Source organism: Rhodococcus sp. BP-332 (genome assembly GCF_019836065.1).
GTDB lineage: Bacteria > Actinomycetota > Actinomycetes > Mycobacteriales > Mycobacteriaceae > Rhodococcoides.
The window spans coordinates 574,567-632,237 of the sequence record NZ_JABUEC010000001.1 but is presented as its reverse complement, the minus strand read 5'-3'; the positions used below and the strand labels follow the sequence as shown (position 1 = coordinate 632,237).

General features: G+C 68.7%; 51 protein-coding genes (2 of these 51 only partly in view). 43 read left to right on the top strand and 8 right to left on the bottom strand.

Annotated features, from left to right (window positions below):
- Positions 1-159, bottom strand: partial view of an SDR family NAD(P)-dependent oxidoreductase gene (locus HQ314_RS02925; RefSeq protein ID WP_222649232.1) — the beginning only. The gene continues 636 nt to the left of window position 1, outside the view; 159 of the gene's 795 nt are visible here — the first part of the coding sequence; its start codon is at positions 157-159; its stop codon lies beyond the left edge, outside the window.
- A 257-nt stretch (positions 160-416) separates the two neighbouring features.
- On the opposite strand from HQ314_RS02925, the gene HQ314_RS02920 reads away from it, so the two are divergent.
- The 19 genes from HQ314_RS02920 to HQ314_RS02830 all read left to right on the top strand — a co-directional run bounded on the left by HQ314_RS02920 (position 417) and on the right by HQ314_RS02830 (position 23,116).
- Positions 417-1,775 (top strand): MFS transporter, encoded by a 1,359-nt coding sequence (locus HQ314_RS02920; protein ID WP_056445436.1) that lies wholly within the window; start codon positions 417-419, stop codon positions 1,773-1,775.
- Positions 1,766-2,668, top strand: a complete 903-nt coding sequence (locus HQ314_RS02915; RefSeq protein ID WP_374197725.1) for a transketolase — start codon at positions 1,766-1,768, stop codon at positions 2,666-2,668. The genes HQ314_RS02920 and HQ314_RS02915 overlap by 10 nt, the downstream gene beginning before the upstream one ends.
- Positions 2,665-3,657, top strand: a complete 993-nt coding sequence (locus tag HQ314_RS02910) for a transketolase family protein (protein WP_027506988.1) — start codon at positions 2,665-2,667, stop codon at positions 3,655-3,657. Before HQ314_RS02915 ends, HQ314_RS02910 begins: the two co-directional genes overlap by 4 nt.
- 86 nt (positions 3,658-3,743) lie before the next feature.
- Positions 3,744-4,415, top strand: coding sequence for a GntR family transcriptional regulator (locus HQ314_RS02905; RefSeq protein WP_027506987.1), 672 nt, complete (start codon positions 3,744-3,746; stop codon positions 4,413-4,415).
- Between the two features lie 135 nt (positions 4,416-4,550).
- The gene (locus HQ314_RS02900; protein WP_222649231.1) at positions 4,551-7,958 is read left to right on the top strand and encodes a pyruvate carboxylase; all 3,408 of its coding nucleotides are present in this window, start codon (positions 4,551-4,553) and stop codon (positions 7,956-7,958) included.
- A 13-nt stretch (positions 7,959-7,971) separates the two neighbouring features.
- Complete coding sequence (gene rsmD / locus HQ314_RS02895; RefSeq protein WP_056445096.1) at positions 7,972-8,559, top strand: 16S rRNA (guanine(966)-N(2))-methyltransferase RsmD; 588 nt, start codon at positions 7,972-7,974, stop codon at positions 8,557-8,559.
- A 14-nt stretch (positions 8,560-8,573) separates the two neighbouring features.
- Complete coding sequence (gene coaD / locus HQ314_RS02890) at positions 8,574-9,056, top strand: pantetheine-phosphate adenylyltransferase (RefSeq protein WP_027504973.1); 483 nt, start codon at positions 8,574-8,576, stop codon at positions 9,054-9,056.
- A gap of 137 nt (positions 9,057-9,193) precedes the next feature.
- Complete coding sequence (locus tag HQ314_RS02885; RefSeq protein WP_027504974.1) at positions 9,194-9,967, top strand: DivIVA domain-containing protein; 774 nt, start codon at positions 9,194-9,196, stop codon at positions 9,965-9,967.
- Positions 9,968-10,075: 108 nt separating this feature from the next.
- Positions 10,076-10,651 carry a DUF177 domain-containing protein gene (locus tag HQ314_RS02880; protein WP_374197807.1) on the top strand — a complete coding sequence of 192 codons (576 nt, stop codon included), beginning with the start codon at positions 10,076-10,078 and terminating at the stop codon, positions 10,649-10,651.
- Positions 10,652-10,732: 81 nt separating this feature from the next.
- Positions 10,733-10,915 (top strand): 50S ribosomal protein L32, encoded by a 183-nt coding sequence (rpmF, locus tag HQ314_RS02875; RefSeq protein ID WP_027504976.1) that lies wholly within the window; start codon positions 10,733-10,735, stop codon positions 10,913-10,915.
- 2 nt (positions 10,916-10,917) lie between these two features.
- Positions 10,918-11,700, top strand: a complete 783-nt coding sequence (rnc, locus tag HQ314_RS02870; protein ID WP_222649230.1) for a ribonuclease III — start codon at positions 10,918-10,920, stop codon at positions 11,698-11,700.
- Positions 11,693-12,577, top strand: a complete 885-nt coding sequence (gene mutM / locus HQ314_RS02865) for a bifunctional DNA-formamidopyrimidine glycosylase/DNA-(apurinic or apyrimidinic site) lyase (RefSeq protein WP_056445093.1) — start codon at positions 11,693-11,695, stop codon at positions 12,575-12,577. Before rnc ends, mutM begins: the two co-directional genes overlap by 8 nt.
- 236 nt (positions 12,578-12,813) lie before the next feature.
- Complete coding sequence (gene kdpF, locus HQ314_RS02860; RefSeq protein WP_027504979.1) at positions 12,814-12,912, top strand: K(+)-transporting ATPase subunit F; 99 nt, start codon at positions 12,814-12,816, stop codon at positions 12,910-12,912.
- A 3-nt stretch (positions 12,913-12,915) separates the two neighbouring features.
- A complete protein-coding gene (gene kdpA / locus HQ314_RS02855; protein ID WP_308119197.1) occupies positions 12,916-14,724 on the top strand; it encodes a potassium-transporting ATPase subunit KdpA in 1,809 nt (602 codons plus the stop codon).
- Positions 14,721-16,811 carry a potassium-transporting ATPase subunit KdpB gene (gene kdpB, locus HQ314_RS02850; protein WP_222649229.1) on the top strand — a complete coding sequence of 697 codons (2,091 nt, stop codon included), beginning with the start codon at positions 14,721-14,723 and terminating at the stop codon, positions 16,809-16,811. Before kdpA ends, kdpB begins: the two co-directional genes overlap by 4 nt.
- A 2-nt stretch (positions 16,812-16,813) precedes the next feature.
- Complete coding sequence (locus tag HQ314_RS02845; protein WP_222649228.1) at positions 16,814-17,458, top strand: potassium-transporting ATPase subunit C; 645 nt, start codon at positions 16,814-16,816, stop codon at positions 17,456-17,458.
- A 13-nt stretch (positions 17,459-17,471) separates the two neighbouring features.
- On the top strand, positions 17,472-19,967 hold the full coding sequence (locus HQ314_RS02840; RefSeq protein WP_222649512.1) for a sensor histidine kinase KdpD: 2,496 nt from the start codon (positions 17,472-17,474) through the stop codon (positions 19,965-19,967).
- Complete coding sequence (locus HQ314_RS02835; RefSeq protein WP_027504984.1) at positions 19,964-20,695, top strand: response regulator; 732 nt, start codon at positions 19,964-19,966, stop codon at positions 20,693-20,695. The genes HQ314_RS02840 and HQ314_RS02835 overlap by 4 nt, the downstream gene beginning before the upstream one ends.
- A gap of 45 nt (positions 20,696-20,740) precedes the next feature.
- Complete coding sequence (locus HQ314_RS02830; protein WP_222645364.1) at positions 20,741-23,116, top strand: lysylphosphatidylglycerol synthase transmembrane domain-containing protein; 2,376 nt, start codon at positions 20,741-20,743, stop codon at positions 23,114-23,116.
- A 9-nt stretch (positions 23,117-23,125) separates the two neighbouring features.
- Here HQ314_RS02830 and HQ314_RS02825 read toward each other — a convergent pair whose 3' ends face one another.
- Positions 23,126-24,631 (bottom strand): PucR family transcriptional regulator, encoded by a 1,506-nt coding sequence (locus HQ314_RS02825; protein WP_261781339.1) that lies wholly within the window; start codon positions 24,629-24,631, stop codon positions 23,126-23,128.
- A 94-nt stretch (positions 24,632-24,725) separates the two neighbouring features.
- Here HQ314_RS02825 and HQ314_RS02820 point away from each other — a divergent pair, with 94 nt between their 5' ends.
- The 7 genes from HQ314_RS02820 to HQ314_RS02790 all read left to right on the top strand — a co-directional run bounded on the left by HQ314_RS02820 (position 24,726) and on the right by HQ314_RS02790 (position 33,216).
- On the top strand, positions 24,726-25,592 hold the full coding sequence (locus HQ314_RS02820; protein WP_222649227.1) for a xanthine dehydrogenase family protein subunit M: 867 nt from the start codon (positions 24,726-24,728) through the stop codon (positions 25,590-25,592).
- A 2-nt stretch (positions 25,593-25,594) separates the two neighbouring features.
- Entirely contained in the window at positions 25,595-26,068 is a 474-nt protein-coding gene (locus HQ314_RS02815) for a (2Fe-2S)-binding protein (RefSeq protein WP_222649510.1), read from the top strand.
- A complete protein-coding gene (locus HQ314_RS02810) occupies positions 26,065-27,420 on the top strand; it encodes an 8-oxoguanine deaminase (RefSeq protein ID WP_222649226.1) in 1,356 nt (451 codons plus the stop codon). The genes HQ314_RS02815 and HQ314_RS02810 overlap by 4 nt, the downstream gene beginning before the upstream one ends.
- The gene (locus tag HQ314_RS02805; protein ID WP_308119195.1) at positions 27,417-29,753 is read left to right on the top strand and encodes a molybdopterin cofactor-binding domain-containing protein; all 2,337 of its coding nucleotides are present in this window, start codon (positions 27,417-27,419) and stop codon (positions 29,751-29,753) included. The genes HQ314_RS02810 and HQ314_RS02805 overlap by 4 nt, the downstream gene beginning before the upstream one ends.
- Before the next feature lie 4 nt (positions 29,754-29,757).
- Entirely contained in the window at positions 29,758-31,200 is a 1,443-nt protein-coding gene (locus HQ314_RS02800) for an NCS2 family permease (RefSeq protein WP_222649225.1), read from the top strand.
- Positions 31,200-32,273 carry an XdhC family protein gene (locus HQ314_RS02795; RefSeq protein WP_222649224.1) on the top strand — a complete coding sequence of 358 codons (1,074 nt, stop codon included), beginning with the start codon at positions 31,200-31,202 and terminating at the stop codon, positions 32,271-32,273. Before HQ314_RS02800 ends, HQ314_RS02795 begins: the two co-directional genes overlap by 1 nt.
- A 91-nt stretch (positions 32,274-32,364) precedes the next feature.
- Positions 32,365-33,216: an endonuclease domain-containing protein gene (locus tag HQ314_RS02790; RefSeq protein WP_222649223.1), complete on the top strand. Its 852-nt coding sequence runs from the start codon at positions 32,365-32,367 to the stop codon at positions 33,214-33,216.
- 37 nt (positions 33,217-33,253) lie between these two features.
- Here the strand turns inward: HQ314_RS02790 and alc are convergent, their stop codons facing one another.
- The 6 genes from alc to HQ314_RS02760 are packed head-to-tail and all read right to left on the bottom strand — an operon-like array spanning position 33,254 to position 39,306.
- Positions 33,254-34,279, bottom strand: a complete 1,026-nt coding sequence (gene alc / locus HQ314_RS02785) for an allantoicase (RefSeq protein WP_222637734.1) — start codon at positions 34,277-34,279, stop codon at positions 33,254-33,256.
- Positions 34,276-35,397: a glycerate kinase gene (locus HQ314_RS02780; RefSeq protein WP_222649222.1), complete on the bottom strand. Its 1,122-nt coding sequence runs from the start codon at positions 35,395-35,397 to the stop codon at positions 34,276-34,278. The genes alc and HQ314_RS02780 overlap by 4 nt, the downstream gene beginning before the upstream one ends.
- A gap of 2 nt (positions 35,398-35,399) precedes the next feature.
- Positions 35,400-37,199 (bottom strand): glyoxylate carboligase, encoded by a 1,800-nt coding sequence (gene gcl / locus HQ314_RS02775; protein WP_222649221.1) that lies wholly within the window; start codon positions 37,197-37,199, stop codon positions 35,400-35,402.
- On the bottom strand, positions 37,196-38,080 hold the full coding sequence (locus HQ314_RS02770) for a 2-hydroxy-3-oxopropionate reductase (RefSeq protein WP_222649220.1): 885 nt from the start codon (positions 38,078-38,080) through the stop codon (positions 37,196-37,198). Before HQ314_RS02770 ends, gcl begins: the two co-directional genes overlap by 4 nt.
- A gap of 9 nt (positions 38,081-38,089) precedes the next feature.
- Complete coding sequence (locus HQ314_RS02765; RefSeq protein ID WP_222645354.1) at positions 38,090-38,902, bottom strand: hydroxypyruvate isomerase family protein; 813 nt, start codon at positions 38,900-38,902, stop codon at positions 38,090-38,092.
- A complete protein-coding gene (locus tag HQ314_RS02760; RefSeq protein WP_222637729.1) occupies positions 38,899-39,306 on the bottom strand; it encodes a gamma-glutamylcyclotransferase in 408 nt (135 codons plus the stop codon). Before HQ314_RS02760 ends, HQ314_RS02765 begins: the two co-directional genes overlap by 4 nt.
- 156 nt (positions 39,307-39,462) lie before the next feature.
- Between HQ314_RS02760 and uraD the strand changes: the two genes are divergently transcribed.
- From uraD to rimM, 17 genes are all read left to right on the top strand, one after another.
- A complete protein-coding gene (uraD, locus tag HQ314_RS02755; protein WP_222649219.1) occupies positions 39,463-39,972 on the top strand; it encodes a 2-oxo-4-hydroxy-4-carboxy-5-ureidoimidazoline decarboxylase in 510 nt (169 codons plus the stop codon).
- Positions 39,969-40,307 (top strand): hydroxyisourate hydrolase, encoded by a 339-nt coding sequence (gene uraH / locus HQ314_RS02750; protein ID WP_222645352.1) that lies wholly within the window; start codon positions 39,969-39,971, stop codon positions 40,305-40,307. Before uraD ends, uraH begins: the two co-directional genes overlap by 4 nt.
- A 2-nt stretch (positions 40,308-40,309) precedes the next feature.
- Positions 40,310-41,203, top strand: a complete 894-nt coding sequence (gene pucL, locus HQ314_RS02745; protein ID WP_222649218.1) for a factor-independent urate hydroxylase — start codon at positions 40,310-40,312, stop codon at positions 41,201-41,203.
- A gap of 9 nt (positions 41,204-41,212) precedes the next feature.
- Entirely contained in the window at positions 41,213-42,586 is a 1,374-nt protein-coding gene (locus tag HQ314_RS02740) for a nucleobase:cation symporter-2 family protein (protein WP_222649217.1), read from the top strand.
- Positions 42,587-42,622: 36 nt separating this feature from the next.
- The gene (locus HQ314_RS02735; RefSeq protein WP_027505003.1) at positions 42,623-43,387 is read left to right on the top strand and encodes an IclR family transcriptional regulator; all 765 of its coding nucleotides are present in this window, start codon (positions 42,623-42,625) and stop codon (positions 43,385-43,387) included.
- Positions 43,388-43,400: 13 nt separating this feature from the next.
- Positions 43,401-43,811: an OsmC family protein gene (locus HQ314_RS02730; RefSeq protein ID WP_027505004.1), complete on the top strand. Its 411-nt coding sequence runs from the start codon at positions 43,401-43,403 to the stop codon at positions 43,809-43,811.
- Entirely contained in the window at positions 43,808-44,092 is a 285-nt protein-coding gene (locus tag HQ314_RS02725; RefSeq protein WP_027505005.1) for an acylphosphatase, read from the top strand. The genes HQ314_RS02730 and HQ314_RS02725 overlap by 4 nt, the downstream gene beginning before the upstream one ends.
- A gap of 29 nt (positions 44,093-44,121) precedes the next feature.
- Entirely contained in the window at positions 44,122-47,745 is a 3,624-nt protein-coding gene (gene smc / locus HQ314_RS02720) for a chromosome segregation protein SMC (protein ID WP_222649216.1), read from the top strand.
- A gap of 4 nt (positions 47,746-47,749) precedes the next feature.
- Entirely contained in the window at positions 47,750-49,150 is a 1,401-nt protein-coding gene (gene ftsY / locus HQ314_RS02715) for a signal recognition particle-docking protein FtsY (protein ID WP_222649215.1), read from the top strand.
- Positions 49,151-49,372: 222 nt separating this feature from the next.
- Positions 49,373-50,734 (top strand): ammonium transporter, encoded by a 1,362-nt coding sequence (locus tag HQ314_RS02710; RefSeq protein WP_027505008.1) that lies wholly within the window; start codon positions 49,373-49,375, stop codon positions 50,732-50,734.
- Between the two features lie 3 nt (positions 50,735-50,737).
- A complete protein-coding gene (locus tag HQ314_RS02705) occupies positions 50,738-51,076 on the top strand; it encodes a P-II family nitrogen regulator (protein ID WP_027505009.1) in 339 nt (112 codons plus the stop codon).
- 57 nt (positions 51,077-51,133) lie between these two features.
- Positions 51,134-53,620 carry a [protein-PII] uridylyltransferase gene (locus HQ314_RS02700; RefSeq protein ID WP_056445069.1) on the top strand — a complete coding sequence of 829 codons (2,487 nt, stop codon included), beginning with the start codon at positions 51,134-51,136 and terminating at the stop codon, positions 53,618-53,620.
- 91 nt (positions 53,621-53,711) lie between these two features.
- Positions 53,712-55,280: a signal recognition particle protein gene (gene ffh, locus HQ314_RS02695; protein WP_056445067.1), complete on the top strand. Its 1,569-nt coding sequence runs from the start codon at positions 53,712-53,714 to the stop codon at positions 55,278-55,280.
- Positions 55,281-55,311: 31 nt separating this feature from the next.
- Positions 55,312-56,376: an amidohydrolase family protein gene (locus HQ314_RS02690; RefSeq protein WP_222637819.1), complete on the top strand. Its 1,065-nt coding sequence runs from the start codon at positions 55,312-55,314 to the stop codon at positions 56,374-56,376.
- 194 nt (positions 56,377-56,570) lie between these two features.
- Complete coding sequence (rpsP, locus tag HQ314_RS02685; RefSeq protein ID WP_027505018.1) at positions 56,571-57,032, top strand: 30S ribosomal protein S16; 462 nt, start codon at positions 56,571-56,573, stop codon at positions 57,030-57,032.
- A gap of 9 nt (positions 57,033-57,041) precedes the next feature.
- Complete coding sequence (locus tag HQ314_RS02680; RefSeq protein WP_027505019.1) at positions 57,042-57,284, top strand: RNA-binding protein; 243 nt, start codon at positions 57,042-57,044, stop codon at positions 57,282-57,284.
- Between the two features lie 8 nt (positions 57,285-57,292).
- Positions 57,293-57,671, top strand: partial view of a ribosome maturation factor RimM gene (rimM, locus tag HQ314_RS02675; protein ID WP_222649214.1) — the 5' portion only. The gene runs 167 nt beyond the window's last position; only the first 379 of its 546 coding nucleotides appear in the window; its start codon is at positions 57,293-57,295; its stop codon lies beyond the right edge, outside the window.

The following is a 57,671-nucleotide window of genomic DNA, read 5'->3' as shown; positions in this document are numbered from 1 at the left end:
CTTGGCCGAGGCCTCCCCGTCGAGATCGAGGACGACGACTGCCCAGCCCTGCTCGGCGTACAACGCCGCGGTCGCGCGGCCGAGGCCCCGTTCCGAGGCAGCTCCCGTGACGACGGCGGTACGGCTGACGGTGGCCGGTCGGGCCAGAGTGTCGAACATGGTGATCTCCGATACAGGTGTGGGGGAACGGCTGTCGAGGCTGGTGTCACGGTTCGAGAGGGGCGACGGCCGGTGTCGGCCGCCTGCGAAGGCTCGTCGTGATGCAGCACACAGTAAGACCCGGACTGCGGTTCAGTCAACTGTTGGACACCAACAGTTGACTGTTGACACTGAACGTGCGGTGGGTCACACTCGTAATCGATGACGGCATCCGTCACCCTTTCCTCACACCTCCAACACCTCGAAAAGGGGTAGTCATGAGCAGCGAGACTCTGGCCATGCGCGGGCAGGTCCACGGCACACCCGACGCCAAGCGCGTCGCCGTGGGGTCGTCCGTCGGCGCGGTGATCGAGACGTACGACTTCATCGGTTTCGGCACCGCCGCGGCGCTCTACTTCGGAACGGCGTTCTTCCCGGGCCAGAGTTCGGTGGCCGGCACCCTGGCCGCCTTCGCCACGCTCGGCGTCGGCTTCGCGGCACGCCCGATCGGAGGCATCATCGGCGGCCACCTCGGTGATCGTGTCGGGCGCAAGCCCGTTCTGGTGGCGTCGCTCATCGTGATGGGACTCGCGACGTTCGTCATCGGTCTGTTGCCCACCTACGCCCAGGTCGGCGTCGTCGCGCCCGTGCTGCTGGTCATCGTCCGCATCGTCCAGGGACTGGCGTTCGGTGCCGAGTGGGGCGGAGCGATTCTGATGAGCTACGAACACGCCCCGTGGCGGCGCAAGGGCGCGTTCACCGGCATCGTGCAGGCGGGATTCCCGGTGGGTCTCCTGCTCGCGAACCTGGTGTTCCTGTTCAGCGTGCACCTCGGCGGCGACTGGGCCTGGCGCGTTCCGTTCCTCGCCAGCATCGTCCTCGTCGTCGTCGGGCTGATCATTCGATCCAAGGTCCCGGAGTCCCCGGTGTTCGACGAGGTCAAGGAGTCCGGCCAGGTCCAGCGTGCGCCGATCGTCGAGTCCGTGAAGCAGGACTGGCGCAACATCCTGCGGGGTATCGGACTCCGCATCGCCGAGACCGCCGGCTACGCCGTGTCCATCACCTACATGATCTCGTACCTGCACAACGAGGAACTGGCGACGAAGTCCGAGACCCTGACCGCTCTCTGCATCGCGTCGGCGCTGGGCATCGTCGCGACCGTCGGTTGGGCGACTCTGACGGACAGGATGGGCCGCCGACCCGTCTACATCGGAGTGTGTGCGTTCGGGGTGTTGTTCGGAATCCCGATGTTCCTCCTCGTCAACACGGGCACCTTCATCCTCGTCGCCGTCACCTTCGTCCTGGCCTACACCGTGTGCCAGAACGCGCTCGCCGGTGCGCAGGGCGCGTGGTTCCCCGAACTCTTCACGGCGAGTCGCCGAGCGTCCGGAGCCTCACTGGCCTACCAGATCTCGGCCATGGTCTCCGGCTTCACACCGTTCATCACCACGCTGCTCTTCGTCTCCTACGGCTGGATGGGGCCGGCAGTCCTCTTCAGCGTCTACGCGCTGATCGGTCTCCTCGCCGCCCTGTCCACCCGTGAGACGTGGGGCCCCACCGAACGACGACTCGCACTCCAGGCCGAGCTCGACGAGAACCTCGTCGCGACCGCCACCTCTCGAAAGGAATCGCTGTGACCGTCACCGACAGCATCACCACCGACCGCACGACACGGATCCGCGCCGCGGAGCGATTCGCCTACGCCATGCGCCATCACGTCCTCGACATGGGCGAAGCGCAGGGTCAGGGATACGTGGGTCAGGCACTGGGAGCGGCGGACATGTTCGCCGCCGTCTACAGCGGACGGCTGCGCTACCGCCCGGCGGATCCGCACTGGGCGGAGCGGGACCGCTTCCTGCTCTCGACCGGCCACTACGCCATCGGGCTCTACGCGGCGCTCGCGGAAGCGGGCACGGTGAGCGTCTCCGAACTCGAGACCTATGGCTCCGACGATTCGCGGCTCCCCATGTCCGGAATGGCGTCCTACACGCCCGGGATGGAGATCAGCGGGGGCTCGCTGGGACACGGACTGCCGGTGGCGGTGGGAATGGCTCTGGGACTGCGTCACCAGGGGTCGCCGTCACTCGTGTTCAACTTCCTGTCGGACGGGGAACTGGACGAGGGCTCCACGTGGGAGGCCGCGATGGGAGCCGCTCATCACCGACTGGGCAACCTCGTCGCACTCGTCGACATGAACGCACTGCAGGCCGACGGACCCACCGCGGGAGTCCTGGGCATCGAACCGGTGCAGGACAAGTGGGCGGCCGCGGGATGGTCCGTCCACCGTGTCGACGGCAACGACGCGGGCGCGTTGCTGGACGCCCTGGACGACATCGCGACGCGGACGTCGCCGACCGGCACCCCGTCGGTCGTCGTGTGCGACACGCGGATCGGGTTCGGCGTACCCATGCTCGAGACCCGCGAGAAGGCGCACTTCATGCGTATCGACGAGGACGAGTGGAGCGTGTGCCGGGATCAGCTCACCGCTCGCTTCCACGACGCAGAATTTCACGAGGGAGACCACTCATGACCACCGCATCCGCCCCCAAGCTCAAGACGTCGGCGATGATCGCCTCGTTCGTCGACGAGGGTCAGCGCACCACGGCGGCCCCGTTCGGACACGCGCTCGTCCGTGCAGCGGAACAGGATTCGCGCATCGTCGGCCTCAGTGCCGACCTGGCGAAGTACACCGACATGCACATCTTCGCGCAGGCCTTCCCCGACCGTTTCTTCCAGATGGGGATGGCGGAGCAATTGCTGTTCGGCGCCGCGGCGGGCATGGCGGAGACCGGCCTGGTTCCTTTCGCGTCCACCTACTCGGTCTTCGCGGCGCGCCGCGCGTACGACTTCCTGTGCCTCGACGCGGCCGAGCCGAATCTGAACGTCAACATCGTCGGGGGACTCCCGGGCCTCACCACCGGCTACGGGCCGAGTCACCAGGCGACCGAGGACATGGCGATCTTCCGCGGAATGCCGAACCTCACCATCGTCGACCCGTGCGATGCCGTGGACATCGAGCAGGCCGTTCCCCAACTCGCCGCGACTCCGGGCCCGACCTACCTCCGGTTGCTCCGCGGGAAGGTCGCGTCGGTACTCGACGAGTACGACTACACCTTCGAACTGGGCAAGGCCAAGGTCATTCGACCGGGCAACGACGTCGTGCTGGTGTCGTCCGGTCTGATGACCATGCGTGCGCTCCAGGCCGCCGAGCGACTCGCGAAGCACAGGGTGGACGTGTCGGTGGTGCACGTGGCGACGATCAAACCGTTCGACGCGGAGACCGTACTGCGCGAACTCTCGACCGACCGGGCCGCATTCACCCTCGAGAACCACACCCGCATCGGTGGGCTCTTCGAGACGGTCGCCTCGGCGTGCGTCGAGTCCGGCACGGTGCGTCAGGTGACTCCCATCGCGCTGCCCGACGAGTTCCTGGCCGCCGGCGCACTCCCCACGCTCCACGATCGTTACGGGTTGTCCACCGACCGCATCGAGGAGCGTGTTCTCGCGGCGTTGCGGTGAGCAGTGCCGGATCGACACGGGCGGCCGTTACCCTGAGATCACTGTCGACCGGCAGCTGTCGACATCACCGTTTCGAGGAGGTCTCCATGGCCGCACAGCCCGCCACGCTCCTGGGGTTGCAGAAGACGAATCTGCGCGATCAGGCTCTCGACGCGCTGCGTCGGGCCATCACCAGTGGCGAGCTGCGTCCGAGTTCCGCGCTGGTGGAGACGGAGTTGTCGGAGCGCCTGCAGATCAGCCGAGGCACGTTGCGCGAGGCCCTGCGGCAGCTTCAGCAGGAGGGGCTCGCCGTCATCGGCGCTCGGGGTCGGCTGTACGTGCGGCATCTGGACGACAAGGAGATCAGGGACATCTTCGTCGTGCGCGCCGCGCTCGAGTCCACCGCTGCCGCACTGCTCGCGGAGCGAGACGATCGGCAGGAGTCGGTCGCCGGCCTGTCGAGCGCGCTCGACCTGATGGACGCCGCCGGTGACGGTGATCTCGAGGCCCGGATCGAGTCCGATCTCAGTTTCCACCGACTGCTCTGCCGGCTCACCGGCAACGAGACCCTGGTGCACTCGTGGACGTCCCTCGAGGGTTCGATCCGCATGTCCATCATGTGGGCCGGCAAGTCTCGCGCGGTCGGGAACATGGACACCGACCGACACCGCCGCATCGTCGAGGCGATCGGATCGGGCGACGGCGCGGCTGCCAGCGCCTCGGTGGCGGAACACATGACGTGGGCCGCCGCGAATCTCTCCGCCGACATTTCTGCATAGGAGATGCGAGCGGCGTGGACGTGATCGGCGCTACTGTCCCGGCACCACGACGGCTGCTCGCTGCGCTCCGCACGTGTCTCATATCTGGACAAGTCATAGCTCCGTCTCGCCCGTACTGAAGGTAGGTTGACCGGAATGTTCTCCAAGGTGCTGGTGGCAAATCGCGGCGAGATCGCGATCCGTGCGTTCCGTGCGGCGTACGAACTCGAGGCGCAGACGGTGGCGGTGTTCCCGTTCGAGGACCGGAATTCGGTGCATCGGACGAAGGCCGACGAGGCGTACGAGATCGGTGAGCCGGGGCATCCGGTGCGCAACTACCTGTCGGTGGATCTGATCGTCGACGCGGCGGTGCGTGCGGGTGCGGACGCGATCTATCCGGGGTACGGGTTCCTGTCGGAGAATCCGGAGTTGGCGGCGGCGTGTGCGGCGGCGGGGATCACATTCGTGGGTCCGTCGGCGGAGGTGTTGGAGCTGACGGGTAACAAGGCGCGGGCGATCGCGGCGGCGAAGGATGCCGGGTTGCCGGTGTTGGCGTCGTCGGAGCCGTCGACGGACGTCGATGCGTTGGTGGCGGCGTCGGAGTCGATGACGTTCCCGGTGTTCGTCAAAGCGGTCGCGGGCGGTGGTGGCCGCGGTATGCGGCGGGTGGCGGAGCCGTCGGGGTTGCGTGCGGCGATCGAGGCGGCGGCGCGGGAGGCGGAGTCGGCGTTCGGTGACGCGACGGTGTTCCTGGAGCAGGCGGTGGTCGAGCCGCGGCACATCGAGGTGCAGATTCTCGCGGACACCCACGGCGATGTGATCCATCTCTTCGAGCGTGACTGCTCGGTGCAGCGCCGTCACCAGAAGGTGGTGGAGCTGGCGCCGGCGCCGAACATCTCGGACGAGCTGCGGGCCCGGTTGTGCAGTGACGCTGTGGCGTTCGCGCGGAAGATCGGGTACTCGTGTGCGGGCACGGTGGAGTTCCTGGTGGACCGGGACGGTAACCATGTGTTTATCGAGATGAATCCGCGGATCCAGGTCGAGCACACGGTGACTGAGGAGATCACCGATGTCGACCTGGTGCAGTCGCAGTTGCGGATCGCCTCGGGGGAGTCACTCGAGGATCTGGGGTTGCGGCAGGAGGACATCCGGATCCGGGGTGCGGCGATGCAGTGCCGCATCACGACGGAGGACCCGGCGAACGGGTTCCGCCCGGACACCGGCCGTATCACCGCGTATCGGACGCCGGGCGGTGCGGGCATCCGTCTCGACGGCGGGACGACGTTGGGTGCGGAGGTGTCGGCGTACTTCGACTCGATGCTGGTGAAGCTCACCTGCCGTGGTCGCACGTTCGAGGACGCGGTGGCGCGGTCGCGGCGGGCGTTGGCGGAGTTCCGTATCCGCGGTGTCTCGACGAACATCGGCTTCCTGCAGGGACTTCTGCAGGACGAGGACTTCCGTGCGGGCAACGTCACGACGTCGTTCATCGAGGAGCGACCCGAGCTGTTGACGGCGCGGTCGTCCGGCGATCGCGGTACCAAGATCCTGACCTACCTCGCGGACGTGACGGTGAACAAGCCGCACGGCGAGCGTCCGAGCACGGTCTACCCACAGGACAAGCTGCCGGACATCGATCTGTCCGTCGCGCCGCGCGACGGGTCTCGGCAGCGGCTGCTCGAGCTCGGTCCCGAAGGCTTCGCCCGCGACCTGCGTCAGCGAAAGGCGTTGGGCGTCACCGACACCACGTTCCGCGACGCCCACCAGTCGTTGTTGGCCACGCGCGTGCGGACCTCGGGACTGCTGATGGTCGCCCCCTACGTCGCGCGGACCACACCCGAACTGTTGTCGATCGAGTGCTGGGGCGGTGCGACGTACGACGTGGCGCTGCGGTTCCTGCACGAGGATCCGTGGGAGCGGTTGGCGGCGCTGCGGGAGGCGGTGCCGAACATCGCCCTGCAGATGTTGCTGCGCGGGCGTAACACCGTCGGCTACACCCCCTACCCGAAGCGGGTGACGACAGCGTTCGTCGAGGAAGCGGCGGCGACGGGTGTGGACATCTTCCGCATCTTCGACGCGCTGAACAACGTCGATCAGATGCGCCCCGCGATCGACGCCGTCCGCGAGACCGGCACGACGATCGCCGAGGTGGCGATGTCGTACACCGGTGACCTGTCGAACCCCGACGAGAAGCTTTACACCCTCGACTACTACCTGCGGTTGGCGGAGCAGATCGTCGACGCCGGCGCGCACGTGTTGGCGATCAAGGACATGGCGGGGCTTCTGCGGGCGCCGGCGGCGACGACGTTGGTGACGGCGCTGCGCAAGAATTTCGATCTGCCGGTGCACGTGCACACCCACGACACCCCGGGTGGTCAGTTGGCGACGTACCTGGCGGCGTGGCAGGCCGGCGCGGATGCTGTGGACGGGGCGTCGGCGTCGATGGCGGGCACGACCAGTCAGCCGGCGTTGTCGGCGATCGTGGCGGCGGCGGCGCACACCGAGCGGGACACCGGGTTGGATCTGGCGGCGGTGTGCGATCTGGAGCCGTACTGGGAGGCGATCCGAAAGGTGTACGCCCCGTTCGAGTCCGGGCTCCCCGCCCCGACCGGGCGGGTCTACACCCACGAGATTCCGGGTGGGCAGCTGTCCAACCTGCGTCAGCAGGCCATCGCGTTGGGTCTGGGGGACCGGTTCGAGGACGTGGAGAAGGCGTACGCGGACGCGGACCGGTTGCTGGGCCGGCTGATCAAGGTGACGCCGTCGTCGAAGGTGGTGGGCGATCTGGCGTTGCACCTGGTCGGTGCGGGGGTGTCGATGGAGGACTTCGCGGCGGATCCGGGGAAGTTCGACATCCCCGATTCGGTGATCGGGTTCCTGCGCGGCGATCTGGGCACCCCGGCCGGTGGGTGGCCGGAGCCGTTCCGCACCACCGCGTTGGCGGGGCGCGGCGCCGGGCGTGGGGAGGCGACGTTGACGACGCAGGACGAGGTGCTGCTCTCCGGCACGTCGGCGGAGCGGCGTGATCGTCTCAATCATCTGTTGTTCCCGGGGCCGGCGAAGGAGTTGGCGGAGCACCGGGAGAAGTACGGGGACACCTCGGGGTTGTCGGCGAATCAGTTCTTCTACGGGTTGCGTCAGGGCGACGAGCATCGGGTGCGCCTGGAGAAGGGTGTGGATCTGCTGATCGGGTTGGAGGCGATCTCGGAGCCGGACGAGGCGGGGATGCGGACGGTGATGTGCATCCTCAACGGACAGTTGCGGCCGGTGTCGGTGCGGGACAGGTCGATCTCGGCGGATGCGCCGACGACGGAGAAGGCGGACCGGGACGATCCGTCACATCTGGCGGCGCCGTTCGCGGGTGTGGTGACGTTGACCGCGGAGGTGGGGCAGTCGGTGTCGGCGGGGGAGACCGTCGCGACGATCGAGGCGATGAAGATGGAAGCAGCCGTCACCGCGCCGCGGGCGGGCACCGTCACCCGTCTGGCTCTGTCCGGTGTCGCGCAGGTCGAGGGCGGGGACCTGATCTGCGTCATCGCCGTCGGCGACACCACCGACCGCTCCTGACAGGGTTCTCGCAGTGACCAGGATCGTGGCCGGGACGGCCGGCGGGCGTTCGCTCGTCGTGCCGTCCCGCGGCACCAGACCCACCGCGGACCGGGTCCGAGAGGCGCTCTTCAGTGCGCTCGAGAGCCGGATGTACCTCGACGGTGCGTCGGTGCTGGACCTGTACGCGGGATCGGGCGCTCTCGGCCTCGAAGCGCTCTCGCGCGGAGCCGAGCACGTCCTCCTCGTCGAGAACGACGCGCGCGCGGCGGCCGTGGTCGCCCGGAACATCGAGTCCGTGGGACTGCCGGGAGCGCAGGTGCGTACCGCGCCCGTCGCGGCCGTCGTCGGCGGGACACCGGAGCGCCGCTACGACCTCGTGCTCGCCGATCCTCCGTACTCCGTGTCGGACGGCGCCGTGTCCTCGGTGTTGGACCGACTCGTCGAGGGCGAATGGCTCGCCGAGGACGCCCTCGTGGTCGTCGAGCGGTCCTCGCGCTCGCCCGCGACGCTGTGGCCCGCTGGGCTCGTCGAATTGAAGGCCAAGCGCTACGGCGAGGCTCGCATCGACATGGCCCGGTTCGAGGTCGCGCAGATCGAGCACCCCGCACAGGGAAGCTGATACGTTCACCCACCATGAGCCGCGCCCTGGTCCCGGGATCCTTCGATCCGATCCACAACGGTCATCTCGACGTGATCTCGCGCGTCGCAACGCAATTCGACGAGGTCATCGTCACGGTGGTGGTGAACCCCAACAAGAGTGGACTCTTCACCGTCGACGAACGGGTCGAGATGCTGGCGCAGGCCACCACTCATCTGCAGGGTGTGCGCGTCGCGACGTGGCAGGGGTTGCTCGTCGACTTCGCGTCGGAGTCCGGGGCCACCGCCATCGTCAAGGGTCTGCGCAACGCCGCCGATTTCGACTACGAGGTGCAGATGGCGCAGATGAACCGGCGCCTCACCGGCGTGGACACGGTGTTCCTCGGAACCGACCCGGTGCACAGCAGCCTGTCGAGCTCGCTCATCAAGGAGATCGCGCGACTGGGCGGAGACGTCACGACGATGGTCCCGGCCGCCGTGCACGACCGACTGCTGGCCCGGCTCGCCGAGCGCTCCTGACCGGGCCGGACGGCGACACACCGGGGGACAATCGTGCGGACCGGTGCGCGTACCGGGCACACTGACACCGGAGATCGCGCCCGACGGGTGTGGTCGCCGAAGTCAGAGACTGTCGATCGAAGTGAGGGCCGAGCACGGTGTACCGGGTATTCGAGGCGCTCGACGAGCTCGTAGCGATCGTCGAGGAGGCGCGCGGCGTCCCGATGACCGCGGGATGCGTCGTCCCGCGTGGTGATGTGCTGGAGCTGCTGGACGACGTTCGAGACGCCATTCCGGGTGAGCTCGACGACGCGCAGGACGTGCTGGACCACCGCGACAAGCTGGTGTCGGACGCACGGACCGGTGCCGAGAAGACGATCTCGTCGGCCGACGCGGAAGCCACCAGCACGGTGGAGAACGCGCGGGACGAGGCCGATCGACTCCTGGCCGACGCGAAGGCCCACGCCGACCGGATGGTCGCCGAGGCCACCGCGCACGCCGAGAGCCTCGTCGCCGACGCCACCGCGCGCGCCGACGCCACCATCGCGGACGCGGAGCACGAGTACGAGACGCTGACCGAGCGCGGCCGCGTCGAGTCCGCTCGCTCGATCGACGCCGGCAAGGCGGCCTACGAGCGTTCCGTCGCCGAGGGTCTCGCCGAGCAGGAGCGCCTGGTCTCGCAGACCGAGGTGGTGCAGTCCGCGCACGCGGAGTCCGCTCGGGTCATCGACGCGGCGCACGCCGAGTCCGATCGTCTGCGTACCGAGTGCGACCTCTACGTCGACACGAAGTTCGCGGAGTTCGAGGAGATCCTCTCGGGCACGTTGCGGTCCGTCGGTCGGGGACGGCAGCAGCTCCGCACCGGCAGTGGCGTTCCGAGTTACGACACCGATTTCGCCGACTCGCGTGGTGAGGGCCGCTCGCGCTACTGACCGCCACGCAGATCCCTCCTCGCAGGGATGGCTGGTGTGATTTGGCGCTGACCTGACGCTCCCGTATCGTGGAGTGGTTGCCCGCACCGCCCGTGAAAGGATCGTTCGTTGTCTCCCGCTGGTCGTCGCCACTCCGCCGAACCCGTCTCGGGGCTGGTGGTGGACACCCGTCGTCTGGGTCGCCGCGCAGGGTCGATGATGCCGGTCGCTCGCACCGTTCCCTCCCCGTCGCGCATCGGTCTGGACCTGATCGCGATCCAGGAGGGGGCCGACATCGATCTCGATCTCCGGTTCGAGTCCGTGTCCGAGGGTGTGCTCGTCAGCGGCACGGTCGACGCCGACACCGTCGGTGAGTGCTCGCGGTGCCTCGAGCCGTTCACGTCACACGTGCAGCTCCACCTCACGGAGCTGTACGCGTACCCGAACAGCGTCACCGAGGCCACCACGGACGAGGACGATCTCTACCGGGTCGAGGACGACGCGATCGATCTCGAACCATTGATCGTGGACGTGGCGGGGCTCACCCTGCCGCTGCGGCCCCTGTGCACCGAGGACTGCCAGGGACTGTGCCCGGAGTGCGGCATCCGCCTGTCGATTGCGGAACCGGGTCATGCGCATGAGACAATTGATCCTCGCTGGGCCGGTCTCGCGGCGAAGCTGCAGACCGACACCGACCAGACCTAGTCGGCCGGCGCACCCTGCGCCTGCACGACCCGTGCTTCACCAGCACGACATTGCACCGAACGAGTACGAGGAGAAGTAGAAGTGGCTGTTCCGAAGCGCAAGATGTCGCGGTCCAACACCCGATCGCGACGCAGCCAGTGGAAGACCACTGCACCCACCCTCATCACCTGCCCCAACCGCGGGTGCGGCGAGAAGACCCTGCCCCACACGGTGTGCCCGAACTGCGGCACCTACAAGGGTCGCCAGGTCACCGCGGCAGTCTGACGGTGACCTCACAGTCGCCAGCGACAGACCGGAGCGGCGAGGAAGATCATGCATCGCTTCTCGCCGCTCTTGGCGTGTCTCTGGACCACGACCTGCTCGTCCACGCTCTCACCCACCGCTCGTACGCGTACGAGAACGGTGGTCTGCCCACGAACGAACGCCTCGAGTTCCTCGGAGACTCCGTTCTGGGTCTGAGCATCACCGAGCAGCTGTACAGCGCCCACCCCGACAAGTCGGAGGGCGAGCTGGCCAAGATCCGCGCGAGCGTGGTCAACATGCACGCGCTCGCCGAGGTGGCTCGCCAACTGGGTGACGGCGGACTCGGTGCGCACCTGCTTCTGGGCAAGGGCGAGGAGATGACCGGTGGGCGCGACAAGCCGTCGATCCTCGCGGACGGCATGGAATCGCTTCTCGGCGCCATCCACGTCGAGCACGGCATCGACGTCGCACGCGAGGTGGTGCTGCGTCTGTTCGACGCGTTGCTCGAGCGTGGACCGCGTCTCGGTGCCGGCCTCGACTGGAAGACCAGCCTGCAGGAGCTCACGGCCGAGAAGGGTCTCGGTGTTCCCGCGTACGAGATCACCGCGACGGGACCGGACCACGACAAGGAGTTCACGGCCACCGTGCTCGTCGGCGGATCGCCGCACGGGCAGGGCGTGGGTCGCTCGAAGAAGGAAGCCGAGCAGCGCGCCGCCAGCGCGGCCTGGAACGCTCTCAGTGAATCGGCCTCCGCAGCGCTGATCGCCGGCCCGACCCCGGAGATGTCGTCCGACCGGAATGCCTGAACTTCCCGAGGTCGAGGTGGTGCGACGCGGACTCGCGTCGCACGTCGTGGGGGAGACCCTCGTCGACATCGAGGTCCTGCATCCGCGTGCCGCTCGACGGCATCTCGAGGGAAGTCTCGATCTCCAGTCGCGACTGGCCGGCACCACCGTCGTGTCCGCCGAGCGCCGTGGCAAGTACCTCTGGCTCGTGGTCGCCGCGAACGACGACGCGACCGGGCCGCTCGAGTCGATCGTGGTGCACCTGGGCATGAGCGGGCAGATGCTCGTCCAGCCCGCGGACGCACCCGACGAGAAGCATCTCCGCATCCGCGCCCGACTGGGCAGCGGCACGGATCTGCGATTCGTCGATCAGCGGACGTTCGGCGGGTGGGCCGTCGCCGACCTCGTCGAGGTCGACGGCTCCCGGGTCCCGGTTCCCGTGGCGCACATCGCCCGCGACCCACTCGACCCCCAGTTCGACGCGGAGTCCGTGGTGACGGCGATGCGGGGGAAGCACACCGAGATCAAGCGCGCGCTCCTCGATCAGACCGTCGTGTCGGGCGTGGGCAACATCTACGCCGACGAGTCGTTGTGGCGCAGCAAGATCCACGGCAATCGACTCACCGATTCACTGACTCGCCCGGCGCTGCGCAGGTTGCTGAACAACGCGCACGCTGTCATGGGGGAGGCACTGGCGCAGGGCGGCACCTCCTTCGACGCGCTGTACGTCAACGTGAACGGTCAGTCTGGGTACTTCGACCGGTCACTGGCCGCATACGGCCAGGAGGGACTCCCGTGCCCTCGCTGCGGCGCTCCCATCCGCCGCGAGAAGTTCATGAATCGGTCGTCCTTCAGCTGTCCGAAGTGTCAGCCGGCGCCGAGGGTTCGGCGGGGATGATTCCGGTGCGTGGCGTAAAGATCGCATCAAAGCGCCTGCTCGCAGCGTCAACAGAGCGTCAGTAAGGCCGAGATGGGCGCGTAGGGGGTGGACGCTGGCGTAGCTGCCGAGCATCCGCCGGCACGTCGTCGCCGTTTCACGAGGATTGCATCCATGGCTGACCTGGCCTACCTACTCACCGCGGCAGCAGGTTTCGCTGCGCTGGTGTTCACCGTTCTTCGACTCGGTCGATCCGCATGACCGCCGCCGGAATCGAGAGCGTGATCTTGATCGTGGTCTCCGCGGCACTTGCGGTGTACCTGCTGATCGCGTTGCTCGACCCCGAGAGGTTCTGAGCCGTGACTCCCGCACTTGCGGCCGGGCTTCAGATCGCGGCCGTCGTGATCGTGCTCGCTGCCGCCTACGTTCCCCTCGGCGACTACATGGCGCGCGTCTTCACCACTCCGCGAGATGAACGTGCTCGTGACGAAGTGGTCCGCTCTGCCGCGCGACAGGCTGCGGGATCGACGATCACCACGACCACCACGCTCGACCCGCCGAAGCCGACGAGCAGGTCGGTATCGGCAACGGCGGACTGGCGGGTGGAATCTCTGCTGTATCGCGTGTGCCGGATCGACCCCCGCTCGGAACAGACGTGGGTCGGCTACGCCTTGTCGCTGCTGGGCTTCTCTGCTGCCGGCGTCGTCTTCCTCTATGCCCTCCAACGTGTTCAAGGTGTTCTGCCGCTGAACAACTCGCTGCCGGGCGTCAGCCCGTCGGTCGCGTTCAACACGGCAATCTCCTTCGTCACCAACACCAACTGGCAGTCGTACTCACCCGAGACGACGATGAGCAATCTGACTCAACCTCTCGGCCTCGCAGTACAGAACTTCGTCTCTGCCGCAGTCGGACTGGCTGTGGCCGTCGCGGTGATCCGCGGGTTCGTCCGTGTGCGCAGCGGAGGTGAACTCGGAAACTTCTGGGTCGATCTCACGCGCGGCGTACTGCGGATCCTGCTGCCGTTGTCGTTCGTCGTGGCGCTGATCTTGCTGACGCAGGGCGTCGTCATGTCGTTCCACAGTGGTTTCGCCTCGACGGGTCTGGACGGCAGCTCGATCACGAACGCACTCGCTCCTGTCGCCTCTCAGGAAGCGATCAAAGAGCTCGGTACCAACGGTGGCGGAATCCTGGCGGCCAACTCGGCGCACCCGTTCGAGAATCCGACGCCGCTGTCCAACATCGTCGAGATCATCGCCCTGCTGTTGATCCCGGTCGCATTGACACGCACCTTCGGAACCCTCGTGGGAGAACGCAAGCAGGGTCTGTCGATCCTCGCCGTCATGGCGTTCCTGTGGGCCGGCATTCTCGCCGTGACCCTCGCTGCGGAATCCGGTACTCGCGGCGTCGCTGCGCAGGCTGCCGGCGCCATGATGGAGGGCAAGGAACAACGATTCGGCATTCCCGGCTCGGCCCTGTTCGCAGTCAGCACCACCGGAACATCGACCGGTGCAGTCAATTCCGCGCACGACGCCATGTCCCCGCTCGGCGGTGGAGTCGTCATACTGAACATGCTCTTCGGCGAGGTCGCACCCGGCGGAGTCGGGACCGGCCTCTACGGAATGCTGGTCCTGGCGGTCATCGCCGTGTTCGTGGGTGGGCTTCTGGTCGGACGCACGCCCGAATACCTCGGGAAGAAGCTCGGCAAACGCGAGATCACGATGGCAGCGCTGTCGGTACTGGTCATGCCGGCGCTCGTTCTGATCGGGACCGGTGTCACGGTGATCCTCGGTTCCACCAGCGGAGCGCTCGGCAACAGCGGCGACCCTGGAACTCCGGGTTCGATCCACGGGTTCAGCGAGGTGCTCTATGCCTACGCCTCCGCGTCGAACAACAACGGAAGTGCGTTCGGCGGACTGACCGTGACCGACGACTGGTTCCAGACCTCCCTCGGCATCGCGATGTTGCTCGGCCGATTCCTTCCGATCGTGTTCGTTCTGGCTCTCGCCGGCTCACTCGTGACCAAGCGTCGAAGTCCGGCCGGACCCGGCACACTCCCCACCACGGGACTGCTGTTCGCCGGTCTTCTCACCGGCACGATCGTCCTCGTCGCTGCGCTCACATTCTTCCCGGCGCTCGCGCTGGGCCCCTTCGCGGAGGCTTTGCAATGACCCTCGTCAACGACCATCCCACTCAGTCGGAGGCGACACCCGACGACGGCGCGCCGGCTTCCGTCACATCCGGCTACTTCAGCCCCACACAGCTGTGGACCTCGTTGCCCACCGCATTCCGCAAGCTCGATCCGCGTCACCAGGCCCGCAACCCGGTCATGTTCGTCGTTCTGGTCGGCTCGGTCATCACCACTGTCATGGCGATCGCCGACCCGTCGGTGTTCTCCTGGCTCGTCACCGGGTGGCTCTGGTTCACCGTGGTGTTCGCGAACCTCGCCGAGTCCGTTGCCGAGGGTCGCGGCAAGGCCCAGGCGGCCAGTCTGCGCAACGTCAAACGGGACACGCTCGCGAATCGTCGGCTGCCCGACGGGTCCGTCGAGAGCGTGCCCGGCACCGAACTGAAGGTCGGTGACGAGGTGGTCGTCACCGCAGGGGAGGTCATTCCCGGTGACGGTGATGTGGTCGACGGCATCGCATCGGTGGACGAATCCGCCATCACGGGTGAATCCGCACCGGTGGTGCGTGAATCGGGCGGTGACCGAAGCGCCGTCACCGGCGGCACGACCGTGCTGTCGGACCGGATCGTCGTGAAGATCACCGCCGCACAGGGTGAGACGTTCGTCGACCGGATGATCGCGCTCGTCGAGGGTGCGTCGCGACAGAAGACTCCGAACGAGATCGCTCTCAACATCCTGCTCGCGTCCCTGACCATCGTGTTCCTGCTTGCCGTCGTGGCCATCGGTCCCATGAGCATCTACGCGGGGTCGGCGCAGGATCCGGTCAAGCTCATCGCACTTCTCGTCTGCCTGATTCCGACGACCATCGGCGCACTCCTGTCCGCCATCGGCATCGCCGGTATGGACCGACTGGTGCAGCGCAACGTTCTGGCCATGTCGGGCCGCGCGGTCGAGGCCGCCGGCGACATCGACACCCTGCTCATGGACAAGACCGGCACGATCACCTTCGGAAATCGCAGAGCCACGGCACTGCATCCGGCACCCGGGGTCGATGTTCGGGAACTCGCCGACGCGGCTCGCCTGTCGTCGCTCGCTGACGGAACTCCCGAGGGACGCAGCATCGTCGAACTCGTCGCACGCGACTTCGGCGGGGATGTGGATCCCACAGCTGGGGGTGAGTTCGTTCCCTTCACCGCTCAGACCCGCATGAGTGGGCTGGACGTCGACGGTCAGCAGATCCGAAAGGGCGCCTCCGACAGCGTGTTCGCCTGGGTTCGCGAGCAGAGTGGCCACGCCGCCGACACTGCGGTACGTGATTCGGTCGAATCGGTGTCCGAAGCGGGCGGTACACCGCTCGTCGTCGCGGTCGCCGAATCCGGATCGAGCGCCCGAGTTCTCGGAGTCGTCGAATTGTCGGATGTGGTCAAGCCTCACATCGCCGAACGATTCGAACGGTTGCGCGCCATGGGCATTCGGACCGTGATGGTGACCGGCGACAACCCCCTCACCGCTCGGGCCATCGCTGCGGAAGCCGGGGTGGACGACTTCCTCGCCGAAGCGACACCGGAAGACAAACTGGCCTTGATCCGCCGTGAACAGAACGGTGGTCGGCTGGTCGCGATGACGGGGGACGGCACCAACGACGCTCCCGCGCTGGCTCAGGCCGACGTCGGCGTGGCGATGAACACCGGCACGTCCGCAGCGAAAGAGGCGGGCAACATGGTGGATCTCGATTCCGATCCCACGAAGTTGATAGAAGTGGTCGAGGTCGGAAAGCAACTCCTCATCACCCGCGGAGCGCTCACCACGTTCTCGTTGGCGAACGACCTCGCCAAGTACTTCGCGATCCTGCCGGCACTGTTCTCCACGGTGTATCCCCAACTCGACACGCTCAACATCATGCGGCTGGCAACTCCGCAATCAGCGATCGTCTCGGCCGTGGTGTTCAACGCCTTGGTCATCGTGGCGCTGATCCCTCTTGCGCTGAAGGGTGTTCGGTACACGCCGTCCACCGCGTCGACACTGCTCGGCCGCAACCTCGCCGTCTACGGCGTCGGCGGCGTGATCTCGCCCTTCATCGGTATCTGGCTGATCGACCTCGTGGTCCGACTCGTTCCTGGAATGGGCTAGCAATGCGTACATTTTCGGTGTTCTTCAAACAGGTCGTCGCCGGGTTCACGGTCCTGTCGGCGTTGACGGTACTTCTCGGCATCGGGTACCCAGCGGCGGTGTGGGCGGTCAGCCGGATCGGGTCCGACTCGGCGGAAGGCTCACCCATTCGCGATGCCTCGGGATGTGTTGTCGGCAGCTCGCTCATCGGCGTCGACACCGTGGTCGCAGACGGACGACCCGATCCGTATTTCCACACGCGCGTCACAGGGTCGGTCGCCGACGACGACGCTTTCGCCGCGGGCGACCCCTCCGCCGCTCTCCCTCTGAACCAGGGTCCGAGCAGTGACATTCTCGCGTCGTTCATCGAGCAACGTCGTGCTGCGATCGCCGAGCGTGAGAACGTCGATCCGGCGGCGGTGCCCGTCGACGCGGTCACCGGTTCCGGTTCGGGTGTCGACCCGGACATCAGCCCGGCGTACGCGGAGCTTCAGGTCCCCCGTGTGGCGGCAGCAACCGGCAACTCCCGGGACGAGGTACGCGCGCTGGTGGCCGCGAACACCGACGGTCGTCAGTTCGGATTCCTGGGACAGGCGACGGTGAACGTCGCCACGCTGAACGTCGACCTGGGACTGACTGCACCCGACTGCTCGACCACGGGTGGATGATGAGCACGTGAGCATGCACGCCGACGCCGCGGACGAACGCACGACACCGGGGGGCAGGGGAGAACTGCGCATCTATCTCGGTGCGGCGCCGGGCGTGGGAAAGACGTTCGCGATGCTCGGCGAGGCGCACCGTCGCCAGTCCCGCGGGTGTGACGTCGTCGCCGGCGTCGTCGAGACTCACGGACGCACTCGAACGGCAGAGATGCTGGAAGGCATCGCGGTACTGGCGCCGACCATGGTCGAGTATCGCGGAGCCTCGGTCCCCGAACTCGACGTCGACGGCGTCGTGGCCAGAATGCCGGAAGTGGTCCTCGTCGACGAACTGGCCCACACGAACACTCCGGGCAGTCGTAACGCCAAGCGCTGGCAGGACGTCGAGGAGTTTCTGGCCGCCGGGATCGACGTGGTGTCGACTCTGAACGTGCAGCACCTCGAGAGTCTCAACGACGTGGTCCAGCGCATCACCGGTGTGGTGCAGCGAGAGACGGTTCCCGACGCTGTCGTGCGAGCCGCGGCCCAGGTAGAGCTGGTCGACATCACCCCGGAAGCGTTGCGACGCAGACTGTCACACGGGAACGTCTATGCACCCGAGAAAATCGACGCGGCATTGAGCAACTTCTTCCGCCGTGGAAACCTCACCGCTCTGCGGGAGTTGGCGCTGCTGTGGTTGGCGGACCAGGTCGATGCGGCGCTGGCCCGCTACCGCGCCGACAACGCCATCAGGGACACCTGGGAAGCGCGAGAGCGTGTCGTCGTCGCGGTGACAGGCGGACCCGAGTCCGACACTCTCGTACGCCGCGCCAGCCGGATCGCCGCGAAGTCCAGCGCCGAACTCATGGTGCTGCACGTGGTGCGAGGTGACGGGTTGGCGGGGGTGTCCGCCGCGCACATGGGTGCGGTGCGGACCCTGGCCGGCGCTCTGGGCGCCTCGATGCACAGTGTCGTCGGCGACGACGTGCCCGTGACGTTGCTCGAGTTCGCCCGCGGGGTGAACGCGACGCAACTCGTGCTCGGAACGTCGCGCCGGTCACGGTGGGCACGGGCCGTCGACGAGGGCATCGGATCGACCGTGGTGCAGAACTCCGGCGCGATCGACGTCCACATGGTCACGCACGACCACGCCTCCACCGGAGTCCGGCGACTGTCGTCGCCGACCGTCCGGCGCCCGGTCGCCTGGATCGCCGCGCTCGCCGTACCGGTGGTGGCGGCGGGATTGATCTCGCTCGTGGACGACCTTCTCGATCTCGGCGGCGAGAGCGCGCTGTTCTTCATCGTCGTGCTGGCGGTGTCCCTGCTCGGCGGTGTGGCCCCCGCGATCCTGTCGGCGCTGTTCTCCGCCCTGCTGCTGAACTTCCTCTTCACCGAACCGCGCTACAGCTTCACCATCGCCGAGCCGGACAACTTCGTGACCACGGTGGTGCTGCTCGTCGTCGCCGTGGCGGTGGCCGTGCTCGTCGACGCGGCCGCCCGGCGGGCACGGGACGCCCGCAGCGCGTCGCAACAGGCGGAACTGCTGGCGCTGTTCGCCGGATCGGTGCTGCGTGGAGCCGACCTGCCCGCTCTGCTCGAGCGGGTGCGCGAGACGTACGGGCAGCGCGCCGTGGCGGTGCTGCGCTCGGGGCACGGCGTCGTCAGTGCAGTGGGGGAGAACCCGCCCACGAGCGTGGACGCCGCCGACACCGCGGTGGAGGTGGGCGACGAGGAGTACGCCCTCGTCCTCGCGGGGCACCGCACCCGCGCGACCGACCGGCGTGTCCTCACGGCGGTCGCCAATCAGGCGGTCGGCTTGATCCGCCAGAGCGAACTGGCCGCGGAGGCGAGCACCGCCGCGGCCGCCGTCGAGTCGGACACACTGCGGCGGGCACTGCTGTCCGCCGTGGGACACGACCTGAGGACGCCGCTGGCCGCGGTCAAGGCCGCCGCCTCGAGTCTGCGCAGCGAGGACGTCACCTTCTCGCCCGAGGACACCGCGGAGTTGCTGGCGACGGTCGAGGAGTCGGCGGATCAGCTCACCGCGCTGGTGGAGAACCTGCTCGACTCCTCGCGCCTGGCCGCCGGCGTGGTGCGGCCGGTGTCGGCGCGTGTGTTCCTCGACGAGGTGGTGCACCGCGCCTCGGCCTCCGTCGGTCCGGCGCGGTCCCGCCTGCAGGTGGAGGTGGGGGATCTGTCGGTGCTGGCGGACGAGGGTCTGCTGGAGCGAGTGGTGGCGAATCTGATCGACAACGCTGTGCGGTACGCACCCCACGGCGAGATCCGCGTGTCCGCTCGTGTGGACGACGACCGCGTCCGGCTCGCCGTGGCCGACCACGGGCCCGGTATCGCGGACGGCTCGGAGGAGACCGTCTTCGACGCGTTCCAGCGGCTCGGGGATCGCGACAACACCACCGGCGTCGGCCTCGGACTGTCCGTGGTGCGCGGCTTCGTCGAGGCCATGCACGGCACGGTGTCGACGCAGCGCACCGTCGGCGGCGGGCTGACCGTCACCGTCGACCTGCCGGCGGCGTCGTGACCGAGGACGGGGGAACGACCGAGACGCCGCGGCCGGGACCGCCGCCCACCCGTGTCCTCGTCGTCGACGACGAGCCGCAGTTGCTGCGGGCGCTGCGCATCAATCTCGGGGTGCGGGGCTACGACGTGTCGACGGCGTCGACCGGAGCGGGAGCTCTGCGCGCCGCCGCCGAGAGGCATCCGGACGTGATCGTCCTCGACCTGGGTCTGCCGGATCTCGACGGCCTGGAGGTGCTCGCCGGACTTCGCGGGTGGACCACCGTGCCCGTGATCGTGCTGTCCGCCCGTTCGGACTCCGGCGACAAGGTCGACGCGCTGGACGCGGGTGCGGACGACTACGTGACCAAGCCGTTCGGCATGGACGAGTTCCTCGCCCGGCTGCGCGTCGCGGTTCGGCGCGCCGCACGCACGGCGGACGGCGACGGCGAGGCGGTCGTCGTGACCGACTCGTTCACCGTGGATCTGGCCGCGAGATCGGTGACGCGCGACGGGCAGCCGGTCCACCTCACCCCCACCGAGTGGGGCATGCTCGAGATGCTGGTGCGGCACCGCGGCAAGCTGGTCGGACAGCGAGAACTGCTGCGCGAGGTGTGGGGTCCGGCGTACGAGACCGAGACCCACTATCTCCGGGTGTATCTCGGTCAGCTGCGGCGCAAACTCGAGCCCGATCCGGCGCATCCACGCCACCTGCTGACCGAGGCCGGCATGGGGTATCGCTTCCGAACCTGATGCGCCTCACTGCCGGCGGCCCACCGCTCCGATAGGTTGGCCGGTGTGCTGGTCGACGGAAGAGACATCCCGGTCACCGGGAGCGTCCTGCAACCGTTGACCCGGCGAACGAGCGACATCCTGCGGGTCGTGACCGCGGCGATCGTCCTGGGGGCGATCGTCGTCGGTTCGTTGGTGACCCGCAACGAGTGGACAGCGCTGGAGCGCTCGATCTCCGACATCGTCGGCGTGCTCACCCCGAGCCAGTCCAATGCCGTCTATCTCGTGTACGGCGTCGCCATTCTGGCTCTTCCGTTCACCGTGCTCGCCGGACTGGTGGCGGCACGCCGCTGGCGGCTGCTCGCGGGTTACGTCGCTGCGGCCGTGGTGGCCGCACTGGCGTTGTCGGTCAGTGGCAGCGGGATCTCCGCGCCGAAGTGGCACATCGACGAATCGACGCGCCTGGACACCCTGCTCTCGCAGATCCTCGACGATCCGCGCTGGATCGCCATCGTCGCGGCCGTGCTCACCGTCTCCGGCCCGGGGCTGCCGATCCGCTGGAAGCGGACGTGGTGGGTGCTGCTGCTGGCTTTCGTCCCGATCCATCTGCTCATCAGCACCGTCGTCCCCGCGCGCTCGCTGCTCGGTCTCGCCGTGGGGTGGCTCGCCGGATCGCTCGTGATCTGGGTGGTGGGCACCCCGGCACTCGAGGTGCCGCTCGCCGAGGCCGTCCGTGCCCTGAAGCGCCGGGGAGTCGACATCGCCGGGTTCGTCGTTCTGCGCCCGGCGGGTTCGGGTCCCCTGGTGCTCTCGGGACGGATCGGGCCGGTGGGCCACGACGTCGTCGTCGAGCTGTTCGGTCCCAATCAGCGCAGCCGCGGCGCCCTGCGTCTGCTGCGCCGACTGGTGACTCTGCGGTCGTCGGAGAGCCCGCCCCTGCACGCCTCACAGCGCCGCGCGGTGGAGCATCGCGCGTTGATGGGCATCGCGCTGAACGACCTGGGCGTGGCGGCCTGTGTCCCGACGGCGGTGTCGGCCCTCGAGCGTGGCTGGGTCCTGTACGCCCACAGCGTTCCCCGCGGTCGGCGCGTGGACCCCGAGCGTCCGGAGGATGCGCACGCACTGTGGCGGACTCTGGGAGTGCTGCGCTCCCGGCAGATCTCGCACGGAGACCTCCGGGTCGACGACATCCGGATCGACGAGGACGGCACCGCATTGCTCGGTGGCTTCGACACCGCGGAACTCGGCGCGTCGCAGGCCCAGTTGCACTCGGACGCCGCGCAGCTGATGCTGACCACCGCATCGCTGTACGGGCCCGACGTCGCCGTCGACGCCGCGATCGACAGGCTCGGCCCGGCGGACGTTCTCACCGCCTCACGCCGGCTCACGCCGTCCGCCATCCCGACCCGCGTGCGCCGGGCGGTGCACGACGCCAAGGGGGTGCTCACGGCGACGCGCGACACGGTGCTGGCCCGGACCGGGACCTCGGCGATCGCCACCGAGCAGGTGACGCGGTTCTCGCGCAACCAGGTCGTGCAGTTGGTCCTGCTCATCGCGCTGGTCTACGTCGCGTATCCGTTCATCAGTCAGGTCCCGACCTTCGCCTCCGAGCTGGCCTCGATCGACTGGTGGTGGGCACTGCTCGGTCTCGCGATCTCCGCCGCGACCTATTTCGGAGCGGCCGCGGCGCTGTGGGCGTGCGCCTCGGGCGCCGTGGGTTTCCTGAACACGACGATCATGCAGGTGGCCAACACGTTCGCGGCGACGACGACTCCGGCGGGTGTCGGTGGACTGGCGCTGAGCGTCCGCTTCCTGCAGAAGGGCGGGTTGACGCTCACGCGCTCGACCGCCGCGGTGGCCCTGCAGCAACTGGTGCAGGTGATCTCGCACGTGACGCTGCTCGTGGTGTTCAGCGTCGCGGCGGGCCAGTCCGCCGACCTGTCCCGCTTCGTCCCGAGCGCCACGATCCTGTACCTCATCGCCGGTGTCGCGTTCGGCGCCCTCGGCGCCTTCCTGTTCGTGCCCACCCTGCGGCGCTTCCTGCGCACCGCGGTGCGGCCTCAGCTCGCGGAGGTCTACTCGGACCTCTCGGAGCTCGTGCGGCATCCGGCACGCTTCACCGTCATCGTGCTGGGCTGCGCTGCAACCACTCTCGGTGCTGCCTTCGCGCTGTGGGTGAGCATCGAGGCGTTCGGCGGGGGCACCACCTTCATCACGGTCACCATCGTCACGATGATCGGTGGGACGCTCGCCTCCGCAGCCCCGACGCCGGGTGGCATCGGCGCCGTGGAAGCCGCTCTCATCGGCGGTCTGGCGGCATTCGGGTTGCCCGCCACCATCGCGGTGCCGTCCGTTCTGCTCTATCGCGTGCTCACGTGCTGGATCCCGGTGTTCCTCGGCTGGCCGATCATGCGGTGGTTGGCGCGCAAGGACATGATCTGATCTCGGCCGTCACGACATCCGCAGTGCCAGATAGAAGTTCACGCGGTCCTCGAGTCCGGAGAGATCCCGACCGGTGAGTTCCTCGATACGCTGGATGCGGTAGCGCACCGAGTTGACGTGCAGGTGCAGCCGGGTCGAGCACGCCGTCCACGATCCGTTGCAGTCGAGGAAGGCTCGCAGAGTCGGGACGAGATCACTCTGATGGCGGTCGTCGTACTCCACGACCGGATCCAGCAGACGCGAGCGGAACAGCCGTCTCATCTCGTCCGGCACGCTCGCCAGGAGCAGCACCAGATCCGCCAGTTCGTCGTGCCCCACGATGCGGACCCCGTCGCTGCGGCCGGCCGCGAGCCGGCGGGCATACCTGGCTTCGTCGACGGCGCCGCGGAGTTCGCCCGCCGTCACCGCGCCGCTGACGCCGAGCGAGACGTCGCTGCCGGCAAGTCCGGGGCCGAGGCGATCCATCCCCGACCGCACTCGCGGCGTCAGGTCGTCGTCGGTGGGAACGATCGCGACCACCTCACCGTCCGCCACACCGATCGCGCCGCCGCTCGGGAGCAACTCGCGCAGGACCACCCGGAGTTCGCCGGGGCGGAGGGGGCCACTCGCGACGGCCGCGGCGACCACCGCGTACCGAGCGTCGGTGTCGAGGCCGACCACCGTCATCTGGGCGAGGGTGTCCGCGACCGATCCGCCCGCGGTGATCACGCGGATCAGCTGGTGCGCCGAGCGTCCGGACGACCCGAGGCGGTCGTCGGTGCGCTCACGTTCGAGCGCGACGATCGACGCCACGTCCTCGGCGAGTGCGAGCCGCTCGGGAGTCCAACTGCGCCAGTCGCTGCGGAAGGCCACCATCGCGTCGGCGACGCGCGACGTCCGGTCACCGTCGACGGCGAGGAGGGACAGGCCGTGGGACACCACGGGAAGTGCTCGCGCCGTGAGGAAGTCGTGCGCCAGATCGTCGGGACGGATGTCGTCGGGGAGCGGATGGGACGAGGCCACGACGCGCCCGCCGGGGGTGAGCACCCAGCACTCCAGTCCGAGATCCTCGGACACCAGGTCGAGAAGTGGCCCGATGCCGTCCCCGGCGCCGGCGCCCGACACCAGGCGGCGGTGCCGGTCGAGGACCGACCGGAGATCGGTCGCGCGCTCACGCGAGAGCGAGCGCACCACGCTCTCCGTGATCGTCGCGAAGGCCACGGCGGCGGACACCCGGAACAGGGGCAGCCCGTGTCGGCGGCACGACTCGACGAGATCGGCGGGCACCACGCCGTCGTACGAGGCCGCCAGTGCGGCGACGCCGGCACCGGTGATCGCACGGACGAAGACGTCCGAATCCTCGGGTCTCGTGTGCCACATCAGTCCGGTGAGGACCAGTTCTCCGCCCTCGAGATAGCGACCGGGATCGAGCATGTCGGTCGTCACGACCCATCGGATGACCGTGTCTCGTCCGTCGTCGGACACGAGGGGGTCGAGTCCGAGATGGGGCATGTCGAGTAGGTCGTGCACCTTCATTCGGAGGAACCTACAGTGATTCGCGTGTGATGCGGGTCATAGTCTGTCGTTCCTGCGTCTCGTCCGCCGGACGGCGGGCGGGTGTACTTCTCCCATGGACTTTCTTCGGCCACAGACCTGGGCGGACGCACTCGCCGCCGCAGCCGATCGACCCGATGTCGTCCCCGTGCAGGGGGGTACCGACGTCATGGTCGAGATGAACTTCGATCTGCACAGACCGACGGCGCTGCTCGACCTGAACCCGATCACGGAGCTCACCACCTGGGAGGAAAATCCAGACGGGTCGCTCCGCGTCGGTGCCGGCATGCCGTACGTGCGGATCATCGCCGAACTGGGCGATCGGCTGCCGGGAATCGCGCAGGCTGCGCGCACGGTCGGTTCGCCCCAGATCCGCAACAGGGGGACGGTCGGCGGCAATCTCGGGGGCGCATCCCCCGCCGGCGATCTGCATGCGCCGCTGCTCGCCTGCGGCGCGATCGTCGAGGCCGAGTCGGCCGCTCGGGGCACACGCATGATTCCGGCCGAGGAGTTCTACGTCGGCGTCAAGCGTCATTGCCTGGAACCGGACGAGTTGATCCGCGCGTTTCACGTGCCGCCGGCCACCGGGCCGCAGTACTTCTCGAAGGTCGGCACGCGCAACGCCATGGTCATCGCGGTGTGTTCGTTCTCGCTCGCCCTGTTCCCGGCCGAGCGACGTGTCGGGACGGGTATCGGTTCGGCCGCCCCGACGCCGCGCCGCGCCACCGCCGCCGAGGAGTTCCTCGCTGCCGAACTCGACTGGGACGGCCCGCTCGACGACGCCGTCGCCCGCCGGTTCGGCGACCTGGTCCGTGAGGCGGCGAGCCCGATCGACGACGTACGCGGCACGGCCGACTATCGGCGACATGCGCTGGCGGTCATGGCGAGACGCACTCTCGCCTGGTCGTGGCGCGACCACAGGAACAACGGAGAGGCGGCGTGAGCATGAGAGTGAACTGCACGGTGAACGGCACCGGCCAGAGCGCGGACGATGTGTGGGAGGGCGAGAGTCTTCTCTACGTGTTGCGCGAGCGCATGGGCCTGCCCGGATCGAAGAACGCGTGCGAGCAGGGGGAGTGCGGTTCCTGCACCGTCTATCTCGACGACGTGCCGGTGTGCTCGTGCCTGGTGGCGGCCGGCCAGGTCGAAGGTCGACGCGTGCGCACCGTGGAGGGGCTCTCCGACGGGGAGGCGCTGGGCCCGATCCAGAAGGCCTTCGTGGAGTGCGGCGCCGTCCAGTGCGGCTTCTGCACACCCGGGCTGGTGGTCCAGGCGCACGACCTCGTCGAGCGGGTGCCCGATCCGTCCGATGCGGAGATCCGCGAGGCCCTCGCCGGAAACCTCTGCCGCTGCACCGGTTACGAGAAGATTCTCGACGCCGTCCGACTCGCCGCCTCACGAAGGGCCGATTCCCGATGAGCGTTCGTATCGTCACCAACGCCTACATCGCACCCGTGGTCGGTGCCGAGATCCCGCACGGGTACATCGTCGTCGACGGGCCGCTCGTGACCGCGATCGGCGCGGGTCCCGCGCCGATCGTTCCCGGCGCCGAGATCATCGACGCGCGTGGCGGACTGGTCACGCCCGGTCTGGTCAATGCCCATCACCACCTGTACCAGTGGGCGTCGCAGGGACTGGCGAAGGACAGCACCCTCTTCGAGTGGCTCGTGACCCTCTACCGACCCTGGGCGAAGATGGACGCCGAGGTGGTCGGCGGGGCCGCGCTGGCGGGGCTCGGCTGGCTCGCGAAGTCCGGGTGCACCACCAGCACCGATCACCACTACATCTTCCCGAAGGGACGGGGCGATCTGTTCGCCGCCGAGATCGACGCGGCGGCGCGGATCGGACTGCGATTCCACCCCTGCCGCGGGTCGATGGACCGGGGCGTGTCGGACGGCGGGCTCCCTCCCGACGAGGTGGTGGAGAAGCTCGACGACATCCTGACCGCCACCGCGGACGCGATCGACACGTACCACGATGCGTCGTTCGGGTCGATGCTGCGGATCGCCGTCGCGCCGTGCTCCCCGTTCTCGATCAGCAAGGACCTGCTCGTGGAATCGGCGAGCCTCGCCCGATCGAAAAGTGTTCGGCTGCACACACATCTGTCGGAGACGGTGGACGAGGAGGAGCACTGCCTCGCCCAGATGGGCTGCACGCCCGTGCAGTACATGGAACAGGTGGGGTGGCTGGGCGACGACGTGTGGTTCGCCCACGCCGTCCACCTGCACGACTCCGACATCACCGCGCTCGCGGCAACGGGTACCGGCGTCGCGCACTGCCCCAGTTCGAACGCGCGACTCGGCGCGGGAATCGCCCGTGTCGCCGATCTGCTGGACGCCGGCGCGCCGGTCGGTCTCGGCGTGGACGGATCGGCGTCCGCCGAGATGGTCTCGCTCGCCGGCGAGATCCGTCAGGCCGTGTACATGCAGCGGGCACGCTACGGGCCGACCGCGCTGAGTGCCCGCCAGGCTCTCGAGGCCGCGACACTCGGTGGCGCCACGGTCCTCGGCCGGCAGGACGAGATCGGGTCACTCGAGGTGGGCAAGCTCGCCGACCTCGCGATCTGGCGTACCGACGGCTTCTTCGCCGCGATCGACGATCCCGTCGTCGCGCTCGCGTACGGGCAGACGCCGCCCCTGGGCCACCTCATGGTCGGCGGTCGGACGATCGTGGAGGACGACACGCTGATCAGCGTGTCGCAGGACGAGGCGGCGGCGGCCGGAGCGAACGCACACCGTCGTCTCATGGCTCTCGCGAAGGACGTCCTGTGAGCGCCCCCGGACGGACGCGCCCCGGCGCCTTCCCCGCACCCGTGGACGCACCGGGCCTCGGACGCGTGGGAGACAGTCCGCTCCGCCCCGACGGGACCCTGAAGGTCAAGGGAGAGTTCGCGTACTCGTCCGATCTGTTCATGGACGGCATGCTGCACGGCGCCACCCTGCGGAGTCCGCATCCCCGCGCGCGCATCGTGTCCGTGGACATCTCGGCGGCGCTCGCCCTCCCCGGCGTGGAGGCCGTGCTCACCCACGAGGACGTGCCGGGACGCCCGTGTTTCGGCCTCGACGGGACATGGGACCAGCCTGTCCTCGCCTTCGGCGAGGTGCGTCACGAAGGCGAGCCCATCGTCCTCGTCGCGGCGGATCACCCCGAGACCGCGCGCCGGGCTATGGAACGGATCGAGGTGGTCTACGAGGTGCTCGAGCCACTGTGCGACGCCCGCCGTGCCGCATTGGATCCGACCTACCCGAAGGTGCAGGAGCGCGGCGGAATCGCACGCCACCAACCGGTGCGCGTCGGCGACGTGGCCGCTGCGCGTGCGCGGGCCGACGTGATCGTCAGCAGCGACTTCTCGGTCGGCATCCAGGACCAGGCCTTCCTCGGACCCGAATCGGGTCTCGCGGTTCCCGGCGACGACGGCGGGGTGGACCTGTACGTCGCGACGCAATGGATGCACAACGACCTCGAGCAGATCGGGCCCTGCCTCGGACTGCCGAAGGAGAAGATCAGGATGACGCTCTCCGGCGTCGGGGGAGCGTTCGGCGGGCGCGAGGACCTGTCCATGCAGATCCACGCGGCCATGCTCGCGATGTACACGGGCAAGCCGGTCCGGATGGTCTACAACCGCTACGAGTCGTTCTTCGGGCATGTGCACCGGCACCCGGCGCAGATGCACTACGAGTACGGCGCCACGAGCGACGGCCGGCTGTTGTTCGCGGACGTCGAGATCATCCTCGACGGCGGCGCCTACACGTCGGCCACGCTGAACGTCGTCGGCAACGCTGCGTCGCTGGGCGTGGGACCGTACGTGATCCCGAACATCGAGATCGACGCGTACGGCGTCTACACGAACAACCCGCCGTGCGGCGCGATGCGCGGATTCGGCGCCGTACAGGCATGTTTCGCGTACGAGTCGATGATGGACCAGCTCGCCGAGGCGTGCGGTCTGAGCCCGGTCGAGGTCCGCCGCGTCAACGCCGTCGCTCAGGGTTCGCTCCTCGCCACCGGTCAGGTGATCGAGGCTCCCGCGCCCCTCGCCGAGATGCTCCTCCGGGCCGAGGCGATGCCCATGCCGGTGCCACTGGACACTTCCGACATCCGCAACCTGCCCGGCGGCGCGTCGCAGACCACGCACGGTGAGGGCGTCGTGCGGGGAGTCGGCTACGGAGTGGGACTCAAGAACATCTGCTTCTCCGAGAACTACGACGACTACTCGACGGCGCGGGTCCGACTCGAGGTCATCGGCGGCGAGGTCACCGCTCTGGTGCACACGGCCGCCGCCGAGGTGGGACAGGGCCTGGTGACACTCGAGGCGCAGATCGCCCGCACCGAGCTGGGGGTGTCGCGCGTGACGATCCATCCTGCCGACACCACCGTCGGCAACTCCGGGTCGTCGTCCGCGTCCCGCCAGTCCTACATGACCGGCGGTGCGGTGAAGGCCGCGTGCGAGGCGGCCCGGGAGGCCGTGTTCGTCCTCGCCGGACTGCATCTCGGTCGCGCCGCGACGGACCTGACTCTCGACGGCGGCAAGGTCGTCTCCCGCACCGACGGCGTCCTGGCCACGATCGAGGACGTTCTCGGCGACCGAGTGGTAGAGCAGACCCGCGAGTTCCACCACCGTCCCACCACCGGCATGGATCCGGTGACCGGGCAGGGCGCGAGCCACACCCAGCTCGCGCTGTGCGTGCACCGCGCGGTGGTCGACGTCGACGTCGAGCTCGGTCTGGTGAAGGTCGTCGAGATGGCCGCCGTCCAGGACGTCGGCAAGATCCTCAACCGGCTCTCCCTCGAGGGGCAGATCCACGGTGGATCGGCTCAGGGACTGGGCCTGGCCCTGATGGAGGAGATCGTCGTCGTGGACGGGCTGGTGAAGAACCCGTCGTTCACCGACTACCTCATCCCCACCATCCTCGACATGCCGCCGATGAAGCTCGACATCCTGGAGAACCCGGACCCGCTGGCGCCGTACGGCCTTCGCGGCGCCGGCGAGCCGCCGACCCTGTCCTCCACCCCCGCAGTCGTCGCTGCCGTTCGCGACGCCACCGGTCTCGCCCTCACACGAGTACCGATACGACCCGAACACATCACGGACCCGGGAAGGCCCTGACCTCATGACGAAACTCGATCCTGCGACGACGGTGGGCAGCGGCGGACGCCGCTCTCGACTCGACACCTTTTTCTCCATCACAGTGCGCGGCTCCACGATCACCCGTGAGATCCGCGGCGGCATCACGACGTTCGTCGCGATGGCCTACCTGATCGTACTGATCCCGCTCATCATCGGCGACGCGCAGGACGTCACCGGTGCGACCCTCGACCCGGCACAGTTGAGCACCATGGTCGCGCTGTCGGCGGGGCTGACGACCGTGCTGATGGGCGTGGTGGGCAACGCGCCGCTCGCCATGGCGGCAGGGCTCGGAGTGACGCCCATCGTGGTGTTCCAGGCCGCGCCGTTCATGACCTGGCCCCAGGCGATGGGTCTCGTCGTCCTCGAAGGTGTCATCATCGTCGTCCTCGCGCTGACCGGTGTCCGCCAACTCATCATGGACGCGATCCCGCGCGTGCTGAAGCAGGCCATCGGAGTGGGCATCGGAGCGTTCATCGCTCTCATCGGTCTCGTCGACGCCGGGTTCGTCGGCTACGGCGACAACGCCTCCACCGCAGTCACACTCGGAATCTTCGGCAAGCTCGCAGGCTGGCCGGTCCTCGTGTTCTGCGTCGGCCTCGTGGTCATGATGGTGCTGTTCGTCCGGCGCGTCCCCGGTGCGATGCTCATCGGCATCTTCGTCGCCACCAACCTCGCCATCGTGCTGAACTCCGTGGTCGACATCGACCCACGCGCATGGGGTCCCGTGGTGCCCTCGGTACCCGATTCCATCGTCGCCACACCGCGATTCGACCTGTTGTTCGAGGTGGACGTGTTCGGCGGCTTCGCCCGCGCCGGCGTCGTCACCGCGTCGGTCGTGTTGTTCACGCTGGTGCTCTCGGGCTTCTTCGACGCCATGGGAACCATCCTCGGAGTGGGGGAGGAGGCCGGGCTCGTCGACAAGCAGGGCCGGCTGCCGGGACTGAGCCGCATCCTCACCGTCGACGGCATCGGTGCCATCCTCGGCGGTGCGATCAACGGGTCCGCGAACACCGCGGTGGTCGAATCGGCCGCCGGAGTCGCGGAGGGTGCTCGCACGGGACTGGCCAGCGTGGTCACCGGTGGACTGCTCACCAGCCTCATCTTCTTCACACCACTCGCCGGCGTCGTCCCGGTCGGCGCGGCAGCACCTGCCCTGGTCCTCGTCGGCGCGTTGATGATGACTCACGTCCGCAAGATCGATTGGGAGGACACCGAGATCGCGATCCCTGCCTTCCTGACCATCGTGCTCATGCCCTTCACGTACTCGATCACCGTCGGTGTCGCGGCAGGCGTCCTGTCCTACACGATCATCCGCCTCGCCAAGGGCAAGCTGCGGCAGACGCATTGGCTGCTGTACGTCATGAGCGCGGTGTTCGTCGTGTACTTCGCGCTGCACCCCATCGAGGAAGCGCTGGGCATCTCCTGATGAAGGACATCGCGGCCCGGCTGATGGCCTGGCACGACGTCGGACTGGCGTACGCCGTCGCGACCGTCGTCGCCGTCTCGGGCAGCGCGCCCCGGTCACCCGGTGCCGCGATGTCCGTCGCCTCCGACGGACAGGTGGTGGGGAGCGTGTCGGGCGGCTGCGTCGAGGGTGCCGTCTACGCGCTTTGCCAGGAGGTCCTGGACACCGGCGTCGCGGTCCGGCAGAGTTTCGGCTACAGCGACGACGACGCGTTCGCCGTCGGGCTCACCTGCGGGGGCGAGATCGAGGTTTTCGTCTCGCCGGCGCCCGACCCCGCGGTCCTGCGGTCGTTCGACGGCGCCGTCGCCACCGTTCAGCTCCTCGACTCCGTCGGCACGGTCCTGGCCGTGCGGCCGGACAGGCACCTCGGATCGACCGGCTTCGCCGACATCGACCGCATCGCGATCGACGAGGCCCGCGCCATGCTGGACACCGGGTCCACCGGAATCCGTTCCGTTCGTTGCCGGCCCGGTGTGGAGATGTTCGTCGCGTCGTATGCCGAGCCGCCGCGACTGCTCGTCTTCGGTGCCATCGATCATGCCGGCGCTCTGGCCCGGCTCGGTACCTTCCTCGGCTACCGCGTGACGGTGTGCGACGCGCGCCCGGTGTTCGCCACACGGGCACGGTTTCCGGACGCCGACGAGGTGATCGCCGAATGGCCGCACTCCTATCTCGCGCGCACGGACGTCGACGCGCGCACGGTGGTATGCGTCCTGACCCACGACGCGAAGTTCGACGTGCCGTTGCTCGAGGTCGCGCTGCGGCTGCCGGTCGCGTTCGTCGGGGCGATGGGGTCCAGACGAACCCATCGTGACCGGCAGGCACGGCTGCGCGAGGTGGGGATGACCGAGACCGAACTGTCTCGACTGCGGTCACCCGTCGGCCTCGACCTGGGTGCGAGTACACCCGAGGAGACCGCGGTGGCCATCGCGGCGGAGTTCGTGGCAGCGCGGCGCGGCGGCAGCGGCATGTCCCTGACACTCGGGGACGGCCCGATCCACCACGCGACCGTGCCCGACCGTCGTCAGGCGTAGCCGAGTTGTGTGCAGTGATCCGCGGTGGGCGCGGATCACTGCACACAGGCGGACCGGGAACGACCGTGCCGCCCTGCGCGTCGAACCACTCGTGATCGACAGACTGCTCGCGGCTCAGGACGGCGTGGTCACGTCCGCACACGCTCGAGCTGCCGGCCTGAGCTCGGACGCTCTCGAACGACGAGTCCGCTCGGGACGGTGGCGACGGGTGAGTCCCGGCGTGTACGTCGCCCTCGACCGACCGTTCACCGACACAGCGCGGGTGCGGTGCGCAGTGTGGTCGACCACCAGCGGAGTGCTCACCGGGACGAGCGCCGCGTTCTGGTTGGGCCTGACGACGCATCTCCCGCCGCTGGTCGAGGTCACCGTTCCGCTCACCGCGTCGGGTCGGCCCGCGCCGGGGGTTCGGTTGCGCCGCCGCACTCTCGATGCGGCAGACGTGGTCGAGGTCCGCCGTGTCCGCGTCTCCGGTCTGGCGCTGACGGTGCTCGAGGCGTCGGTCGTTCTCGGCCAGGAGGTCATGGACCGGCAGCTGCAGCGGCACGCGACTCTTCTGGGCCTACGGCGGGCGCAGGACCGCAATCGCGGACGACACGGCAGCACGGAAGCAGAGCGGTTGTTGCGGGCGGCCGAGTCCGGCGCTCGATCGGAGGCGGAGCGGCTCGTTGTTCGCCTGCTCACCGTATCCGGGCTCCGCGGGTGGGTGGTGAACCATCCGTTCGGCGGGTACGTGCTCGACATCGCGTTCCTGTTGCAGCGCTTGGCGATCGAGATCGACGGGTGGGCATTCCACTCCGACAGCGCGGCCTTCCAGCGTGACCGTATCCGGCAGAACGTGCTGAGCGCGTCGTGGACGGTGCTGCGCGACACCTGGCGCGACCTGACCGAGCGTCCCGGCGACGTGATCGCGGAGATCCGCGCGCTCGTCGATCGTGTGCAGTGATCCGCGGTATCCGCGGATCACTGCACACAAGCCAGCGCTACTCGGTGGGACGCGAGGACGACCAGCGTTCCCGGGCCGCGGTGGCCGAGGCGTCGTCGAGCTCACCGAACAGCCGCAGCCGCGACAGTCCGCCGTCCGGGTAGACGTCCAGACGTAGGTGCGTCGCGGCAGGCGAGGCATCCAGGGCGAACCGGTGCCGTGTGTCCGGAGCGACGGCCGTTCGCGGTAGCAGTTCGTGCCACGCGCCCTCGTCGTGGACGTCGGCGGTGCGCGCGTCCACGGTGGTGATCCGGACCCACCCGGGCGCGTTGCCGACGTAGTAGCTCGTGTCCACTTCGAGGTGGCGGGGAACACCCGCGGCCGCCAGTGCGAACACCGCGAAGTCGTTGCCTCCGTGTCGTCGTCGCGCGTTCTCCCAGCCCTCACCCATGTTGCGGGCGCGGCCCGGCATGATGATGTTGGCCGGCGAAGAGTAGAACGCGTCGGAGCACTCCGTCAGGACGGCGCCGTTCTCCGCGGCGAGCAGGTCGACCGTCCCCGTCAGGAACCTCGGGTCCGGGACCACCTCGCCGTGCACCCGGAGTCGGGCCACGCCCCCGTCGGGAAAGATGTTGAGGCGCACATGTGTCCACCGGTGGTGATCGTCGACGCTGTAGGCGTTCGCGGTGCCGCCGAGTGCCGGCGATCTCTCGACGAGGGTGTGCCAGTCGGCCTTCTCCAGCTCCTCGCTCGACGGGTGGCCCTCGACGCAGGCTCCGTCGACGGACACGAACGGCGGGTAGTTGCCGAGGAAGTGTGCCGTGTCGACGATGACGCCGTGCACGATGCCGGCGGCACCGAGTCGAACGATCGCCCAGTCGTGTCCGTCGTCCCGGCGGCGACGGGTCTCCCACCCGTCGTAGACCTTGCCCTTGTGCCCGAAGTCGTGGGGATCGAAGAACGGGGGTTCGGGCCGGATCAGGTTCTCCCGCTGGGCGAACAGTTCGTCGTTCGCCGCGCTGACGCTTCCTCCCAGGGCGCGGGAGGCGAGGTCGACATGGGCGGTGAACGCAGCGGTGGTCATGAAACTCCTTCGGTAAAATACGAGGTGGCGATGGTCGCGCCGATCCGCTGGAGCAGCGTCGGAGCGTGGCGCATCGACGCGGCAAGATCGGGTTCGAGATCGGCGAGCGAGTAGGAGCGGACGATGCCGTGGTCGAGTAGGCGATCGAGTGCGAGCGTGATTCGGCCGGCGACGGCGATCACCGGGATGCCTTCGTCGCGGGCGACCTGGGCGACGCCGACCGGGACTTTGCCGTGCAGGCTCTGCTCGTCCAGTGATCCCTCACCGGTGACCACGAGGTCCGCCGACGCCAGCCGGCGACGGAAGTCGACCAGGTCGAGCACGGTATCGATCCCGGACCGCACCGTCGCCCCCAGCACTGCCATCGCGCCGAAGGCAGTTCCGCCGGCTGCGCCCGCACCGGGCCGATCGGCGTGGGCAGCGCCCGCGACCTCCGCCCATCGCGTCATCGCCTGCTCGAGGACACGCACTGCGTCCGGGCCGGCGCCCTTCTGTGGTGCGTACACGGCGGTGGCGCCCGCCGGGCCGAGCAGTGGATTGTCGACGTCGCACGCGAGTTGGAAGGAGACACCGGCCACCGCGGACGTCATCGCGTCGAGATCCAACGTCGCCGCCTCGCGCAACGCCTCACCGCCGCCGGTGATCTCACGGCCACGGGCGTCGAGGATACGCACACCCAGTCCGCGGAGCATGCCGGCGCCGCCGTCGGTGGAGGCGCTGCCGCCCAGCCCGATGACGATGGTCCGGGCGCCGTCGCCGAGAGCGTGTCGGATAACCGTCCCGAGTCCGAAAGTACTGGTGTCCAACGCGTTCGGGGCACCGCCGGGCAGTAGCGACAGTCCCACCGTCGACGCGAGTTCGACGACCGCGGTGGCTCCCCGCCGCGCGTACGAGGAGTCGACAGGCGTGCCCGTCGGACCGGTCGTGGACACGGGCACGCGGTCCCACCCGGCGGCGACGGCGGCGTCGACCGTGCCGTCGCCGCCGTCCGCCACCGGCAGTCGCACGACGTCCCACGACGGTGCGGCGGTCGCGATGCCCTCGGCCAAGGCATCGGCGACCTCGATCGCCGTCGCCGACCCCTTGAACTTGTCGGGCGAGAGGAGAACGCGCGGCATCCTCAGTCCAACATCAGCAGTGCCGTGGGTGCATCGGCGGACGATCGCGCGAGATCCTCGAACTCGCCGACATTGTCCAGCTCGGTGCCCATCGCGATGTTCGTGACGCGCTCGAGCACGATCTCGACGACGACGGGAACCTTGTGCTCGGCCGCCAGGGTGCGGGCCGAGACGAGTGCGTCCGCGATCGCATCCGGGTCGGTGACGCGCAACGCCTTGCAGCCCAACCCCTCCGCGACGGCAACGTGATCGACGCCGTAGCCCTTGGGGATGCCCGGTTCACCGTCGACAGGATCTCGGTGGTTGATGTTGTCGAACCCGAGCTGCACACAGAAGTCCATGTCGAAGGCACGCTGGGCCTGTCGGATCAGACCGAGGTACGAATTGTTCACCAGCACGTGCACGTAGGGCAGGTTGAACTGCGCGCCGACGGCCAACTCCTCGATCATGAACTGGAAGTCGTAGTCGCCCGAGAGTCCCACGACGGGGGTGCTCGGGTCAGCCGCGACCACACCGAGCGCGGCGGGGATCGTCCACCCCAGTGGACCGGCCTGGCCGCAGTTGATCCAGTTGCGCGGCTCGTACACGTGCAGGAACTGTCCGCCCGCGATCTGCGACAACCCGATCGTGGTGACGTAGCGGGTGTCCCGGCCGAAGACACGGTTCATCTCCTCGTACACGCGCTGCGGCTTGATCGGGACGTCGTCGAAGTGCGTGCGACGCTGCATGGTCCGCTTCCGCGTCGCGCACTCCTCCACCCAGCCAGTGAGGTCACGGAGCGCGCCGGCGGCGCGGCGGTCCCGGGCGACGGCGACGAACTGTTCCAGGGCGGCCGCCGCGTCCGAGATGATGCCGTAGTCGGGGGCGAAGACCCGTCCGATCTGAGTCGGTTCGATGTCGACGTGGACGAACGTCCGCGTCCCGCGGTAGGTGTCCAGACCGCCGGTGTGCCGGTTGGCCCACCGGTTTCCGATGCCGATCACGAAGTCCGACGCCAGCAATGTCGCGTTGCCGTAGCGGTGCGAGGTCTGCAGGCCGACCATGCCCGCGGCGAGACGGTGATCGTCGGGGATGGTGCCCCAGCCCATCAGCGTCGGGATGACGGGGACGTTCAAAATCTCGGCCAACTCGACCAGCAGGTCCGACGCGTCGGCGTTGACGATGCCGCCGCCGGCGACGATCAACGGTCGCTCGGCGGCGAGCAGCATGTCGATCGCCTTCTCGGCCTGTGCCCGCGAGGCACGCGGCTTGTGCACCGGCAGTGACTGATACGTGTCGGGGTCGAACTCGATCTCGGCCATCTGCACGTCGATGGGCAGGTCGATCAGGACGGGACCGGGGCGCCCGGACCGCATCAGGTGGAACGCCTGCGCGAAAGCGCCGGGCACCTGCGCGGGCTCGAGGACCGTCATAGCCATCTTCGTCACCGGTGCGGCGATCGACGCGATGTCGACGGCCTGAAAGTCTTCCTTGTGCAGTCGGGCCACCGGTGCCTGGCCCGTGATGGCCAGTACGGGAACGGAATCCGCCATCGCGGAGTAGAGACCGGTGATCATGTCGGTGCCGGCGGGCCCGGAGGTGCCGATACAGATGCCGATGTTGCCGGCCTTCGCTCGGGTGAATCCCTCCGCCATGTGGGACGCGCCCTCGACGTGGCGGGCCAGGACGTGCCGGATGCCGCCGTGCGCCCGCATGGCCGAGTAGAAGGGGTTGATCGCGGCGCCGGGCAGACCGAACGCCGTGGTGGCGCCTTCGAGTTCGAGAATCTTGACCGCGGCGTCGGCCGCGCGCATGCGGGTCATCGGCTCGCCTTCCCGGACAGCCGCTCGACGCCGCGGAACAGGGCCGAGTGGTCGAGTCCGCCATCGCCGTTAGCGCGTGCCGACGCCATCATTTGAGCGAGCAGGGCGCCCATCGGCGTGACGACACCCGCCTCGCGTGCCGCGGAGCCGACGATGCCGAGGTCCTTGTGGTGCAGGTCGATCCGGAACCCGGGCTCGAACGATCGGTCGAGCATCTTCTGTGCCTTCTGCTTCAGGACTGCCGATCCGGCGAGGCCGCCCCCCAGAACCTCGACGGCGGCGCGCATGTCGACGCCGTAGGCCTCGAGGAAGACGATCGCCTCCGCGAGCACCTGGATGTTGCCGGCCACGATCAATTGGTTGGCGGCCTTGACGGTCTGCCCGGAGCCGTTGGGTCCGACGTGGACGACGGTCGAGCCCACCACGTCGAGAATGGGCCTGGCCGACTCGACGTCCTCGGCGGTGCCGCCCACCATGATCGACAGGGCCCGGTTCTCGGCGCCGGCCTGACCGCCGGACACCGGTGCGTCGATGATGCGGAACCCGCGTGACCGGGCCTCCTGCGCCAGCGCGCTGGTGACGTCCGGTCGGATACTGGAGAAGTCGATGATCAGGGCGTCTGCAGGTGCGTTGTCGAACACCCCGCCCTCGCCGGTGAGGACGTCCTGGACGTCGGGGGAGTCGGGCACCATGACCGCGATGACGTCGGCTCCCGTGACAGCCTTGGCGATCGACTCGGCCGCGGTGCCGCCGGCCTCGACCAGTGGCGCGGTGCGGTCGGGTGTGAGGTTGTACCCGACCACCTGATGGCCGGCATGTGCGAGGTGGACGGCCATGGGGCTGCCCATGATGCCGAGTCCGATGAATGCGATGGTGCTCATGGCGGATCCTTACGTGGAGTGCGAGTGGGTGAGCCAGTCGAAGGCGGTGTCCCGAGCGGCCTTGTATTCGAGTCCGATGACACCGCGGTAGCCGTTCTCGGCGAGGCGCGCGAGGTGCGCGTCCAGATCGAGGGCGCCGCTGCCGGGTGCACCGCGACCGGGCGAGTCAGCAATTTGGACGTGTCCGATCAGGGCGGCCCGGGTGTCGATGACCGCGGCGACGTCGTCACCGTTGACGTCGAGGTGGTATAGGTCGGCGAGCAGTCGGAGCGAGTCGACGCCGCGGGCGGCGACCCGGTCGATCACGGCGACCGCGTCCGCGGCCGTCGTCAGCGGGTAGGCGGGAGCTCCGCTCACCGGCTCGATCAGGACGACTCCACCGAGTCGGGCGACGGCGGTGCCGGCGGCCACCAGGTTGTCGGTGGCGACGCGGTCCTGTTCGACGGGATCGACCCCCTCCAGCCGATTGCCGTAGAGCGCGTTGAACGCTCGGGTACCGAGTCGCTCACCGATTCCGACCGTGACGTCGATGTTGTCGCGGAACGCCGCGATCTGTGCCGGGTCTGACAGGATTCCCCGATCACCGGCCGGCATGTCGCCCGCGGCGAAGTTCAGCCCGGTCAGTCGGACCCCGGCATCCTCGACCGCGGTGACGAAGGCGTCCACCTCGCGGTCGGCGGGCACGGGAGAGGCGAAGGGCCACCAGAACTCGACGGCGTCGAAGCCGAGATCCCGAGCGAGCCGAGGGCGTTCGAGGAGGGGCACCTCGGTCAACAGGATCGAGCAGTTGACCGCGTACGTCCACGTCTCGCCGCCGCTCACGAGACGTCGCCGGACGACGGGGCGGTGAGCCCGCGATACCGCCGCCAGCTGCCGGCGGCGGTGATGTCCGTCAGGCCCGTGTGGTCGTCGAGCAGTATGCCGGGCCGAAGACCCACGGCGAGAACGGAATCACCGTTCTCGAGCTGCACGACCGTCAGTTCGAGCTCGGGTGGCTCGTCGGGCAGGAACCGAGCGCGGATGTCGTTCATCGGGACGTCGTACAGCTCACCCTCGATGGCGGCGCCGCCGTCCGGGGCGAGCACCAGGGCCGGGAACTCGTCCCGTACCGAGTAGAAGCGGTAGTCGGGTGTGGTGCGCACGGTGCCGAGGAAGGTGTGGGCGGCGACGTTGTGGTGCAGAACGCCACCACGCATAGCGTCGCCGTTGCAGAAGAGTCGAGCCATCGAATGGACCTCCAGAATCCGTATTGTGGAATAATTATTCCGCATATGCGTCGAGTGTCACGGGTCACAGTGGGGATGTCAACCCCTGGACCGCGCCGTGCGAGGCGCTGCGGATCGAGGGTTGACAGCGCGTGTGACCGCTGTCACTCTTCGTCTATGGAATTGTTGTTTCGCGATACGGAATCCAAGACCCCCGCGAATGACGGCGGAGAAGAGCACCTCCGACACTGCCTCGACATCCCCCGGTGGGGCCGGGCGCTGCTCGCGCTGACGCCCTTCGCGGACGAGAGATCGCTGCACACCGCGGTGATGTCGGTGGCCGCCCCGTTCACGCCCGCCGAGATCGACGGTGCGCTCCGGCACCATCCGCGCATCGGGGACCGGCCCGTCGGTGACGGCGCCGGCGCCGCGTTCGCACGCTCGGAGCAGTCCGGCGTGGACAGCTCCGATGCGCGGGTCGGCGCTCGGCTCGCCGCCGGCAACGAGGAGTACGAATCGCGATTCGGTCGGGTGTTCCTCGTCAGAGCGGCCGGCCGGAGTGCTGCCGACGTGCTCGCCGAGCTCGATCGGCGGCTGGGTCACGACGAGTCGACCGAACTCCGCGAGATCGAGGACGCTCTGCGTCAGATCGCCGCTGTGCGGCTCCTGGGACCGGGTGTCCTGTGACCGAGCCCGCTCACGTCACGACGCACGTACTCGATGCAGCTGATGGTGTTCCTGCACAGGGCATGTCGGTCGCACTGGTGCGTGAACGCGACGGCGTGACCCTGGCCTCGCGCGTGACGGACGCGCAGGGCCGCATCACCGATCTCGGTCCCGCCCGCCTCGAACCGGGCGTCTACCGGCTGACCTTCGACACCGCGTCCTACTTCGCGCGCGGGGGCCGTCCGACCTTCTATCCACGGATCGACATCGCCGTCGACATCCGTTCCGCTGACGAGCACTACCACGTACCGATCCTTCTCAGCCCGTTCGCGTACACGACCTATCGAGGGAGCTAGACATGAGCACGATCGTTCTCGGAGCCAACCAGTACGGCAAGGCCGAATGCCGCCTCGTGCGCATCGACAGGGAGACCCCGCGCCACCGCATCACCGACATCTCGGTCACGTCGCAGTTGCGAGGAGATCTGTCCGCGGCGCACACCGACGGCGACAACGGTCATGTCGTCGCGACCGACACACAGAAGAACACCGTGTACGCGTTCGCACGCCACGGGATCGGTGCCATCGAGGAGTTCGCGCTGCGTCTCGGGCGGCACTTCACCACCGATTTCGACTGGATCACCGGCGGCCGCTGGGAGATAGAGCAGTACTCGTGGGACCGCATCCCGACGGGACCGGAAGGGCACGATCACTCCTTCATCCGTGCCGGCGACGAGAAGCGCACCACCATCGTGACCGTGGACGGCGACGACACCTGGATCGTCTCGGGCCTCAGCGATCTCGTGGTGCTCAAGTCGACGGGCTCGGAGTTCTGGGGCTTCCCCACCGACAGATACACCACTCTGCAGGAGACGACGGATCGCATCCTCGCCACCTCGGTGAGTGCACGGTGGCGGTACCTCACCACCGAGCTCGATTTCGACAAGACGTTCACCGACGTCCGCTCCATCATGCTCGAGACCTTCGCGACGGTGCATTCACTGGGGTTGCAGCAGAGCCTGTTCCAGATGGGGACGAAAGTTCTGGAGGCGCATCCCGAGATCGGCGAGATCAGATTCTCGATGCCCAACAAACATCACTTCCTCGTCGACCTGGAACCGTTCGGGCTCGACAACCCCGGCGAGGTGTTCTACGCCGCGGACCGGCCCTACGGGCTCATCGAGGCCACCGTCGAACGTGACGACGCCCCCGACGCCGGCCGGGCGTGGGACACCGTCCCCGGATTCTGCTAGGAGACGGCGATGACACGCGCAGCGCACGATCCCGCCCGTCCGGAGGACGAGCGGCTGAGTCTCGGCAAGACCTACGTCTACGGCCTGCAACACATCCTGACGATGTACGGCGGGGTCATCGCGCCTCCGCTCATCGTCGGCGGCGCCGCCGGTCTGTCCGGTACCGACATCGCGATCCTGGTGTCGGCGGCCCTGTTCGTCAGCGGCGCGGCGACTCTTTTGCAGACACTCGGGTTGCCGTTCGTGGGCGCCAAGCTACCTCTGGTGCAGGGCATCTCGTTCGCCTCCGTGTCCACGATGGTGGCCGTCGCGAGTGGGCCCGGTGGGCTGAACGCGGTGTTCGGCGCCATCATCGCCGCCGGTGCCATCGGCATCCTCGTCACACCGTTCTTCAGCAGGATCGTCCGCTTCTTCCCACCGGTGGTCACCGGCACCATCATCACGGTCATCGGAATCTCGTTGCTGCCCGTGGCCTGTCGGTGGGCCATGGGTGGGACGGAGTCCGCGCCGGACTGGGGGTCGACCTCGAACATCGGGTTGGCCGGTGTCAGTCTCCTCGTCGTCCTCGTCGTCAGCCGGTTCGCGCAGGGCACAGTGTCGCGCCTGTCCATCCTGATCGGCATCGTCGTCGGCACGATCGTCGCGTCGCTCGTCGGCGAGGCCGACTTCGGTGACGTGGGCACGGGCGCGATCTTCAGTGTCCCGGAGCCGTTCGCCTTCGGGACGCCCGTCTTCCAGATCGGGGCGATCATCTCGATGGTCGTGGTCATCCTGGTGATCATGACCGAGACGACGGCCGACATCCTCGCGGTGGGCGAGATCGTCGGCACCGACGTCGATTCCCGCCGCGTCGGGGACGGTCTCCGGGCCGACATGCTCGCCACCACCGTTGCCCCGATCTTCGGGACGTTCCCCGCGAGTGCCTTCGCACAGAACGTCGGCCTCGTGGCGGTGACGGGCATCAAGAGCAGGTTCGTGGTCGCCGCCGGTGGATCGGTCCTGCTGGTGCTCGGGTTGTTTCCCGTCCTCGGACGTCTCGTCGCCGCGGTACCACTGCCCGTGCTGGGCGGCGCCGGCATCGTGTTGTTCGGTTCGGTGGCGGCGAGCGGCATTCGCACCCTGTCGAAGGTCGACTTCGACGGCAACCTGAATCTCGTGATCGTGGCCGTGGCCATCGGATTCGGCGTGCTTCCCATCGCCGTGCCCGGATTCTGGTCGGCGTTCCCGGAGTGGGTGCACGTGGTGTTCGACTCGGGAATCAGCGCGGCGAGCGTCGTCGCGGTGATCCTCAACATCTTCTTCAACGAGATCACTGCCGGTCGACGGTCGTCGCCGTCGGTGGTCGCAGCGGCACCACCCATCGTGGTCGAGCGAAGGGAATGAGCCGTTTCTTCCGCCTGGTGGAATAGGCTCGGCGGCATGGAGTCCAGTGGCGGCGTGCAGTCGGTCGAGCGCGCGTTCGACCTTCTCGAGATCATGGCCGGTGCGGGCGGGTCGGTCGGTGTCAGCGAGCTGGCCGAGGCGGCCGAGCTGCCGATGCCGACCATCCATCGTCTGCTCAAGACCCTGGTGGCGCTGGGATACGCACGCCGACTCCCGTCGCGCCGGTACGCCCTGGGGACACGGCTCATCGCCCTCGGTGAGCGATCCGCCAAGCTCATCGGCTCGTGGGCTCGTCCCTATCTGGCGGAGCTCGTGTCGATCACGCACGAGACGTCCAACATGGCGTTCCTCGAGGACGACATGGCCGTGTACGTCGCGCAGGTGCCGTCCGAGCATGCGATGCGCATGTTCAACGAGGTGGGTCAGCGCGTGTTCCCGCACAGCACCGGGGTGGGAAAGGCGTTGCTCGCGCAGCTGCCCGACGAGGAGGTGCTCGCACTGCTCGCCCGGACGGGGATGGCGCCGAAGACGGTGAACACCCACACCACACCCGCGGCGCTCCTCGCAGATCTCGCCGTGATCCGCGAGCGCGGCTACTCCGTGGACGAGGGGGAGCAGGAGGTGGGGGTGCGGTGCTTCGCGGTTCCGGTGATCGGCGCCCCGACACTCACCGCGATCTCGATCGCGGGCCCGTCCGCCCGCGTCACCCCCGACACCGCGAACGACTATGTGCCACTGCTCGTCTCGGCCGCCGAGCGACTGGCAAAGGACCTGGCCGCGGACGGTCTCGGTCGCCGCTGACTAGACTCGATCCATGGCTGAACTGTGGGTCGATCGCACCGGGACACGTCGTTACACCGGCAAGAGTTCGCGCGGTGCCGAAGTGCTCATCGGGTCCGAGGACGTCGAGGGTGTCTTCACTCCCGGTGAGCTGCTCAAGATCGCTCTCGCGGCGTGCACGGGCATGAGCTCCGACCGCCCCCTCGCCCGCCGGCTCGGTGACGACTACGACGCGACCGTCCGGGTGTCGGGCGTCGCCGATCGTGACGAGGAGCGCTACCCGCGGCTCGAGGAGGTGCTGACGGTCGACCTCAGCGCCCTCGATCCGGAGGCCAGGGAACGGTTGCTCACCGTCGTCACCAAGGCCGTCGACAAGGTGTGCACGGTGGGGCGCACGTTGAAGGCGGGCACCGAGGTGGACCTCCGTATCGAGGTCGAGGAGTGACGGCAGTCGACCTCGAACGGCTGAGCGCGTGGGTCCACGGCAGTGTCCAGGGCGTCGGTTTCCGCTGGTGGACGCGGTCGCGCGCGTTGGAACTCGGGCTCGTCGGATCAGCGACCAACACGTCCGACGGCCGGGTGCACGTGGTTGCCGAGGGAGATCGAGCGGATCTCGAGGCGCTGCTCGCCGCACTGCGATCGGGTGACACCCCGGGCTCGGTGACCACCGTGGTGGACAACTGGGAATCCGCGCGCGGCGGACTCGACGGGTTCGTCGAACGCTGAGAGAGCAGGGCTGGGTAGTCTGAACCGCCATGCACCTCAAGAGTCTGACGCTGAAGGGCTTCAAGTCCTTCGCCTCGGCGACGACTCTGCGTTTCGAGCCCGGCATCACCTGCGTGGTGGGGCCCAACGGATCGGGCAAGTCGAATGTCGTCGACGCTCTGACCTGGGTCATGGGGGAGCAGGGCGCGAAGGCGCTGCGCGGCGGCAAGATGGAGGACGTCATCTTCGCCGGCACGTCCGGCCGCGCCCCGCTGGGCCGGGCCGAGGTGACGCTGACCATCGACAACAGCGACGGCGCGCTGCCGATCGACTATTCCGAGGTCTCGATCACCCGCCGCATGTTCCGCGACGGTGCCGGCGAGTACGAGATCAACGGCAGCTCGTGCCGACTGATGGACGTCCAGGAACTGCTCAGCGACTCGGGTATCGGCCGTGAGATGCACGTCATCGTCGGTCAGGGTCGGCTCGCCGCCATTCTCGAGTCGCGGCCGGAGGACCGTCGCGCCTTCATCGAGGAGGCCGCCGGCGTCCTCAAGCACCGCAAGCGCAAAGAGAAGGCCGTCCGCAAGCTCGACTCCATGCAGGCCAACCTCGCGCGTCTGACGGACCTCACCACAGAATTGCGTCGGCAGCTCAAGCCCCTGGGCCGACAGGCCGAGGTGGCCCGGCGCGCGCAGACCGTGCAGGCGGACCTCCGCGACGCGCGCCTGCGCATCGCCGCCGACGATCTGGTGACACGCCGGACCGAACTGGCGGAACAGTCGCACGACGAGACGAAGGCTCGCGAGGAGTACGCCGCGGTCCAGGACGCGTTGGCCGAGGGCGAGGCGGTGCTGGCCGAGGGCGAGCAGGACCTCGCGCGACTCACCCCGAGCGCGGAGGCGGCGGCGCAGACGTGGTTCCAGCTGTCCGCTCTCGCCGAGCGTGTCGGCGCCACCGTGCGCATCGCGACCGAGCGGGCACGTCACCTCGGTGACGAGCCGGAGGACCGCCGCGGTCCCGACCCGGACGAGCTCGAGCAGCGTGCGGACCGGGTCGCCGAGGAGGAGATGCAGCTGACCGAGGCGGTGGAGTTCGCGCGCGCCACCCTCGATGCCGCGAGGGAGCAGCTCGCGGAACGGGAAGCGGCCGCGGCGGACGCGGAGCGCGCCCACGCCGCTGCCGTGCGCGCCGTCGCCGACCGCAGGGAGGGCCTCGCGCGACTCTCCGGTCAGGTGGACGGGCTGCGCGCTCGGGCCGAGTCGTACGACACGGAGGTGGCCCGTCTCGCGACCGCGATCGAGGACGCGAAGCACCGCGGCGACGCCGCACAGGCCGAGTTCGACATCGTCCAGGAGAAGGTCGGCGAACTCGACGCCGGTGAGGCGGGACTGGACTCGCAGCACGAGAATGCTGTCGAGGCACTGGCCATCGCCGACGCCCGCGTCGCGGAACTGCAGACGGGAGAACGGGAGTCGAGCCAGCGAGTGGCATCGCTGCGCGCCCGGATCGACGCTCTCACGATGAACCTGGAACGCGGCGACGGCGGTGCGTGGCTGGGGGAGAAGCAACAGCACGGCGTCGTCGGCAGGTTGGGCGATCACCTCACCGTGCGGCCGGGGTACGAGGTGGCGGTGGCCGTGGCGCTGGGAGCCGCGGCCGACGCCGTGGTGGTCTCGTCGGTCGAGAACGCCCGCGAGGCGGTGTCGGCGCTCAAGAGCGAGGACGCCGGCCGCGCGGCGATCGTCTACCCCACGGGCGCGGCGTCCGAGGAGCGGACGATCGGCTCCGGCGCCTCGATCCTGTCGGTGATCGAGGCGTCCGAGTCGGCGCGCGGCGCGCTCGCCTCGTTGTTGGCGGGCACCAGCGTCGTCGACACGCTGGAGGAGGCCACCGCCCTCGTCGAGGACAGCGCCGACGTGCGCGTCGTGACACGCGGCGGCGACCTGGTGGGGCGCGGGTGGATCACCGGTGGGTCGGACCGCCGACCCAGCACGCTCGAGGTGCAGGCGGCCATCGACGAGTCGGTGACCGAACTGGCGGCGACGGAGCGTCGGACCGAGGAACTCGCCGCGGCGCTGTCCGGGGCACTCGCCGAACAGGCGGACCGCCGGGAGGCCGCCGATCAGGCGTTGGCCGCGCTCACGGAGTCCGACGCCGCGATGTCCGCGGTGTACGAGCAACTCGGCCGACTGGGCCAGGTCGCCCGTGTCGCGCATGCCGAGTCGACCCGGCTGCAGTCCCAGCGCGAACGGGCCGAGCATCAGCGAGACGAGGCGGTGACCGCGCTCGCCGAACTGGAGGAGCGCGTGCGCCGGGCCGAGGACGACCAGGGCGGCGACGCCGACGGGGACGGTGAGGCGGAGGAGTGGGCGCGGGCCCGCGAGGACGCTGCCGCAGCGGTCACCGAGGTGCGGTCCGTCGAGGTCGAGGCCAGATTGTCCCTACGCACCGCCGAGGAGCGCGCCGACTCGGTCCGCGGCAAGGCCGACCAGCTCCGTCGGCAGGCACGGATGGAACGAGAAGGCCGTGCGCGGGCCGAGCGGGCACGGGCACGCCGCGTGCAGTCCGCTGCGGTGGCCGCCGCGGTCGCCGAGGCCGGGACTCGTGTCGCCGGACGGCTGGAGCGCGTCGTGGCGGACGCTGCCGTGCGCCGCGACGAACTGGCTCGCCGTCGTTCCGACCGAGCGGCCGAGCTGGACCGGACGCGGGAACAGGTTCGCGCCCTCGCCGTGCGCGCCACGCAGTTGACCGACGCGGTGCACCGCGACGAGGTGGCCAAGGCGCAGGCGGTGCTCCGCATCGAGCAGCTCGAACAGAACGTGGTGGAGCAGTTCTCCATCGCGCCCGACGACCTGATCGCCGAGTACGGACCCGACGTCACGCTGCCGCCGACCGACCTCGAGATGGCGGAGTACGAGCAGGCGAAGGAACGCGGCGAGCAGGTGGTGGCCCCGGCCCCGATGCCGTTCGACCGCGCGGAGCAGGAGCGCCGGGTCAAGCGTGCGGAGAAGGACCTCGCGACGCTGGGCAAGGTCAACCCGCTGGCTCTCGAGGAGTTCGCCGCCCTGGAGGAGCGCTACAACTTCCTGTCCACCCAGCTCGAGGACGTGAAGTCGGCGCGCAAGGATCTGTTGGGCGTGGTCGCGGACGTCGACGCCCGCATCCTGCAGGTGTTCACCGAGGCCTACGCCGACGTCGAGCGCGAGTTCGTCGGCGTCTTCGCCAAGCTCTTCCCGGGCGGTGAGGGCCGACTGGTACTGACCGACCCCTCGGACATGCTCACCACCGGCATCGAGGTCGAGGCCCGTCCGCCGGGCAAGAAGGTCAAGAGGTTGTCGCTCTTGTCCGGCGGCGAGAAGTCGCTCACCGCGGTCGCGATGCTCGTCGCCATCTTCCGGGCCCGGCCGTCCCCGTTCTACGTCATGGACGAGGTCGAGGCGGCGCTGGACGACACGAACCTCCGTCGCCTCATCGGCCTGTTCGAGCAGCTGCGGGAGAAGTCGCAGCTCATCGTCATCACGCACCAGAAACCCACCATGGAGGTGGCCGACGCGCTGTACGGCGTGAGCATGCGCGGCGACGGCATCACGACGGTGATCTCGCAGCGGTTGCCCAAGCGTGCCGTCCTCGAGCCCGCGGGGGAGGTGGCGACTCCCGAGCCACCGTCCTGACAGGATGGTCGACGTGACTACCGAACTGTGGATCGTCGTGGCGGCCGTCCTCGCACTGCTCGTCGTCGTTCTCGTCGTCGGGTTGGTGTTGCAGCGTCGTCGCCGCATCTCCCTGGCCCGTCCGGACACCACCGAGCAGGTCCGCGAGGTCGACCGATCGGGTGGCTACAAGGCCGGGACCGGATTCGACTTCTCGCAGGGCACGGCGGCTCCGCCCGCGCCGGCGCCCCGGAAGCCGATCCCCGAACCCACCCTCGAGCGCACCGACACCGACGATCAACCGCGGGTCGGTGACGACGCTTCGGTTCCTCGCGACGCACCCAAGCGGGGCATCACCGACATCTCGCTGCCCGACCCGGTGCTCGACGAGCCCGCTCCGGCCACGGAGGCACCGCCTGTCGAGACCCCGCCCCTGGTCGTCCCTCCGGTGGAGGAGGAGACGCCGACAGAACCGGCGAGCTCCGCTCCGGTGCTCGACGAGATCGAGCCCACGTCGGGCCGCCTCACCAAACTGCGCGGTCGACTGTCTCGATCGCAGAACGCCGTGGGCCGGTCGTTGCTCGGACTGCTCGGTGGCGGCGACCTCGACGAGGACTCGTGGGAGGAGGTCGAGGACACCCTCCTCGTCGCCGACCTGGGGAGCGCGGCGACCGCCGAGATCGTCGCGACGCTGCGTGAACAGATGGCCGTGCGCAACGTGCGGACGGAGCCCGAGGCCCGCGCCCTGCTGCGCGAGGTGCTGATCGAGCAGCTCACCCCGTCGTTCGACCGCTCGATCCGTGCGCTGCCGCACGGTGACCGGCCGTCGGTCCTGCTCGTCGTCGGCGTCAACGGCACCGGCAAGACCACGACGACCGGCAAGCTCGCCCGCGTCCTGGTGGCGGACGGTCGTCGGGTCGTGCTGGGCGCGGCCGACACCTTCCGCGCCGCGGCGGCCGACCAGCTGCAGACGTGGGCCGAGCGCGTGGGCGCCGAGGTGGTGCGCGGCAAGGAGGGCGCCGATCCGGCCGCCGTCGCGTTCGACGCCGTGACGCGCGGCATCGCCGACGGAGTCGACGCCGTGCTCATCGACACGGCGGGCCGACTGCACACCAAGACCGGACTGATGGACGAGCTGGGCAAGGTCAAGCGCGTCATCGAGAAGAAGGCGCCCGTCGACGACGTCCTGCTCGTGCTCGACGCGACCATCGGTCAGAACGGTCTCGCGCAGGCTAGGGTCTTCGCTCAGGTCGTCGACATCACCGGCGTCGTGCTGACCAAGCTGGACGGCACCGCCAAGGGCGGCATCGTGTTCCAGGTGCAGCGTGAACTCGGTGTCCCGGTGAAGCTCGTGGGCCTCGGTGAGGGCGCCGACGACCTCGCTCCGTTCGAGCCCGGCGCGTTCGTCGACGCTCTTCTCGGCTGACCGCGAGCCCCGCTCGGGCCGCCGAGAATTCGACTCTCGTCGAGTCCTCGGCGGCCGAATCGGGTGAAAAGACCGAGACGCAACACGGTCGCAACATGATTCGGCTGTGCGTTCACACCGACGAAACACCGCAGTGTCGTCGCCGAAACGTCGAGTGAGCACCCTTCTCCTCAGGTCGTCAGCCGCCATCGGCTGGGGCGAGGAAGAAGGAGGAGGCTCAAGGTGGATTTTCCCACTATCGGTGCGCCCGACACCGGTGACACCGCATGGATGCTGACAAGCGCGGCATTCGTGTTGCTCATGGTTCCGGGTCTTGCGTTCTTCTACGGCGGCATGGTCCGCGCGAAGAGCGTGCTGAACATGATCATGATGAGCATCAGCGCGATGGGCGTCGTCGGCGTTCTCTGGGTGCTGTACGGCTACTCGGTCACCTTCGGCGAGGACAAGGGCAACCTGATCGGTGACCCGTTCCAGTACTTCGGGCTCAAGGGCCTGATCGGCGGAACGTACCTCGCCTCCGAGGACGAGGCCGGTGTGCTCACCGATGCCGCGATCCCGCTCGTCGGCACCATTCCCGCGACCGTGTTCGTCTCCTTCCAGGCCATGTTCGCGATCCTGACGGTCGCGCTGATCTCCGGCGCTGTCGCGGACCGCATGCGCTTCGGACCGTGGCTGCTGTTCGCCGGACTGTGGGCGACCCTCGTCTACTTCCCGGTCGCTCACTGGGTCTTCTCCTTCGACGAGGTCACCACCACGACCGGTGGCTGGATCGCCAACAAGCTCGCGGCGGTCGACTTCGCCGGCGGTACCGCCGTCCACATCAACGCGGGTGCCGCGGGTCTGGTGCTCGCCGTCATCCTGGGCAAGCGCAAGGGATGGCCGGGCACTCCGTTCCGCCCCCACAACCTGCCGTTCGTCATGCTGGGTGCCGGCCTCCTCTGGTTCGGTTGGTTCGGCTTCAACGCCGGTTCCGCCGTCGGCTCCAACGGCATCGCCGGTGCCACCTTCGTCACCACCATCGCGGCCACGGCCGCAGCCATGCTGGCCTGGCTCCTCACGGAGCGCATCCGTGACGGGCACGCGACGAGTCTCGGTGGTGCGTCGGGCATCGTCGCCGGACTCGTGGCGATCACCCCGGCCTGCTCCTCGGTCAACATCCTCGGTGCACTCGTCATCGGCGTCGTCGCCGGTGTGCTCTGCGCACTGGCCGTCGGCCTGAAGTTCAAGTTCGGTTTCGACGACTCGCTCGACGTCGTCGGCGTCCACCTCGTCGGCGGTCTGGTGGGCACGCTGCTCGTCGGACTGGTCGCCACCTCCGAGGCGCCGGCCGGTGTCGAGGGGCTGTTCTACGGCGGCGGATTCGACCAGCTGTGGCGTCAGGCAGTCGGTGCCGGTGCGGTGCTGCTCTACTCTCTGGTGGGTACGACCATCGTCGCGCTCATCGTCAAGTACACCGTGGGCCTCCGGATCGACGACGATGGTGAATCCATGGGAGCCGACGAATCGGAACATGCCGAGACCGCCTACGACTTTGCGGCACTCGGTGGGTCAACACTGGGACGTGTTCCCAGCAAGGAGGCGTGAGACATGAAGTTGATCACTGCAATCGTCAAGCCGTTCACTCTCGAGGACGTCAAGACGGCTCTCGAGCAGGCAGGCGTTCTCGGTATGACCGTGAGCGAGGTACAGGGGTACGGCCGACAGAAGGGCCACACCGAGGTCTACCGCGGTGCCGAGTACTCCGTGGACTTCGTTCCCAAGGTGCGCGTCGAGGTCGTCGTGGACGATGCGGCCGTGGACAAGGTCGTCGAGGTGATCGTCGAGGCAGCCCGCACCGGCAAGATCGGTGACGGCAAGGTCTGGGTCTCGCCCGTGGAGGCAGTCGTGCGCGTGCGCACCGGCGAGCGTGGCTCCGACGCTCTGTAGTTCCCGTCAGTCCGGCCGCGGATCCGCCTCGTTCGACGGGGCGGATCCGCGGCCGATCTGTTTCTCGGCGACACGACACCAGAAGGAGTGAGCCCCGTGGGAGGTTCCGAAGCAGCGGCGGATCTCGTCCGAGCGCGCGAGCAACTGCTCGCCGGCCAGGGCCGGAATCGACGACTGGACGCGACGGCGCTGCGCCAGGCGCTCGTCGATCTCCACGAGTTCTGGCTGACCACCAAGGGTTCCGAGGTGGGTATCAAGCCGGACAGCGGATTCGCCATCGTCGCCGTCGGCGGGCTGGGTCGTCGCGAGATGCTGCCGTACTCGGACCTGGACCTGGTGCTGTTGCACGACGATCTCGATCCCGCGCTCGTCAGCGGTGTGGCCGACCAACTCTGGTACCCGCTGTGGGACGCGCACATCAAGCTCGATCACAGTGTCCGCACGGTTCCGCAGGCTCTGGACGTCGCCGCCCACGACATGACCGCGGCCCTCGGTCTGCTCGACGCCCGACACATCGTGGGCGACGCCGAACTCAGTTCGATGTTGATCGACGGGATCCGGCGTCAGTGGCGCATCGGGATCCGCGATCGGTTCGACGAACTGCACGCGCTGACCCGCACTCGCTGGGGGCGTAGCGGCGAGATCGCCCACCGGGCCGAGCCCGATCTCAAGAGTGGACGCGGCGGACTGCGCGACGTGCAGCTGCTCGACGCGCTCTCCATCGCGCAGCTCACCGACGCGATGCCGGGCCTCGGGCCCGAATCACCGGGCGGTGGACTGGATTTCGCTCACCGACGGATCCTCGACGTCCGTACCGAGCTGCACCGGGTGGCGGGCCGTGCCCGTGATCAGCTGCGAGCGCAGGACGCGGACGAGATCGCCGCCGCGCTCCGAATCGGCGATCGGTTCGATCTCGCACGCGTACTGAGTGATTCGGCGCGCACCATCGTCTACTCGACGGACGTGGGCCTGCGTACCGCCGGGAATGCCATACCGCGACGCGGACTCTCGCGTCTCCGCCGGGTACCGGTGCGTCGGCCCCTGGACGAGGGGGTCGTCGAGCACGCCGGCGAGGTGGTGCTGGCGCGGGACGCCCGCCCCAACAAGGATCCGGGACTGATCATGCGTGTCGCAGCGGCCTCCGCGGTGACCGGGATGCCGATGTCCGCGTCGACCCTGGGCCGGCTGTCCGACAGTGCACCGGAACTGCGCGAGCCGTGGCCGAAGGAGGCACTGAACGACCTGCTGGTGGTCCTCGGATCCGGCCGCCGCGCCATCGACGCGATCGAGGCTCTGGACCGGACGGGCCTGTGGGGGCGTCTGCTTCCCGAGTGGGGGGCGGTGCGCGACCTGCCGCCGCGCGACGCCGTGCACACCTGGACCGTGGATCGCCATCTCGTCGAGACCGCCGCTCACGCGAGCGGTTTCACCACCCGGGTCGCGAGGCCCGACCTGCTGGTCCTCGGGGCACTGCTGCACGACATCGGCAAGGGCCGCGGGGGAGACCACAGCATCGTCGGCGCGGATCTGGCCACGCAGGTGGGCAAGCGGCTCGGTCTGTGGCCGTCGGACGTCCGGCTGCTCGAGGCGATGGTGCGCCACCATCTGCTCCTGCCGGACACCGCGACCCGACGCGACCTGGACGATCCCGCGACGGTGCAGCGGGTGGTCGACGCGCTGGACGGCGATCCGATCCTGCTCGAACTCCTGCACGCGCTGGCCGAGGCGGACTCGCTCGCGACGGGACCCGGTGTCTGGGGGGACTGGAAGTCCTCGCTCATCGGTGAGCTCGTGCGGCGCTGCCGCATGATCATGGCCGGTGAATCGCTGCCGACGCCCGATCCGATCGACGCGGCGCTCGCGGCCCGCGCCGCCGAGGGCGGAGTCGACGTCGATCTGCAGCCGTCGGACAGTCCGCACACGTTCGAGGTGACGGTGACCGCGCCGGACAGGCTCGGCCTGCTGTCCAACGCGTCGGGCGTGCTCGCTCTGGCCGCGCTGCGGGTGCTGTCCGCATCCGTGGTCAGCGCGAACGGGTTCGCGATCAACCGCTTCGTCGTCACGCCCACCTTCGGGGCGCCGCCCCAGCCCGGCCTACTGCGCCAGGAGCTCATCCGGGCACTCGACGGGGACCTCGACCTGCTCGCGCAACTCGACCTCAAGGAGGCCGGGGCACGGATCGCCGCCTCGGACGGCGAACTCGGAACGCTCGACTCGTCGGAGGTGCTGCTGTACGCGCAGGCGCCGCCGCGGGTGCTGTGGTTCGACGGTCCGGACGGCGACTCCGTGATCGTGGAGGTCCGCGCCGAGGATCGGCTCGGGCTGCTGTGCCGGCTCTCGTCCGTCTTCGAGAAGCACGGTGCCGACGTGCGCTGGGCCAAGGTCACCACCCGCGGATCCTCGGTGGTGGACGCGTTCTGCGTCGACACCAGCGGGGCGTCGGAGGGCGGCGCCGGATCGCGGGCACAGCGCGAGGAGCTCGAACGCGCGCTGCTGGCCGTCGTCCCCGCCCTGCGTCCGAAGGAGCCCGAGTCGGACGACTGAGGTACGCGTCGGGCCGGGCCACCGCCGGGTCGATCGACCGTTAGTCTGGTCGACGGAGTCTTCACTTCTCTCGCGATGTTCAGGAGTATCGGTGTTCGAATCACTGTCCGACAGATTGACCGGAAGCCTCAAGGATCTGAGAGGCAAGGGTCGGCTCTCGGGCGCCGACATCGATGCGGTGTGCCGCGAGATCCGCCTGGCACTGCTCGACGCCGACGTCGCGCTGCCGGTCGTGCGCGCTTTCATCACTCGGATCAAGGAGCGCGCGAAGGGCGCCGAGGTCTCCGCTGCTCTCAACCCCGCGCAGCAGGTCGTCAAGATCGTCAACGACGAGCTCGTCGGCATCCTCGGTGGCGAGACCCGGCGGGTGGAGTTCGCGAAGAACCCGCCGACCGTCATCATGCTGGCCGGTCTGCAGGGCTCCGGTAAGACGACACTCGCCGGCAAGCTCGCCAAGTGGCTCAAGGACCAGAACCACACCCCGCTCCTCGTGGCCTGCGACCTCCAGCGCCCCGGTGCGGTGAGTCAGCTCCAGATCGTCGGCGAGCGTGCGGGCGCCGCCGTCTTCGCGCCGCATCCGGGCACGTCGATCGGCGGCGGCGAGAATGCCCTCGGCGTGACCGCGGCCGATCCGGTGGAGGTCGCTCGCGCCGGTGTCGCGGAGGCCAGGGCCAAGCAGTACGACGTCGTCATCGTCGACACCGCGGGCCGTCTCGGTATCGACACCGAGCTCATGGGCCAGGCCGCCGGTATCCGCGACGCGACGAACCCCGACGAGATCCTGTTCGTGCTCGACGCGATGATCGGCCAGGACGCCGTCAGCACGGCGCAGGCCTTCCAGGACGGTGTCGGCTTCACCGGCGTCGTGCTGACCAAGCTCGACGGCGACGCCCGCGGTGGCGCCGCGCTGAGCGTCCGCGAGGTCACCGGTCGACCGATCATGTTCGCGTCGACGGGCGAGAAGCTCGAGGACTTCGAGATCTTCCACCCGGATCGCATGGCGAGCCGCATCCTCGGCATGGGCGACCTGCTCAGCCTCATCGAGCAGGCCGAGACCGTCTTCGACGCGAAGCAGGCGGAGGACACCGCCGCGAAGATCGGGTCCGGCCAGTTGACGCTCGAGGACTTCCTCGAGCAGATGATGGCGATCCGCAAGATGGGACCGATCGGCAACCTGCTCGGCATGCTGCCCGGTGCCGGTCAGATGAAGGACGCCCTCGCGTCGGTGGACGACAAGCAGCTCGACCGCGTGCAGGCCATCATCCGCGGTATGACACCCGCCGAGCGGGCCGATCCGAAGATGATCAACGCCTCCCGTCGTCTGCGCATCGCCAACGGTTCCGGTGTGAAGGTCTCCGACGTCAACCAGCTCGTCGACCGCTTCTTCGAGGCCCGCAAGATGATGGCGTCGATGGCCGGCCGCATGGGCATGCCCGGCGCGCGCAAGCAGGTTCAGCGCAGCAACAAGAAGGGCAAGAAGGGGAAGAAGGGCGGTCGCGGACCCACACCGCCGAAGGGCGTGCGGGGAGGCTTCCCCGGTATGCCGGGCGGAATGCCCGCGGGGATGCCCGATCTGTCCTCGATGCCGAAGGGCCTCGACCAGCTTCCGCCGGGCCTCGAGGGCATCGACCTGTCGCAGCTGAAGCTCCCCAAGAAGTAGGGCGGAGCACGCGGTGCGCATCTCGCCGAGTCTGCATCTGCGCGGCGTCGTGCTGCCCGGCCACGACGAGGTGGACGTCTGGGTGCGAGACGGCCTCGTCTCACTGGATCCGGTTCCCGGTGCCACCACGGTGGCGCGGGGCGGCTGGATCGTTCCGGGTCTCGTCGACGCGCACTGCCATGTCGGTATCACGTACGGTGGCGGGCACGAGGATCACGACGGCACCGTCGCGCAGGCCACCACCGAGCGCGAGGTGGGTGCGCTGCTGCTGCGTGACGCGGGATCGCCCGTCGACACCCGCGCACTCGACGACCACGAGGATCTGCCGCGCATCATCCGCGCGGGTCGGCACATCGCGATGCCCAAGCGCTACATTCCCGGCCTCGCCGTCGATCTCGAGGACGAGTCGCAACTGCCCGAGGCCGTGGCTCAGCAGGCGCGCCTCGGCGACGGGTGGGTCAAGCTGGTCGGCGACTGGATCGACCGCGAGGTCGGCGACCTCGCACCCTTGTGGGACGACGCGGTCCTGCGCCGGGCCATCGACGCCGCCCACGCCGAGGGCGCCCGGGTCACTGCGCACGTCTTCGGCGAGGACGCGCTGCCCGGGCTGATCGGTGCCGGCATCGACTGCATCGAACACGGCACCGGCCTGACCGACGAGACCATCGAGATGATGGTCGAGCACGGAACCGCACTGGTGCCCACGCTCATCAACATCGAGACATTTCCGTCGATCGCCGACTCGGCCACCCGCTACCCGCGCTACGCCGATCACATGCGCGATCTGCACGCCCGAGTGGCGGACACGGTGGGGCGCGCGCACGACGCCGGAGTCCCGATCTACGCGGGCACCGACGCGGGCGGCAGCATCGAGCACGGGCGGGTGGCCGACGAGGTGGCGGCGCTGGTGGGCGTGGGCCTGTCGCCGACCGACGCCCTGGGTGCGGCCAGTTGGACGGCGCGGCGGTGGCTCGGGCGTGCGGGCATCGAGCACGGCGCACCCGCGGATCTGGTGTTCTACTCCACGGACCCACGAACCGGGCCGGACGTCCTGTCGGCGCCGGACGTGGTGGTCTTGCGCGGCCGGATCTGGTGACCGGGCTGGGATTATGACGCTCGGGCGGTGTCTGGCAGAATAAGTCGCTGTTCGCCCGTCTCCGGTTCCGTACCGAGCGGCGGTCACAACACCCATCCACCGCAAAACCGGGTGCGCATGCCGTGCGCATCGCTGAATTGCACCGTGACCAGCGGTCGCGTCCTGCGACCACATCGAAAGAGGCTTCGTTTCACATGGCAGTCAAGATCAAGCTCACCCGTCTCGGCAAGATCCGCAACCCGCAGTACCGCGTCGTCATCGCCGACGCGCGTACCCGTCGCGGTGGCCGTGCCATCGAGACCGTCGGCAAGTACCACCCGAAGGAAGAGCCGTCGCTGATCGAGATCGATTCCGATCGCGTGCAGCACTGGCTGAGCGTGGGCGCACAGCCCACCGAGCCCGTCGAGGCACTCCTCAAGATCACCGGTGACTGGCAGAAGTTCAAGGGCCTGCCGGGCGCCGAGGGCACGCTCCGCGTCAAGGAGCCGAAGCCGTCCAAGCTGGACCTGTTCAACGCTGCGCTCGCCGCCGCCGACAACGAGCCCGTCGCCGAGGCCACCACGCCGAAGAAGAAGAAGGCCGCCAAGGCGGACGACGCCGAGAGCGCACCGGCAGACGAGACCGCGGACGCCACCGCCGAGTCCACCGAGAAGTAGGACCCACCTGTGAGCACCATGGTCGCCGACGCCGTCGAGCATCTGGTTCGCGGCATCGTGTCCAATCCGGACGACGTTCGTGTCGAGATGATCACCGGTCGCCGTGGCCGGACCGTCGAGGTGCATGTGCACCCCGACGATCTGGGCAAGGTCATCGGCCGTGGCGGTCGTACCGCCACCGCGCTCCGTACCCTCGTCTCGGGTATCGGCGGCCGTGGGATCCGTGTCGACGTCGTCGACACCGATCGCTGATCACCGACGTGGAGCTCGTCGTGGGCCGCGTGGCCAAGTCGCACGGCATCAAGGGCGAGGTCGTCGTGGAGGTCCGCACGGACGATCCTGACGAGCGGTTCGCTCCGGGATCCGTTCTGCACGGCCGTGCGCGTCGCGGCAACAGCACGACCGACTACACGGTGGAAGCCGCCCGGGAGCATTCCGGGCGGCTTCTGCTGCGTCTGAAGGGAATCGACGATCGCAGTACCGCCGACGCGATGCGCGGCACCCTGTTCGTCGTCGACACCGCGGATCTACCCCCGTCCGACGATCCGGACGAGTTCTACGACCACGAGCTCGAGGGCATGACGGTGCAGTTCGCTCCGGATCACGAGTCGGCGGGCACGGTGATCGGCACGGTCAGCG

Excerpts from the sequence above, each read along its gene's own strand:
- coaD (WP_027504973.1), top strand. The coding sequence starts at position 8,574 with ATGAGCCGCGCCCTGGTCCCGGGATCCTTCGATCCGATCCACAACGGT.
- uraD (WP_222649219.1), top strand. The coding sequence starts at position 39,463 with ATGGAATTGTTGTTTCGCGATACGGAATCCAAGACCCCCGCGAATGAC.
- HQ314_RS02705 (WP_027505009.1), top strand. The coding sequence starts at position 50,738 with ATGAAGTTGATCACTGCAATCGTCAAGCCGTTCACTCTCGAGGACGTC.
- ftsY (WP_222649215.1), top strand. The coding sequence starts at position 47,750 with ATGGTCGACGTGACTACCGAACTGTGGATCGTCGTGGCGGCCGTCCTC.
- HQ314_RS02820 (WP_222649227.1), top strand. The coding sequence starts at position 24,726 with ATGGACTTTCTTCGGCCACAGACCTGGGCGGACGCACTCGCCGCCGCA.
- HQ314_RS02770 (WP_222649220.1), bottom strand. The coding sequence starts at position 38,080 with ATGAGCACCATCGCATTCATCGGACTCGGCATCATGGGCAGCCCCATG.
- kdpB (WP_222649229.1), top strand. The coding sequence starts at position 14,721 with ATGACCCTCGTCAACGACCATCCCACTCAGTCGGAGGCGACACCCGAC.
- HQ314_RS02905 (WP_027506987.1), top strand. The coding sequence starts at position 3,744 with ATGGCCGCACAGCCCGCCACGCTCCTGGGGTTGCAGAAGACGAATCTG.
- HQ314_RS02845 (WP_222649228.1), top strand. The coding sequence starts at position 16,814 with ATGCGTACATTTTCGGTGTTCTTCAAACAGGTCGTCGCCGGGTTCACG.
- kdpF (WP_027504979.1), top strand. The coding sequence starts at position 12,814 with ATGACCGCCGCCGGAATCGAGAGCGTGATCTTGATCGTGGTCTCCGCG.
- HQ314_RS02840 (WP_222649512.1), top strand. The coding sequence starts at position 17,472 with ATGCACGCCGACGCCGCGGACGAACGCACGACACCGGGGGGCAGGGGA.
- HQ314_RS02760 (WP_222637729.1), bottom strand. The coding sequence starts at position 39,306 with ATGGCTCGACTCTTCTGCAACGGCGACGCTATGCGTGGTGGCGTTCTG.
- HQ314_RS02795 (WP_222649224.1), top strand. The coding sequence starts at position 31,200 with ATGAAGGACATCGCGGCCCGGCTGATGGCCTGGCACGACGTCGGACTG.
- HQ314_RS02825 (WP_261781339.1), bottom strand. The coding sequence starts at position 24,631 with ATGAAGGTGCACGACCTACTCGACATGCCCCATCTCGGACTCGACCCC.
- HQ314_RS02740 (WP_222649217.1), top strand. The coding sequence starts at position 41,213 with ATGACACGCGCAGCGCACGATCCCGCCCGTCCGGAGGACGAGCGGCTG.
- HQ314_RS02920 (WP_056445436.1), top strand. The coding sequence starts at position 417 with ATGAGCAGCGAGACTCTGGCCATGCGCGGGCAGGTCCACGGCACACCC.
- HQ314_RS02780 (WP_222649222.1), bottom strand. The coding sequence starts at position 35,397 with ATGCCGCGCGTTCTCCTCTCGCCCGACAAGTTCAAGGGGTCGGCGACG.
- alc (WP_222637734.1), bottom strand. The coding sequence starts at position 34,279 with ATGACCACCGCTGCGTTCACCGCCCATGTCGACCTCGCCTCCCGCGCC.
- pucL (WP_222649218.1), top strand. The coding sequence starts at position 40,310 with ATGAGCACGATCGTTCTCGGAGCCAACCAGTACGGCAAGGCCGAATGC.
- HQ314_RS02900 (WP_222649231.1), top strand. The coding sequence starts at position 4,551 with ATGTTCTCCAAGGTGCTGGTGGCAAATCGCGGCGAGATCGCGATCCGT.
- HQ314_RS02815 (WP_222649510.1), top strand. The coding sequence starts at position 25,595 with ATGAGAGTGAACTGCACGGTGAACGGCACCGGCCAGAGCGCGGACGAT.
- HQ314_RS02910 (WP_027506988.1), top strand. The coding sequence starts at position 2,665 with ATGACCACCGCATCCGCCCCCAAGCTCAAGACGTCGGCGATGATCGCC.
- mutM (WP_056445093.1), top strand. The coding sequence starts at position 11,693 with ATGCCTGAACTTCCCGAGGTCGAGGTGGTGCGACGCGGACTCGCGTCG.
- rpsP (WP_027505018.1), top strand. The coding sequence starts at position 56,571 with ATGGCAGTCAAGATCAAGCTCACCCGTCTCGGCAAGATCCGCAACCCG.
- smc (WP_222649216.1), top strand. The coding sequence starts at position 44,122 with ATGCACCTCAAGAGTCTGACGCTGAAGGGCTTCAAGTCCTTCGCCTCG.
- HQ314_RS02735 (WP_027505003.1), top strand. The coding sequence starts at position 42,623 with ATGGAGTCCAGTGGCGGCGTGCAGTCGGTCGAGCGCGCGTTCGACCTT.
- HQ314_RS02810 (WP_222649226.1), top strand. The coding sequence starts at position 26,065 with ATGAGCGTTCGTATCGTCACCAACGCCTACATCGCACCCGTGGTCGGT.
- HQ314_RS02800 (WP_222649225.1), top strand. The coding sequence starts at position 29,758 with ATGACGAAACTCGATCCTGCGACGACGGTGGGCAGCGGCGGACGCCGC.
- HQ314_RS02730 (WP_027505004.1), top strand. The coding sequence starts at position 43,401 with ATGGCTGAACTGTGGGTCGATCGCACCGGGACACGTCGTTACACCGGC.
- gcl (WP_222649221.1), bottom strand. The coding sequence starts at position 37,199 with ATGACCCGCATGCGCGCGGCCGACGCCGCGGTCAAGATTCTCGAACTC.